We start from the raw sequence: 54,596 nt of genomic DNA on the forward strand, positions 1-54,596 counted from the left end.
TGCGCTTTGCCAACGGCCGCGCCATCACCGCCTTTGCCGGGCTCAATCCACGGCTGCAGGAATCCGGGAGCTACCGGGGGCAGACACGCATCTCCAAGATGGGCTCATCGCGCCTGAGAGCCGGCCTGTACATGCCCGCGATCAGCGCCCTGACCTACAACGAAGCGATCAGAGCCATGGGCGAACGGCTAAGGGAGCGGGGCAAGACCGGCAAGCAGATCGTCTGCGCAGCGATGCGCAAGCTGCTGAACATCGCCTATGGCGTGCTGAAATCGGGTCAGCCGTTTGACGCAAAACTGGCCCTTGCTCACTAGAAATCAAGACGGTATCTACGGGGCCTGAACTTGGAAATGACAACGGCCCCGAAGGGCCGTTGTGTATCACTGACGGTGGATCAGGCCGCTGCGGGCAGCCCGTCGAACTCTTCCCGGGTCTTGTACATCAGGTCCCGGTTGTCATGGATCCAGGGGTGGAAGCCTTTCTTGAAGAAGTCCATGTACGCCGGGATCAACTGGCGGAACATGCCGTTCTTGCCCCACATCCAGCTCAGGCCGTCGCGCCAGACGCGCCAGTTCCACAGCAGGCCGTCGCGCTTGAGCATGTGGATCAGCCCGCGGTGGGTGTCGAGCATGAAGAAGAAGGTGCCCATGATCATTGCCCGGCGCAGCAGCTTGCGGCTGCCGCAGACCTGGTTGTAGACGTCGAAGGCCACCGCCTTGTGCTCCGTCTCCTCCAGGGCGTGCCAGCGCCACAGGCGGGCCAGGGTGGGGTGGGCGCCGGCGATGTGCTCGGGGTGCTTGAGCAGGCCGTCGGCCATGATCGCGGTGATGTGCTCCAGGGCGGCCGTGGCGGCCAGTTGCCGGCGCGGCGAGAATTTCTTCTGGGTGTAGCGGATGCGTGCCTGGGCGCGGCGCTCGATGCGCCCCACGTCATAACCCAGGTCGCGCAGGCGGGCGCTGTATTCCAGGTGTTCGCGGCTGTGGTGGCCTTCCTGGCCGATGAAGCCACGGATCTGCTCCTTCAGCACCGGGTCGGTGATCTCGTCGCGGAAGTGCCGCACCGAGTCGATGAAGAAGCGCTCGCCATCGGGAAAGAGCACCGACATGGCGTCGAACAGGTGGGTCTTGAAGGCATCGCCGCTGTGCCAGTGGCGGGGCATCGGATTGGGCAGGTCGAAATCCATGTGACGCGGGCGGATTACCAATCCTTCTGGGGTCGTGCTGGTCATGGGGACTCCCTGAGTCGGTTCAAACCACGTCCGCACTCTCGCTTGCGGGGTCTTGTCGGACAAGGTTATCTTCTGCCAATCATCAGGTCATATCTGGCCACGGCCGACCCACAAGAAGAACCCATGAAACAGCCGCTGACCTTCTCCGCCGAGCTCGTTCCGGTTGCCTACGCCGAAGCCCTGCTGAGCCTTGCCGAAGAGCTGGGCGTCACCCGCGAGGCGCTGTTCAGCGCGGCCCGCGTGCGCCCGGAAGTGCTGCAGAGCCCCAACGCGCGGCTCTCCTTCGTCGACTTCAACCTGTTGGCCACCGCCGCCCTGGTGCAGTGCAACGAGCCTGCCCTGGGGCTGGTGCTGGGCCAGCGGCTGAACGTCTCCACCCACGGCATCCTCGGTTACGCGGTGCTCTCCAGCGCCAACCTCGGGCGGGCGCTGCAGTTCGCCATGAAGTACTACCGGGTGCTGGGCCTGGCCTACGAGCTGGAGCTGGTGGAGCAGGGCGACTGCCTGCGGCTGGAGGCCACCGAGTCCTTCCCCATGGGGCCGCTGGGGCGCTTTGCCGGCGAGGGCCTGCTGACCAGTTTCTGCACCATCGCCCGCTTCCTCGTCGCCGAGCCGCTGCTGGGGCTGCAGGTGGGCTTCGCCCACCCCGAGCCGGATTACGCCGAGCGCTACGAAGCGGTGTTCGGCGCGCCGGTGGCCTTCGACCAGCCCTGCCACTGGATGACCCTGCCCACGCACTACCTCGACCGCCCCATGGCCCTGGCCAACCCGGCCACGGTGCAGATGTGCGAGCAGCAGTGCGAGGCCATCCTGGCCACCCTCGACGTGCAGGACGCCCTGCTGACCCGTGTGCGCCGCCTGCTGCTCACCCGCCCCGGCGACTTCCCCGACCTGGACAGCGCCGCCCGTGCCCTGCACACCAGTGGCCGCAGCCTGCGCCGGCACCTGGCGGCCATGGGCACCAGCTACCAGCAGGTGCTCGACGAAGTGCGCAAGGGCCTGGCCCTGCAGTACCTCACCACCACCCACCTGCCGCTGTTCGAGATCGCCGCGCTGCTGGGGTTCAGCGACCCCTCCAACTTCCGCCGCGCCTTCCGCAAATGGACGGGCAGGCTGCCGAGCGATTATCGTGCCGACCCTTGATCGACCCGCACCAGGCGCCGCAGAGCGCCGCCCCGGAGATGCCCGATGAACCCGTCCACCGCCCTGATCCGCGAAACCTTCCCCGTCGGCCCGTTGCAGTGCAACTGCACCCTGATCGGCGACCCGGTCAGCAAGAAGGCCATCGTCGTCGACCCAGGCGGCAACCACGAGCAGATCCTCGCCCGCCTGGAGGTCCATGGCCTGAAGCTGGTCAGCATCATCCACACCCACGCGCACCTGGATCACTTCCTCGCCTCCGGCGAGCTGAAGAAGGCCACCGGCGCCACCCTGCACCTGCACAAGGAAGACCAGTTCCTCTGGGACAACCTGGAGATGCAGTGCCGCATGTTCGGCGTGCCCTATAAGCCGGTGCCGGCCCCGGACCAGTGGCTGGCCGACGACGAGGAGCTGGCCTGTGGCTGTGGCGTGGCGCTGCACACGCCCGGACACACCCCCGGCTCCATGAGCTTCTGGTTCCCCGAGGCCAGGCTGCTGATCGCCGGCGACACGCTGTTCCGCCGGGGCATCGGCCGCACCGACCTGTGGGGCGGTGACTACGCCACCATCGAGCGCTCCATCAAGGGGCGGCTCTACACCCTGGACGAAGAGGCCACCGTGGTCACCGGCCATGGTCCCGACACCCGGCTGGGCGATGAAATGCGCGAAAACCCGTTCGTCCGGGCCTGAGCTACGGAATTTCCGCGAAGGGCCATGCTCTAACAGGCAGTTGAAAAAACGTAGACGAGGCAGCCGATGCAAGGCGAAAGCGGCCGAAAAAGCGCAGTTTACGTTTGTAAATGAGCATTTTGAGGGCGTTTTCAACGCAGCAGCGGCAACGCAGTCAGTTTTTCAACTGCCTGCTTATCGGTCGGCAGTCCACCGGGTTGCCTGTCACACAGGAGTAGAGAGTCCATGTTCACCACGCGTCGCCTGATCGTCGCGGCCCTTGCCGTGGCCACCTTGTCAGGCTGTGCTTCGCAGAACCCCTATGAGAACCAGGGCCAGGCGCCCCGCCAGGGCATGAGCAAGACCGCCACCTATGGCGGCCTGGGCGCCCTGGCCGGTGCCGTCGCCGGTGCCGCCATCAGCCACAACAACCGGGGCAAGGGCGCGCTGATCGGCGCCGCGGTCGCCGGTGCGGCGGGCGCAGGCTACGGCTACTACGTCGACAAGCAGGAAGCGGAGCTGCGTCGCAGCATGGAAGGCACCGGCGTACAGGTTCAGCGCCAGGGCGACAGCATCAACCTGGTGATGCCCGGCAACATCACCTTCGCCACCAACTCGGCGGACATCGCCAGCAACTTCTATGGCCCGTTGAACAACCTCGCCTCGTCGTTCAAGCAGTACAACCAGAACAACATCGAGATCGTCGGCCACACCGACAGCACCGGCAGCCACCAGTACAACGTCAATCTGTCCCAGCTGCGCGCCCAGAGCGTGGCCAACTACCTGGTGGCCCAGGGCGTCGAACCGGGTCGGTTGTCTTCCCGTGGCATGGGGCCGGACCAGCCGGTCGCCAGCAACGCCACCGAAGCCGGTCGCTCGCAGAACCGTCGGGTGGAAATCAAGCTGACCCCCATCCCCGGTGCCCAGGCGCCCCAGCAGTACTGACCCCCCCCCTCCGGGCCTGATCCAGGCCTCCACTTCATGGCCTCGCGCACCCGCCCGGGATGGCGCCGCCGGGGCCTGAAGTGTCCGCCTCCCAAGCGACGTGTCCCCCGGTTTTCCTGCGGCATTTTCCGGCGTGCCGTCGGCCGCTGCCTGCCGTCCGTCGTCTCATTGCTGGCACGGGGCTAGTGCGCCGAATCCTGACTAGACTGCCGACAGGTGACCGCGAATCAATGCTGATCAGCAGCGACTCCCCCTGATTTTTCCCCCTGCGTGTCGCCACAAGGACAGGAGCATGCATGGACGACCGTCCTCGGATTCCCGACAGGAAACCCTGGCTGCCCGTGGCGGCCGCGATGGTCCTGCTGGTAGCGCTGGGAGCCCTGGTGGTCTGGCAATGGCAGGCCCAGCGGGCTCGCTATGAGGCCGAGAACCAGCAGCGCTTCGACATGGCGGTCGACGAGGTGGCCCAGCGCATCAGCGACCGGATGCGCGCCTATGAAGTGGTGTTGCGCGGCATGTCCGGCCTGCTGGCCGGCAGCGACGAGGTGTCCGCCGACGAGTGGGCGCGGGCCGTGGACCAGCTCCAGTTGCAGGACCGCTACCCCGGCATCCAGGCACTCGGCTGGAGCCGCTACCTGGCTCCGGGCGACCTGCCGGCCTACCCGGGTGAGGAAGAGGGGCGCGCCGATGCCCGTCTGTTCCCTCCTGGCGAACGTGAGCGCTACCTGGTCATCACCTACATCAGCCCGCTGGACTGGCGGAACAAGCGCGCCCTGGGCTTCGACATGCTCAGTGAGCCGATGCGCCTGCAGGCCGTGCGGGCCGCGATCGACAGCGGCGAGGCCCGGCTGACCGGGCCCATCGTCCTGCGCCAGGACGAGGACAACTCGCCCCTCAAGGGGCTGGTGCTGTTCATGCCGGTGTATGGCCGCGATGCACCGGCCACCGCAACCGAGCGCCGCGAAGCGTTCATCGGCACCGTCTACGGCGCCTTCCGCGTCCAGGACCTGATGGCCGGCATCCTCGGGGCGCAGGCCCGACTGTTCGACATCGAGCTGGCGGACCTCCAGTACCCCGACCAACCCCTGCTGGACCCGCCCGACGCTGCCGAGCCTGCGCGCTATCAGGACCGCCGGAAGCTGCGCCTGTTCGGCCGTGACTGGCAGTTGCAGGTCACTGGCACAGCGGCCTACGCCAGCCTGCAAAGTGATGGCGGACTGCGCTTCACCCTGGTTGCCGGGTTGTCGGCCGCGTTGCTGCTATCCCTGCTGGTCGGGGCTTACCTGTACCTGCGCGAGCGCGAACTGCTGGCCAGCAGCAAGTCCGCTGCCCTGCTGCAGGAACGCGAAGCACACCTGCGCGCCCTGGTGGCGCGGTTGCCGGTGGCCACGCTGCTGTGCGAAGGCGACGGGCGCATCGAGCTGGCCAACGACAGCGCCGGGGAGTTGCTGGGTTGCGACTCCGAGTGGCTGGTGGGGCAGCACGCCCTGCGCTTCCTGCCGGGCGCCAGCGGGCTGGAGGCCCTGGCTTTCGAGAGCGAGCACGCGTCGATCAGCGAGTACGAGGCGCGCTGTGACGACGGCCGGCGCACACCGGTGGCCCTGCGCCTGACCCGTATCGACCGCGCCGATGGCCCCCGCTACCTGATCAACCTGCTCGACCTGCAGGCCCGTCGCAGTGCCGAGGAGCGCTTCCGGCTGGTGGTCGAGGCTTCGCCCAACGCCATCCTGCTGGTGGACACCGGCGGGCGTATCGCCATGGTCAACCGCCAGGTGGAGCAGATGTTCGGCTACAGCCGCCAGGAGCTGCTGGGCGAGCGGGTCGAGCGCCTGCTGCCGGTGGCCCTGCGCGAGGCCCACGTGGGCCTGCGCCAGGGCTTCCAGGCCAAACCCGAACCCCGGCGCATGGGCGGTAACCGCGAGCTGTTCGGCCAGCACCGGGACGGCCACATGATCCCGCTTGAGGTGGGCCTTTCGCCGATCCGCAGCGACAGCGAGACCTGGGTCCAGGCCGTGGTGATCGACATCACCGAGCGCCGCGTCGCCGAGCAGCGCCTGCGGGAGCAGGCCGAGCAACTGATGCTCGCCAACCGCTACAAGTCCGAGTTCCTCGCCAACATGTCCCACGAGCTGCGCACGCCGCTCAACAGCATCCTCATCCTCAGTGACCAGCTGCGCCAGAACGCCGCCGGCAACCTCACCGACAAGCAGTCGCGCCATGCCGACATCATCCACCGGGCCGGCAGTGACCTGCTGCAACTGATCAACGACGTGCTCGACCTGGCCAAGGTGGAAGCCGGGCGCATGCAGCTCAAGCTGGAGCCGCTCAACGTCCAGGACATGCTGGTGGAGCTGGATGCCAGCCTGCGGCCGATGGCCGAGCTGAAGGGCTTGCAGCTGGTGAGCCGGATCGACCCGGGCGTGCCTCGGGTCATCCACAGCGACCGGGTGCGCCTGCACCAGATCCTGCGCAACCTGTTGTCCAACGCCCTCAAGTTCACCGATAAGGGCGAGGTGGAACTGTCCGTGTCGGTGGACGCCCAGGACCTCGGCCCCGGCCGCGAGATGCTGCGCTTCAGCGTGCGCGACACCGGCATCGGCATTGATCCGGAGCAGCACGAGCGGGTCTTCCAGGCCTTCCAGCAGATCGACGGCTCCACCAGCCGGCGCTTCGGGGGCACCGGCCTGGGGCTGGCCATCACCCGCCAACTGGTGCTCGCCCTGGACGGGCAGATCAGCCTGCGCAGCCGCCTGGGTGAAGGCGCCTGCTTCACGGTCTGCCTGCCGGTGGCCGTGGGGGCGCTGGAGCCGGAGGTGGAGCTGACCGAGCCGCTGCGCAGCGGCGAGGGACCGCCGGTGCTGATCGTCGAGGACGACGCCGGCTTCGCCGCGGTTATCGCCGAGGCGGCCCAGGGACATGGCTTTTCCACGGTGCTGTGCAGCAACGGTCGCCAGGCGGTGGCGCTGCTGCAGGAGGAGCGCTATGCGGCGATCATCCTCGACATCCTCCTGCCCGACCTCAGCGGTTGGCAGATCTACCGGCGCCTGCGCGGGCTGCCCAATCACCGGGGCACGCCGGTGCACATCATCTCCTGCGTGCCGCAGCCGCCGGACTGGAACGACAGCGACACCCGCTACCTGGTCAAGCCCATTGGTCGCACCGAGCTGGAACAGGTGTTCGGCGGGCTTGGCGAGCCCGACGCGCAAGGCCACCGGATACTGCTGGTGGAAGACGTGGAGGTGGAGCGCGACCACTACCGCGAGCACCTGCAGCAACTGGGCTTCGAGGTGGTGGCGGTGGGCACTGCGGAGCAGGCCATCGTCGCCTACGAGGCGAACAGTTTCGCAGCCATAGTGGTGGACCTGAACCTGCCGGATCTGGACGGCTTCGAGCTGCTCGACCGGCTGGATGCCCGCCGCTCCCTGCGGAACGTGCGCGTGGTGGTGAACACCGGGCTCGATGTCGGCCAGCAGCACCTGCAGCGTCTGCGGCGCTACTCGGCGACGCTGGTGCCCAAGTCCGCCACCGACCCGGCCGCCCTTGGCGAAGCGGTGCAGGGCTTTCTCGACAGCCTGCACACGCAGCCGGCAACCCATGGGCATTCCGCCCTGGAAGGCGCGCGGGTGCTGCTGGTGGACGACGACGTGCGCAACATCTACGCCCTGACTGCCGTGCTGGACGAAGCTGGCCTACGGGTCACTCCGGCGCGCGATGGCATGGAAGCCATCGCCTGTTTCCAGCGCGAACCCTTCGACCTGATTCTCATGGACATGGCGATGCCCAACATGGACGGATACACCGCGACACGGACGCTGAAAGAGGAACACGCTTGCCACATCCCGGTCATAGCCCTGACGGCCCACGCCATGAAGGGCGACCGGGAAAAGTGCATCACCGCCGGTGCCGACGACTACCTGGCCAAGCCGGTGAACCGCCAGGAACTGCTGGACATGCTGGAACGCTGGCTCGAAGCCGCCGGAGGTCGCCATGACGCAGCCCTTGCCTAAGCTCAAGGCCCCCGAAAGCATCCTCCTGGTGGTGGACGACCGCCCGGAGAACCTCGCCGCCATGGAGGCGGTGCTGGACGACTCCACCTGGGACGTGCGCACCGTCGACTCCGGCGAGGCGGCCCTGCAGGTGCTGCTGGAGGAGCAGGTGGGCCTGGTCCTGCTGGACGTGCAGATGCCCGGCATGGATGGCTTCGAGGTGGCCCGGCTGATGCGTGGCAGCCCGCACACCCGCTACACGCCGATCATCTTCATCTCCGCCATTGCCCACACCCAGGAAGCGGTGCTGCGCGGCTACGCCACCGGCGCGGTGGACTTCATCCTCAAGCCGTTCGACCCGCAGGTGCTGCGCCACAAGGTACAGGCGCTGCTGGACCACGAGCGCAACCGCCGCGACCTGCTGCAGCTCACCCAGCAACTGGACAGTGCTCGGGCGTTCAACGCCTCGGTGCTGGAGAACGCCGCCGAGGGCATCCTGGTGGTGGGTGAGGACGGGGTGATCAGCTTCGCCAACCCGGCCATGGCGCTGATGCTCCAGGGCACCGTCAGCGATCTGGAGGGTCGCGAGTTCCTCAGCCTGATCGCCGCCCCCGAGTACGCCGGGGACTGGCGCCTGTCGGACTTCTACCGGCACTGGAAGCGCGGCGAACCCTACCGCCTGCACGACGCCGCGCTGAAGACCCAGGCCGGCGGCAGCCTGCCGGTGGCGCTGTCCTGCGCGCCGCTGCCCAGGGCCCAGCGCTCGATGGTGGTGATCGGCCTCGACATGTCGGCGGTGCGCCAGCTGCACGCCCAGCTGGAGGCCCAGGCCATCACCGATTCGCTCACCGGGCTGCTCAACCGGCGCGGCTTCTACCAGGCGCTGGAGTCGGCCCTGGCGCGGGTGGAGCGCAACGGCAAGCGCATGGCGGTGCTGTACCTGGACCTGGATGGCTTCAAGCGCATCAACGACTCCCTCGGCCACGACGCCGGCGACCAGGTGCTGCGCCGCGTGGGCGAGCAACTGAAGACCTGCATGCGCCCCTACGACATCCTCGCGCGCATGGGGGGCGACGAGTTCACCGCGCTGATCGACTCCCTCGACCACCCGGAAGATGCGGCCCGGGTAGCGGAGAAGCTCATCGAGCTGGTTTCGGTGCGCTACCGGGTGGACGGCATCGACGTCACCCTCGGTGCCAGCGTGGGCATCGCCTGCTTCCCCGAGTGCGGGCAGACGGTGGACGGCCTGCTGCGCGCCGCCGACATCGCCATGTACGAGGCCAAGCGCGCCGGACGCCAGCAGTACCGCTTCTTCTCGCCGGAGATGAATGGCCGCGCGCGCTCGCGGCTGATGCTGGAGGAGAGCCTGCGCAACGCCATCGAGCAGGACGACTTCGTGCTGGTCTACCAGCCCCAGGTGTACCTCGCCACCGGGCGCCTGCGCGGCTTCGAGGCGCTGCTGCGCTGGGAGCACCGGGTGGCCGGTACGGTTGCGCCCAATGTGTTCATCCCGCTGCTGGAAGAGACCCGGCTGATCAACCGCCTGGGGGACTGGATCTTCCAGCAGGGGGTCAGCCAGGGGCTGAAGTGGCGCGAGCGCTTCGGCGAGGACCTGGTCATCAGCCTCAATGTCAGTCCGGTGCAGTTCGGCATGCCGCACCTGGTGGAGGACCTGCGCCGGGCGCTGGAGCAGCGGGGCCTGCGCCCTTCGCAGATCGAGGTGGAGGTGACCGAGAGCGCGTTGATGCAGGACCTGGACATCACCCGCGAGCAACTGCGCCAGTTGCGCGAACTGGGGGTACGGGTGGCCATCGACGACTTCGGCACCGGCTACTCCTCGCTGGCGTACCTGCGCCACTTCGAGCTGGACACCCTGAAGATCGACCGGCTGTTCATCGCCAACATGCTGGAGTCGCCCCGTGATGCGGCGGTGGTCGCCACCATCATCGACCTGGGCCGCCACCTGGGCCTGGAGGTGATCGCCGAAGGGGTGGAGACGGCGGCACAGCGCGACTGGCTGATCGAGCACGGTTGCTCGGTGATGCAGGGCTTCCTGGTGGCGCCCGGCCTGCCCGTGGCCAAGGCGGGCGAATTCCCGCTGCAGCTCGACTGGCAGGCGTTCGACGCCGCGCGGTAAAGCCGGCGAAGGCGGCCTACACTTGCGCCGACGGCGCGTGAGGTCGCCGCATTCGCAAGGAGCATCCTATGTATTGCCTGTTCGTCGCCTACCCCAACAACGAGGGGGGCACCTTCGATTTCACCTACTACCTGGAGAAGCACATCCCCCTGGTGCGCGAGCTGCTGGGGGACAACCTGGTCAAGGTGGAGGTCCAGAAGGGCCTGGCCTCCGGAGACGGTTCGGCGGCGCCGTTCCTGTGTACCGCGCACATCTGGATCCGCTCCATCGACACCCTCCAGGCCACCCTGCGCAAGCATGGCCAGGCCATCAACGACGACATCCCGCGCTACACCAGCATTGCCCCGCTGCTGCAGGTGAACGAGGTGCTGGGCGACTGAGGCTGCCGGCTCCTGAATGACGAAGCCCGCCGATTGGCGGGCTTCTGCGTCCTGGGGTCAGGAACGGGGCGGGTGGCTCTGGTGCAGCGACGCCAGCTCGGCGTCCTTGCGCTCCCACAGCTGGTTGACCCAGAGCTGGAAGTCCTTGCGGTAGGCCTCGTCCTGGTCATAGCTGCGGCCGAGGAAGCCGGCGGGGATCGGCAGCGCCTCGATGCGCACCACCACCTCGCCGACCTGGCCGGCCATCAGCGCCCAGAAGCTCGGGTTGCCGCCGGGGTAGTGGATGGTGATGTTCAGCAGCGCCTCCAGTTGATCGCCCATGGCGTCCAGCACGAAGGCCACGCCGCCGGCCTTGGGCTTGAGCAGGTAGCGGAAGGGCGAGGCCTGTTGGGCGTGCTTGGCCGGGGTGAAGCGGGTGCCTTCGAGGAAGTTGAAGATGCCCACCGGGTTGTGGCGGAACTTGTCGCAGGTGCGGCGGGTGGTTTCCAGGTCCTTGCCTTTCTTCTCCGGGTGCTTGGCCAGGTAGGCCTTGGAGTAGCGCTTCATGAAGGGGAAATCCAGCGCCCACCAGCACAGGCCGATCACCGGGACCCAGATCAGCTCCTGCTTGAGGAAGAATTTCAGCGGGCGGATGCGCCGGTTGAACACGTACTGCAGCACCAGGATGTCCACCCAGCTCTGGTGGTTGCTGGTGACCAGGTAGGAGTGCTGGTAGTCCAGCCCTTCCATGCCCTGCACGTCCCAGCGGGTGTGCCGGACCAGGTTCATCCAGGTCTTGTTGCAGCTCACCCAGGACTCGTGGATGAAGCTCACCAGCGGGTTCAGCGCCTGGCGCACCGCCTGGAACGGCAGCAGCAGCCGCAGCAGGGTGATGGCGAACAGCGGCCAGCACCAGAACAGGGTGTTGAGGGCGAGCAGCAGGGAGGCGAGGACGCCGCGCAGGGGCGCGGGAAGGAAGCTGAGCATGGGAACCTCGTGTCTGGGCGGTCTGTGCCGCCCTGTTCGGTGGACGCCGTGCCGGTGGGCGGCCCGTTGGTGGCCAAGGTTAACGGTTGTTCACTGGACTGCAAGCGCGAAGGGTGACCGGTCGGTCGCAGCGGTTTCGCCGCTGCCCGGCCCCCTCCCGGCGGGAGGGGGCACGCGGCTCAGGCGTCGGGTCTGGCGGTGGCGGCCTGGATGGCGGTGAGGGCGATGGTGTAGACGATGTCGTCCACCAGTGCCCCACGGGACAGGTCGTTCACCGGCTTGCGCAAGCCCTGCAGCATGGGGCCGACGCTGACCACCTGGGCGCTGCGCTGTACGGCCTTGTAGGTGGTGTTGCCGGTGTTCAGGTCGGGGAACACGAACACCGTGGCGCGCCCGGCCACGGCGCTGCCCGGGGCCTTCTGCCGGCCGACGCTGTCGATGGCGGCGGCGTCGTACTGCAACGGGCCGTCGATGGACAGGTCGGGCCGGGCGGCCTTGGCCAGGCGGGTCGCCTCGCGCACCTTCTCGACGTCTTCGCCGGTGCCGGAGTCGCCGGTGGAGTAGCTGATCATCGCCACCCGCGGGTCGATGCCGAAGGCGGCGGCGGAGGCGGCGCTCTGCACGGCGATCTCGGCCAGCTCCTCGGCGCTGGGGTCGGGGTTCACCGCGCAGTCGCCGTAGACCACCACCTGTTCCGGCAGGAGCATGAAGAACACCGAGGACACCAGCTTGTAGCCGGGGGCGGTCTTGATCAGCTGCAGGGCCGGGCGGATGGTGTTGGCGGTGGTGTGCACGGCGCCGGACACCAGGCCGTCCACCTCGTCCAGGGCCAGCATCATGGTGCCCAGCACCACGTTGTCTTCCAGTTGCGCGGCGGCCATCGGTGCGTTCAGGCCCTTGCCCTGGCGCAGGGTCACCATGGGCTCGACGTAGCGCGGGCGCACCAGGTCCGGGTCGAGCACCTCCAGCCCTTCGGGCAGCACGATGCCCAGGGCGCGGGCCACGGCCTGCACGTCCTCGGGCTTGGCCAGCAGCACGCAGCGGGCGATGCCGCGCGCCTGGCAGATGGCGGCGGCCTGCACGGTACGCGGTTCGGCCCCTTCCGGCAGGACGATGCGCTTGCCCGCCTGCTGGGCGCGCTTCACCAGCTGGTGGCGGAACGCCGGTGGCGACAGGTGCGGCACGCGCGGGGTGCCGCAGCGCTCGCGCAGCCAGTCGTGGTCGAGGAAGCGGGCGATGAACTCGGTGACCTTCTCCGCACGTTCGCGGTCGTCCACCGGGATCTCGCGGTTCATGCGGTTGAGGTCGGTGGCGGTGCCATAGGTGCCGCTGGCCACGCTGAGCACCGGCAGGCCGCCCTGCAGCGCGCCTTGGCACAGCTCCATGATGCGCGGGTCGGGCGGGAAGTCGCTGCACAGCAGCAGGCCGGCCAGGGGCACGCCATTCATGGCGGCGAGGCTGGCAGCGAGGATGATGTCGTCGCGGTCGCCCGGGGTCACCACCAGCACGCCGGGTTTGAGCAGCGGTACGGTGTTGGGCACGGTGCGCGCGCAGAGGATGATCTTCTGCACCCGGCGCTGGTCGTAGTCGCCGGCGTTGATCACCCGCGCGCCCAGCAGGTCGGCCACGTCGCGGGTGCGCGGGGCGTTCAGCTCCTCTTCCCAGGGGATGCAGCCGAGCAGGCGGAAGTGCTTGGCGCGCAGCAGGGCGGTGTTGTCCTGCAGCTGTGGGCCGAGGGTTTCGTCGCGCACCTTGTTGAGGATCACGCCGAGCACCTTGGGATCGTCCGGGCCGCCGAAGAGCTGGGCCTGGATCTCCAGGCGGTCGGCCAGCTCGGTGACCGTCTCGTCCTCCGGCGCGGAGACCAGGATCACCTCGGCGTCCAGGCTGCGCGCCAGGTGGGCGTTGACCCGCGCCGCGTAGCTGGCGTGGCGGGTCGGCACCATGCCTTCGACGATGACCACGTCGCGGCCTTCGGCCACCTGCTGGTAGCGGCCGACGATCTCTTCCAGCAACTCGTCCAGCTGACCGTCGCCGAGCAGGCGTTCGACCTGGGCCAGCTCCATCGCCTTGGGCGGGGTCAGGCCGTGGGTGCGGGCGATGAGCTCGCTGGAGCGTTCCGGGCCGAGGTCGCCGGGGTGGGGCTGGGCGATGGGTTTGTAGAAGCCGACCTTGAGGCCGGCCAGTTCCAGGGCGCGGACCAGGCCGAGGCTGATGGAGGTCAGGCCGACACCGAAGCTGGTGGGGGCGATGAAGAAGGTATGCATGGGGCGCCTCAGTTGAGCAGGGCGAGGGTGTCGAGGGCGATCTGCCGCTCCTCGTTGGTGGGGACGACGAGGATGCGGGTCCGTCCGTAGCGGTGGATGGGCCCGGCGATGCCCTGCACGCAGCGGGCATTGGCCTCCTGGTCGATGGCCAGGTCCAGCAGTTGCAGGTGGGCCACGGTCTTGCTGCGGATCAGCGGCGAGTTCTCGCCGATGCCGCCGGTGAAGATCAGCCCGTCCAGCTGGGGCAGGGCGCAGCTCATGGCCGCCAGGCTCTTGGCCAGGCGGTAGCAGAACACCTCGATGGCCAGGGTGGCGCCGGGGTGGCCCTGGCTGCGGGCCTGCTCCAGGGTGCGCATGTCGTTGGAAAGCCCGGAGAGGCCCTTGAGGCCGCTCTCGTGGTTCAGCACACGGGTCACTTCGTCCAGGCTCCAGCCCAGGGTACGGGCCAGGTGGCTGTGCAGGTTGGGGTCGATGTCGCCGCTGCGGGTGCCCATCACCGTGCCCTCCAGGGGCGTCAGGCCCATGCTGGTGTCGCGGCTCTGGCCGTTGACGATGGCGCAGGTGGAGCAGCCGTTGCCCAGGTGCGCCGACAGCCAGCTGCTGTCGCCGATGGACAGCCCGGCGATCTCCGCCGCGCGGTGGCTGACGTAGCGGTGGCTGGTGCCGTGGAAGCCGTAGCGGCGCACGCCGTGGTCGCGGTAGAGCGACTCGGGCAGGGCGTAGCGGTAGGCGTGTTCGGGCAGGCTCTGGTGGTAGGCGGTGTCGAACACCGCCACCTGGGGCAGTTGCGGGTAGACGCTCATGGCGGCTTCGATCCCCTGCAGCGCCGCCGGGTTGTGCAGCGGTGCCAGGGGCGAGATGGCGCGGATGGTGGCGAGCACGTCGGCATCCAGCCGCCGCGCCGAGGTGAAGCGCTCGCCGCCGTGCACCACGCGGTGGCCGATGCCGTGGAGCTTGCCGCCGGTGACGGCCTGCACCAGTGGCAGCAACTGGGCGAGGGCGGCGCGGTAGTCGCCGTTGGGCAGCATCAGGCTGTCCTTCTCGCCGCCGCGCTGCCAGCGCAGCTCGGCCTCCGGCGTGCCCAGGCGGTCGGCGATGCCGCGCAGGGGGAACTGCGAATGGGCCTCGCTGACCAGGGCGAACTTGATCGACGCACTGCCACAGTTGATCACCAGGATATTGCGTGCGGGCATCTCGCCTCCTTGTCGGTTAGTCCTTGTCCTCGGTGTCCTGCTCCCTGGCGCACCAGCCACAGGCAAAGGGCTGGCCGAGGTGCGCCTCGCGCTGCCGTGGGTCCAGGACCCAGGCCCGCGACTGCCACGGCGGCTGATGACGCAGATGCTGGGTGTGCCCGCAGGAAAGCAGGGCCACCCAGTGGCCGTCCTCGTCCTGGCGGAAACCCAGCAAACGCGAGCCCCGTCCGTCAATCGGCGGGTCGCCATCGGCCGGTTTGGCAGTTAGACTTGCCACCTTTCCACTCTTATCCAAAAGGTCTCGCACCATGCTGATCGCCGCCAACAAGGCAGTCTCCATCGACTATACCCTGACCAACGACGCCGGTGAGGTGATCGACAGCTCCCGTGGCGGCGCGCCGCTGGTCTACCTGCACGGTGCGGGCAACATCATCGTCGGCCTGGAGCGTGCCCTCGAAGGCAAGCAGGCCGGCGACGAAGTGAAAGTGGCCATCGAGCCCGAAGACGCCTACGGCGAATACAGCGCCGAGCTGGTCGCCACCCTGAGCCGCGCCATGTTCGAAGGCGTGGACGAGCTGGAAGTCGGCATGCAGTTCCACGCCTCCGCTCCGGACGGCGGCATGCAGATCGTCACCATCCGCGACATCGACGGCGACGACGTCACCGTCGACGGCAACCACCCGCTGGCCGGCCAGCGCCTGAACTTCGAAGTGAAGGTGGTCAACGTGCGTGAAGCCAACGCCGAAGAGATCGCCCACGGTCACATCCACGGCGAAGGTGGTCACCACCACTGAGTGATGACAGGCGATCTGCGGCGCGCGGCGACGCGGATCGGCTGCTAAGCTCAAGTTCACCGGAAAGGCGCCCTCGGGCGCCTTTTTCGTCTCTCGTGCAAACCCGCGTCGATCCAGGAGTCTGTGAGATGAGTGCCTTCCACGACCTCAAGCTGCGTGCCCTCGACGGCCAGGAACTGCCGCTTGCTCCCTACAAGGGGAAGGTGGTGCTGGTGGTCAACGTTGCTTCTCGCTGTGGCCTGACGCCGCAGTACGCCGGGCTGGAGAAACTGCACCAGCAGTTCCAGGACCGGGGCTTCAGCGTACTGGGTGTCCCCTGCAACCAGTTCGCCGCCCAGGAGCCGGGCAGCGAGGACGAGATCCGCGAGTTCTGCACCCTGAACTACGGCGTGACCTTCCCGCTCGGCAGCAAGATGGACGTCAACGGCGCCAGCCGTCACCCGCTCTACCGCCTGCTGGCCGGTGAAGGGGCCGAGTTCCCCGGCGACATCACCTGGAACTTCGAGAAGTTCCTGGTGGGCAAGGACGGCCGCGTGCTCGCCCGCTTCTCGCCCCGCACCACCCCCGAAGACCCCGCCCTGGTGGCTGCCATCGAGAAAGCGCTGGGCTGACGCTTCTTTCCCCTCTTCCCATCCACCATGCGGGGGCTGCTGAGGTCAGTTGCAGCCCTGCGGGCTGCCTGGCGACTGAAGTCGCCCCTGCAAGGTGCAAGGGTTAACCCCCGCGCAGGCCATTACCTCGGGGTAAGCCGCGCGGGCTTTCTGACCCAAAATCACCCTGATCAATAGTGCTGTGCCGAGCGAGACGACCGGTCATATGCTCGCCGCCATGAACAGCATCCGACTCGACAAGCGTGACCTCATCCTCGCCAAGGGCACCCAGGTGATGACCCGTGCCGGCTACCACGGCACCGGCGTGCAGGAAATCGTCCAGGCCGCCGGCATCCCCAAGGGCTCGTTCTACCACTACTTCGCCAGCAAGGAAGACTTCGCCCTCCAGGCCCTGGACTACCTGTACCAGCCGCGCCTCGAGCGCTATGCCCAAGCCCTGTCCGACCCGGCGAAGAGCCCGTGCCAGCGGGTGCTCGACTACTACGGTGAACTGGTCAGCCACTTCACCCGCCACGAGAAGCTGGAATACCACTGCTTCATCGGCAGTCTGAGCTTCGAGATGGCCGAACTGTCGCCGGCCATCGGCGCCCAGGTGGACGCCATCCTGCAGCGCTCGGCGGACATCCTCCAGGCCTGCCTGGAAGAGGCCCAGCGTGCCGGCGAGCTCCCGGCCGATGAAGACTGCGCCAACCTCGCCGGCTTCATCGCCAACGCCTGGCAGGGCGTGCTCACCCGCCTCAAGGTCGGTGCCGGCGCCCGGCCGCTGTTCGATTTCATGACCCGCCTGCAGCGCCTGCTGCGGGTGTGACCCCCTAAAAAGCCCATTAACGAGACGACCGGTCACTTGGCCGGAATCAGGAGACCCCGATGACCGCATCCGTAGACGCCCTGTTCGCCCCCTTCCGCCTCGGCGCCCTGGAGCTGCCGACCCGCGTGGTGATGGCGCCCATGACCCGCTCCTTCTCCCCGGGCGGCGTGCCCACCGAGCAGGTGGTCGAGTACTACCGCCGCCGTGCCGCAGCCGGTGTCGGCCTGATCGTCACCGAAGGCACCACCATCGGCCACCAGGCCGCCAACGGTTACCCCCACGTCCCGCGTTTCTACGGCGAGGACGCCCTGGCCGGCTGGAAGCAGGTGGTCGAGGCCGTGCACGCCGAAGGCGGCAAGATCGTCCCGCAGCTGTGGCACGTCGGTAACGTCCGCCGCCTGGGCACCGAACCGGACGCCAGCGTTCCCGGCTACGGCCCCAGCGAGAAGCTCAAGGACGGCCAGGTGGTGGTCCACGGCATGACCCAGCAGGACATCGACGAGGTCGTCGCCGCCTACGCCCAGGCTGCCCGTGACGCCAAGGCCATCGGCATGGACGGCGTGGAGCTGCACGGTGCCCACGGCTACCTGATCGACCAGTTCTTCTGGGAAGGCACCAACCAGCGCACCGACGGCTACGGCGGCAGCCTGGCCAACCGCTCGCGCTTCGCCATCGAAGTGATCGAGGCCGTGCGCGAGGCCGTAGGCCCCGACTACCCGATCATCTTCCGCTTCTCCCAGTGGAAGCAGCAGGACTACACCGCCCGCCTGGTGCAGACCCCGGAAGAGCTGGAAGGCTTCCTCAAGCCGCTGTCCGAGGCCGGCGTGGACATCTTCCACTGCTCCACCCGTCGCTTCTGGGAGCCGGAGTTCGAAGGCTCCGACCTCAACCTGGCCGGCTGGACCCGCAAGCTCACCGGAAAGCCCACCATCACCGTCGGCAGCGTCGGCCTGGATGGTGAGTTCCTGCAGTTCATGGTCAAGACCGACAAGGTCGCCCAGCCGGCCAACATCGAAGGCCTGCTGGAGCGCCTGAACAAGCAGGAGTTCGACCTGGTGGCCGTGGGCCGCGCCCTCTTGGTGGACCCGGACTGGGCGACCAAGGTTCGCGAAGGCCGCATGCAGGACATCCTGCCGTTCAGCCGCGATGCCCTGACCAGCCTGGTCTGAGCACGACCCCCGGTGCGCCGGCCTGGCCGGCGCACCCATTTCCAGCTCCGTCTCGTGCGGGGCTTTTTTGTGGCTACGGTTTTTGCAACTCGCCGGTGCCGAACGCTCTGAGGCAGCAAGTCATGAGCGCACTCGGTGGCCGTGCTTGCCAAGAGGGTGAGGCAGGGAAACTGCCCCTTCAGGAGGCCGAGCGCAGTCGTTGCGTAGGGGGACGAGCGGCATGGATGCCGCGAGAGGCGCGTCAGGCCATGGATGGCCCATCGCGCCGGCCCCCGTAGCAGCGACGGAGCGAGGGAAGTCCCGCGCAGCGGGACCCGAATGGCGGGGCGAGCCTTTTTGGTTTCTTTTTTGTGGGCGGCATTCCGACGATTGAAAAAAGAAACTCGCCTGGGAAGGCGAAACAGGGAACATCCGCAGAACTCGATAATCAGCTTGGTCCCCCAAATAGTGGGCTTAGGGCACGGCCTTCGACAGGCCACCCTCACCACAAACCCTCAATCGGTTGGGCTGACTTGCCCCGGACGAAGGCGCATGGTCCCGGGCACCACAACAAGCGGCCGGTCCACCGGCCCTAGGAGTCGTCCCATGCGCACCGGATTGGTGGTGGATGCCACCTGCGATCTGCCTCAGACCTTCATCGCGGAGCGGGGCATCCGCGTTCTGCCCATCCGTATCCGCCTCGGCCAGGACACCCTGGTGGACCGCCGCATTCCCGAGGTCACCGGGCGTTTCTATGTCGACCAGTTGCCCCGGGTCGGCCCTGGCGATGGCAGCGAGCCGCTGAGCGCTGCGGAAACACAGGCCTGGTTCCTCGAAGAACTGGTGACCCAGTACGACCACGTCATCTGCCTGACCCTTTCCGCCCAGCGCAGCGCCATCTTCGAGCACGCCACCCAGGCCTCCTTCGGCCTGCTGCAGTGTTACCGCGAGCGACGCAGCGCGGCCGGGCTGACCACGCCGTTCGCCATGCGGGTGATCGACGGCCGCACGCTGTTCGCCGGCAGCGCGGTGCTGGCCGCCGAGGCCGTGCGGCTGATCGCCGGGGGCGGACACCCCAGTGCGGTGCGGGCGCGGCTGGAGCAACTGGCCGAGTCGGTGTGCACCTTCCTCATCGCCGATGACCTCGGCCACCTGCGCAAGCGCGGCTTCCAGAAGGGCGAGCGCAGCGGCCTGCTGGACCGCATGCGCGGAGCGGCCCTGGGGATCGGTTCGCTGTTGGACGTGAAGCCGGTGATCAGCGTGCAGCAGGGCGAGGACAAGCCCGTGACACTTGCGCCGAGCTTCGAGCGGGCGACGGAGAAGCTCTTCGCCCACGCCTGCGCGCGGGTGATGGCGGGCGACCTGTTGGCGCCGCAGCTGTGCATCAGCTACGCCGGGGAACTGTCCCTGGTGCGCGACCTGCCGGGCTTCGCCGAGCTGGAGGCGGCCTGCCTCGCACGGGATGTGGTGCTGCAGGTGGCGATGCTCAGCCCCACCGGCGCCATCAACCTGGGGCGTGGCGCCCTCAGCCTGGCGTTCGCCGCACCGGCCCGGCCGTTCGGCTGAGGTCTCAGGGCGAGGGCGGCTGCAGGCGGGCGTCGGCGGGCAGGGCCGCCTCGGCGGAGCCGACGCTGCGCAGGTGCTGCTCGAACTGCTGGACGATGCTGTCCCAGCCCTGGCGGCCGGCGTGCTGGCGGGCGTTGAGGCGCACGCGGCGCAGGGTCTCGTCGTCTTCCAGCAGCCAGCAGGCCGCGTCGCTGAAGGTGGCCGGCTCGTCGGGCACCGCCAGGGCGCCGTTGTGCCCATGGCGGATGTGCTGGGCCGCGGCGGCCTGGTCGAAGGCCACCACCGCCAGGCCCGAGGCCAGCGCCTCCAGCACCACGTTGCCGAAGGTCTCGGATTGACTGGGGAAGAGGAACAGGTCGGCGCTGGCGTAGTGCCGGGCCAGTTCCTCGCCGCGCTGGATGCCGCAGAACAACGCCTCCGGCAGCTCGGCCTGCAAGGCGGTGCGCGACGGGCCGTCGCCCACCACGATGAGCTTCAGGCGGCGCTGGGGATGGGCCTTGCACAAGGCCTGGAAGGTGGGCGCCAGCAGCCGCAGGTTCTTCTCCGGAGCCAGGCGGCCGACGTGCAGCACGGCGATGTCGTCCGGCTCCAGCCCCCAGGCTTCCCGCAGGCCCTGGCAGCGCCGGGCCGGGGTGAACAGCTGGCCGTCGACGCCGCGTGCCAGCAGGGCCAGGCGCTCGAAGCCGCGGCGGCGCAGCTCCTCGCTCTGGCTGGCGCTGGGCACCAGGGTCAGTTGCGAGGTGTTGTGGAACCAGCGCAGGTAGTTGGTCAGCAGGCGCGTCAGCAGGCCCACGCCGTAGTGGCCGGTGTACTGCTGGAAGTTGGTGTGGAAGCCGCTGATCACCGGCACTCCCAGGCGCCGCGCCGCACGCAGGGCGGACAGGCCCAGGGGGCCCTCGGTGGCGATGTAGAGCACGTCGGGGCGGCGTTGCTTCCAGCGCGTCAGCAGCTTGTGCAGGCTCGACTGGCCCCATTGCAGCCCCGGGTAGCCGGGCAGCGGCCAGCCGCGCACTAGCAGCAGCTCGTCGCTGCTCTTCACGCCCTGGTCCACGGCCTGGCGGGGGCGCACCAGCTGCAGCTGGTGCCCGCGTGCGCGCAGGCCCTCGCACAGCCGCCACAGGGTGTTGGCGACGCCGTTGATTTCCGGCAGGTAGGTTTCGCTGACGAGGGCGATTCGAAGGGCAGGCAGGCTCATGACTTGAGTGTCGACGCCCGCCGTTTAGCCCGTGTGAATTTTGCGTGACCGGCCGGTGACAGCCGAGGAGGGCGGCGCGGGTCCGGGCCCGCGCCGGTGCATCAGCGGGGCAGGGCCTTGTCGCCGCCTTCGCGCACCCAGAACAGGGTGGCGCCGGCGACGGCGGCGGGCATCATCACGATGTTGACGAAGGGGATCAGCAGCGCCAGGTACACCGAGCCACCGAAGCCCAGGCTCTGCCAGCGCTTCTCGCGCAGCCAGGCGAGCATCTCGTTCCAGCCCAGCTTGTGGTTGTCCGCCGGGTAGTCGATGTACTGCACGGCCATCATCCAGATGCCGAAGACGAACCACAGCGGCGTGCTCACCAGGTTCACCACGGGGATGAAGCTGAGGATCAGCAGGCCCGCCGCGCGGGGCAGGAAGTAGCCCAGCTTGCGCAGTTCGCGGCCGATGGTGCGCGGCACCATGGCCACCAGTTCGGCCCAGCTGAAGGGCGGGAAGTCGTCCTGGCCGCGCACCACCACTTCCACCTTCTCGGCGAGGAAGCCGTTGAAGGGCGCGGCGATGATGTTGGCGATCATGGTGAAGCTGAAGAACACCAGCAGCACCACCAGCGCCACGAACAGCGGCCAGATCAGGTATTCGAGGAAGCTCGCCCAGTCGGGCAGGCTGGGCATGAAGGCATCGACCCAGCCGCTGAATTCGCGCATGGCGAAGCCGATCATGGCGATGAACAGCAGGAGGTTCAGGGTCAGCGGCAGCAGCACGAACAGGCGCAGGCCGGGACGCAGGATGAGTTTCAGGCCTTCGCCGAGGTATTGCGGGCCGGACAGGGCAGGGGCGGGCATCGGGCGCTCCATGAAGGGGTGACTGGCGCGACCTTACCGGCTTTGTCGGGGCGGTAAAAGCGCTGGCGTCACGCGCCCGCCTGGCGATAGGGGCGTCCTATCGAGGGGATAAGCAATGCACATTTCCGTGGCCGGGGGCGGCGTCGGTAGCCTTGCCAGCATTTTCGGGGGCTCGCTGGCTCCCGCTGGTTCGCGAGGCCGCTGCATTCCCTAAGCCTTCCCCAAGTGCTCGCAGCGGCCTCTTTTTATTACCTGAGGTGTCCGCCATGTCCGTCACTCGCCACGCCCGCGTCATCATCCTCGGCTCCGGCCCCGCCGGTTACAGCGCGGCCGTCTATGCCGCCCGCGCCAACCTCAAGCCCTTGCTGATCACTGGCATGCAGGCGGGCGGGCAACTGACCACCACCACCGAGGTGGACAACTGGCCGGGCGATGCCCACGGGCTCACCGGGCCGGCGCTGATGCAGCGCATGCAGGAACACGCCGAGCGCTTCGAGACGGAGATCGTCTTCGACCACATCAACGCCGTGGACCTGGCCGGCGAGCCTTTCACCCTGGTGGGGGACAGCGGCACCTACAGCTGCAACGCGCTGATCATCGCCACCGGTGCCAGCGCCCGTTACCTGGGGCTGCCCTCCGAGGAACGCTTCATGGGCAAGGGCGTGTCCGCCTGCGCCACCTGCGACGGATTCTTCTACCGCAACCGCGAGGTGGCGGTGGTGGGCGGCGGCAACACGGCCGTGGAAGAGGCGCTGTACCTGGCCAACATCGCCAGCAAGGTGACCCTGGTGCACCGCCGGGAGACCTTCCGCGCCGAGAAGATCCTGCAGGACAAGCTCCGCGCGCGCATCGCCGAGGGGCGCATCGTGCTCAAGCTCAATGCCGAGGTGGACGAGGTACTGGGCGACGACATGGGCGTGACCGGCGTGCGCCTGCGCGGCCGCGACGGGCTGATGGACGAGCTGAAGGTGGACGGCCTGTTCGTCGCCATCGGCCACACGCCGAACACCTCGCTGTTCGAGGGCCAGCTGGCCCTGCGCGACGGCTATGTGGTGGTCAACGGCGGGCGCGACGGCAATGCCACCGCCACCAGCGTGGCCGGGGTGTTCGCCGCCGGTGACGTGGCCGACTCGGTGTATCGCCAGGCCATCACCTCCGCCGGCGCCGGCTGCATGGCGGCGCTGGACGTGGAACGCTACCTCGACGCGCTCTGAGGGCGCGTCAGACCCAGGTGTTGATGGGCAGTTCGGCCAGGTGCAGTGTGCGGGCGTCCAGGCGCAGGAACTGCCCTTCGAGGCGGGTGGCCAGGCCCCGGTCGTCGAGGGTCAGTTCGCCGCCCGCGTCGCCTTCCTGTTCCCAGTGGTACCGGCTCAGCTGCGCATCGCGCTTCACGCAGCGGTAGCGCTGTGGGCGCGCCTGCACCGTCAGGGTGGGCAGGTCGATATGCGCCACCTGGTGGGTGTGTTCTTCCCAGGTCTCCAGCGGCTTGCCCAGCAGGATCGGGCTGTGGGTGAAGGGGCTGGCGCCCAGCATCACCTGGTCGCAGGGCTCCAGGTCCGGGCAGGGCTGTCCGTCGAGGGTCCAGCGGCCGTCGTCGGCACGCTGCAGGCGCAGGCTGCGGGGGCCGTGGTCGTCCACCTTCAGCCAGAGCTGGCGGAAGCGCCATTCGGGGTCGTAGTCCAGCACGTAGGTGGCAGCGAAACTGCTGCCGCCGCGGCTCTGCATGAGGTGGCTGCTGACGTGGACGCCGTCGGCGTCACGGTGCAGGCGCAGGTGCTCCACGCCGGGGTGGGACCAGGGTTTCCAAACGAGGGTCTGTTGCATCCATGCGACTCCGAAACTGCACGGGAAGGGGGGAGCGCTCAACGGGGTGTATAGGCGTAGGACACCTTCCCTGGTGTTCCCGTTACGTCGCGCAGGATACGTTGTTCCTTTTGTGACGTATGTCAGCTTTCTCTGACAGATGAGTCGTGTGCAGAGCGGTTTATCAGGCCTTGCGCTTGAGCGGCTCGCCGTCGAAGCGAACGCCGTCCAAGCCGCTCTTCATCAGCGCGCGGATGTTGCCGTGGTCACTGCCTTCGGGGGTGGCCAGCACGGCGCGGTAGTGCTCGCCGAACGCCAGCAGGGCTTCGTCGCGGCTCAGGCCTTCCAGCAGGGCCAGGCCCAGGGTCTTGCAGGAGCCCTCATTCTGCCCGGCGGCGTTCTCCACGCCGCCGTTGACGAAGGCGCAGGGCTGGTAGTCGTAGCCGGCGGCGATGAAGGCCAGGGTGTCGGCGAAGAGGTGCTCGCCACTGGCCAGGCGGCCACGGAATGCATTCAGGTCGTTCATGCTTTGTTCGCTTTGTCGAAGGCCGCTTGCTGCTCGGCGCTGGCTTCTTTCTGGTACTTGGCCTTCCAGTCGGCATAGGGCATGCCGTAGATCTCTTCGCGGGCCTGCTCGGGGCTGACCTCGACGCCGATGTCGTCGGCGGCGGCCTTGTACCACTTGGACAGGCAGTTGCGGCAGAAGCCGGCGAGGTTCATCAGGTCGATGTTCTGCACATCGGTGCGGCTGCGCAGGTGCTGGACCAGCCGACGGAAGGCGGCGGCTTCGAGTTCGAGGCGCTGTTGCTCGTTCATCGGAGGACTCCTTGGGATCGGTGAGGAGGGCGCGGCGATGATAAGAGCCGCTCCCGGGGACGGCAATGCCCGGCGCGAGGCCGGGCAGCGGGGATCAGCGGTGGCCGGCGAGGGTGATCGACACCGACTCGGCGAAACGCAGGGCGTGGGGCTTGTCCACTTCCACTTCGGCGTAGCTCACCCGGGGGTTGGTCATCACCAGGTCGAGGATCTCCTGGGTCAGGCGCTCCAGCAGGGCGAAGCGGTTCTCCTCGACGTGCTGGATGATGGCCTTGGTGATGGTGCGGTAGTTCAACGCATGGTCGATGTCGTTGAAGTCCACCGCGTCGGCGGCCGGGTAGAGGATGGTGAGGTTGATCAGCACATCCTGCTTGTTGAGGATCTCCTCCTCCTTGATCCCGATGTAGGTACGCAGGCGCAGGTCCTTCACGCGGATCCGCGCCATTCCTGGCTCCAGTCTCGGCATGCTCAGCTCCGTCCGATGAGTTTGAGGAATTCCTGGCGGGTGCTCGGCGATTCGCGGAAGGCCCCGAGCATGACCGAGGTGGTCATCACCGAGTTCTGCTTCTCCACGCCGCGCATCATCATGCACATGTGCTTGGCCTCGATCACCACGGCGACGCCGGCGGCGCCGGTGACGCGCTGGATGGCCTCGGCGATCTGCCGGGTGAGGTTCTCCTGGATCTGCAGGCGGCGGGCGAACATGTCGACGATGCGCGCCACCTTGGACAGGCCGAGCACCTTGCCGGTGGGAATGTACGCCACGTGCGCCTTGCCGATGAAGGGCAGCAGGTGATGCTCGCAGAGGGAGTAGAGCTCGATGTCCTTCACGGTCACCATCTCGTCGTTGTCGGACGAGAACAGCGCGCCGTTGACCACTTCCTCCAGGCTCTGCTCGTAGCCACGGCACAGGTAGCGCATCGCCTTGGCAGCGCGCTTGGGCGTATCCAGCAGGCCTTCGCGCTCGGGGTTCTCACCCACGCCCATGAGGATTTCCCGGTAGTGGGAGGACAGGTCGTCATTCATCTTGGCAGTCCGTACGGCCGGTTCACTTCAGGTGGCGGCCGCCATTGAGGGTTAGCGTCGTTCCGGTGACGTAGGGGTTGTCCAGCAGGTAGCGCAGGCCCTGGTACACGACTTCCGGCCCGGGCTCGATGCCGAGGGCGGATTTGGCCAGGGTCTTCGTCCTGTAGGTGGTGTCGTCACCGGTGTTGAACATCACCAGCGCCGGCGCGATGCCGTTGACCTTGATGGCCGGGGCATAGCGGGCGGCAAAGGAGAGGGTGAGGTTGTCCAGCCCGGCCTTGCTGGCGCAGTAGGCGATGCGCTTCTCGCTGCCCTTGCGCGCCACGTCGTCGCTGATGTGGACGATGTCGGCCGGACCACCGTGGCGCAGCAGCGCCTCGGCATGCAGGTTGATCAGGTAGGGCGCCAGCATGTGCACGCTGAACATCCGCTGGAAGGCCTCGGCCTCGTGGCCGGGGGCTTCGGTGAGCCAGTCGGAGGCGTTGTGCACGATGGCCCGCAGGTGCGGCGTAGCGGCCTTGAGCTGTTCGATGAAGGCGAGGATGCCGGCTTCGTCCGAGAAGTCCGCCGCGATCACGCAGGCGCCGCGCTCACGCAGCCGGTGCACGCCTTCGCGCTCGGTGCGGTAGCTGATGATCACCGGCTGGCCGTCGTCCAGCAGGCGCTCGGCGCAATGCAGGCCCACGCGCTGGCTGGCACCGGTGATCAGGATGGGAGCGGCCGAAGGGCTCATGGGGGCCTCGTGGCAGGGCGATACCCCAGGCTGGGGCGGAATGGTGAAAACTTATACCAGAAGCCTGAGTTTGTACAATTCTTGGCGCGGAAGAAATCCGGATTCCGACCGTAAATTCAGCCAAGGCCTTGATTTGTGTGGGGTTATAGAAAAAGAGAGGGTGTTGGAAGGTTGTACAGATTTTGCCTCTGTACAACCTTTGTGACGTTATCGGGAGGGAGCCGTGAGGCCGGGGCGGCGGGTACGGGAAGCCGGTGCGTTCAGCCAGGGAGCCAGCAAGCGGGTGGATAACGGGATGAACCAGTAGGTCATCAGTGGCGTCAAAACCAACGTGCTCAAAAAGACGCGCAACAGCAGGTCGAGCCCGCCGAGCCAGGGGCCGAACAGCAGGTTGAAGCCCAGCGACACCGGGAAGAAGGCCAGCCAGATGGCGATGCTCTGCTTCCAGCGGGGCGGCCGGCGGTCAGCACTGCCGAACCAGGCGTCCAGACCCAGCGCGCGGTGTTCGTGAGGACGGTCGAAAAGGCCGGCGCCGCGTTCCAGCCAGGCACGGCGAGAGGCGGAATGCTCCCAGGCGGCCAGGGTGGGCTCGTCGGCGAAGCGGAAGATCATCTGGAATTCGTCGTCGTTGGGCGGCGGGGCCAGGACGCCCGAGCCGAGGTAGCCGGGGAAGTCGGCGGCCAGTTGCTCGCCTTCGCGCAGCCAGGCCATGAAATCGTCGTAGCGCTCGCGGGTGACCCGGCGCGCCACCATGAGGGTGACGGGATCGGCAGACATCGTGTATCTCCAGTTGCAGGCGCCGCCCAGGGTAGGGGCAGCGCGGGAAGCGGCCCGGGGTAGTGGGCCTGCTTCTTTCAGAGGCAAGGATTATTCCTGTTTCGGCTGAATACGCCAGTGCCGCGTGCCATGGAGCCGCCGGATGGCAACCGGACAGTGGAAGCCGGCTCGGTGCGCGCCCATGGTGCATGCCGCACCGCATCCGGGCACTGAGCAAGGAGCCGGGCCTGGGTTAAACTCTGCGCTTTCAAGCCCAGACCTTTTGCCATGACCGATAACGCAGCCATCGCCATGCAGCAGGAAGAACTCTTCCCGATCCGCGAAGTCTCCCGCCTCACCGGCGTCAACCCGGTCACCCTGCGCGCCTGGGAGCGCCGCTACGGGCTGATCCAGCCGACCCGTACCGACAGCGGCCACCGCCTCTATTCCTATGCCGACGTCGAGGCCGTGCGCAGCATCCTGGCCTGGATCGACCGTGGCGTACCGGTCAGCAAGGTTGGACAGATCCTCGCCCGCAGCGCCTCCACCCGGGCACCCGCCCCGGTGCAGCCGGCCGCCTCCATGGCGGAGTGGGGCGAGTGGCAGACGCAGTTGCGCCGGGCGCTGTCGGCCTTCGACGGCCCGGCCCTGGAGCGGCTCTATGGCCAGGTGTTCTCCACCTACCCGCTCACCGTGGTGTTCCAGGACGTGCTGATGCCGCTCTGGCGCGACCTGCTGCTGCGCCAGGACGAATACGGCGTGGCCAGCGAATGGGCCTTCTTCGACGCCTTCCTGCGTGGGCGCGTGCTGCAGCGCCTGCAGCTGTCACCGGGGGATGGGGAAGATTGCGTGGTGGTCGCCCCGCTGCAGGGCGAGTGCCGCGAACTGGAGCTGCTGGTGGCTGCCTTGCTGCTCAGCCATGGCGACTGCGCGATCCGCGTGCTGGGACTGGACCAGCCGTTCCAGGAGCTGCCGCTGGTGTGCGAGAAGATCGCGCCCCAGGCGCTGGTGGTGTTCTCCAACCACCCGCCGGCGGACGACCTGGCCGCGCGGCTCGGGCGCCTGGCGCTCTCGGTGGAGTGCCCGCTGGCCCTGGCCGGTGAAGCCGCCGACCTGATCGGCAGCGCCCTGGAGCGCAGCCCAGTGGCCACCCTGGGCAGCGAGGGGCGCACCATGCAACTGCGCTTGCGCCGCCTGCTCGACGGTCACCTGGACACCTGACAGAACCTGGAAGAACCCGCTGCGCCGCCGCAGCGGCCTTGCCTGCCTTGACGCCTCAGCCCTCCAGTTCCGCGATGCGGGCCTTCAGGGCCGCCACCTCCGCCTCCAGTTCGCGCACGCGCTGGCGTGCCTCGACCTCGGGGCTCACGTCCTTCTGGATGCCGATGTAGTACGTCAGCTGGTCCGCCTCGTTGTGCACCGGGGTGATGGACAGCTCGTTCCAGAACACGCTGCCGTCCTTGCGGTAGTTGCGCAGGATCTGCCGGCTCGGCTCGCCCTTCTTGATCGCCTGGCGGATCGCCGCGAGGCCGAGCTGGTCACGGTCGCCTGCCTGCAGGAAGCGGCAATCGCGGTAGAGGATGTCGTCCTGGCTGTAGCCGGTCAGCCGTTCGAACGCCGGGTTCGCATAGATGAGGATGTTGTCGTCGCCTTCCTGTTCGGCGACGACGATGCCGTCGTTGGAGGCTTCGACCACCAGCTGGAGCAGTTTGGCGTTGATCATGACGAGTTCCTGGTTCGAGGTGCAGGGATTCTAAAACATCGGGGGCGGACTGCCAGTTGCGGCATAATGCGATTCATTTCGCGCTAACAGGAGAAGTCATGAAAGTCGCCATCCTATCCGGCTCGGTCTATGGCACCGCCGAAGAAGTCGCCCGCCACGCCGAGCGGCTGCTCAAGGCCGCCGGCCACGAGGCCTGGCACAAGGCCGGGATGACCCTCGACGAACTCAAGGCCTTCGGCCCCGAAGCGTTCCTCAGTGTGACCTCCACCACCGGCATGGGCGAGCTGCCCGACAACCTGCTGCCCCTCTACCACGCCCTGCGCGACCAGCTGCCCGACTGGCGCGGCCGTCCCGCCGCCGTGCTGGCCCTCGGCGACTCCAGCTACGACCAGTTCTGCGGTGGCGGCGAGATGATGCGTGAGCTGCACGCCGAGCTGGGCCTGCGCGAGGTGCAGGAGATGCTGCGCCTGGACGCCAGCGAAACCGTCACCCCGGAAGTGGACGCCGAGCCCTGGATCGCCCGCTTCGCCGCTGCGCTCAGCGCCTGATGCACCCGCGCGCGGCGTACCTCATCGAAGCCCTGCAACTGGCCCCGCACCCCGAGGGCGGTTTCTACCGCCGGGTGTTCGAGGCCCAGGGCAGCCTGGCGGATGGCCGCTCGATGTCCTCGTCGATCTTCTTCCTCCTGCCCGCCGGCGGCATCAGTCGCTGGCACCGGGTGGACGCCGACGAGACCTGGCACTTCTACGAAGGCGACCCGCTGGAGCTGCTGATCGCCGACGACCCCCAGGCCCTGCGCCGCGAGCGCCTCGGGCCGGTGGGCGAGGGCAGCCTGCCGCAGCGCACCGTGCGTGCCCATGCCTGGCAGGCGGCGCGGGCCCTCGGGGCCTACACCCTGGTGGGCTGCAACGTCGCCCCGGCCTTCGAGTTCGACGGTTTCCGCTTGCTGGCCGACGACCTCGACGCTCAGCGCCGGTGGCCGCTGCTGGACCGGCAATTCCTCTAGCCCGCTGCGTCACCTGGCGCCGTCAGCGGCGAATATTCCTTCAACAGATCCAGCCAGGCCTGCGCCGCCCGTGACAGGTAGGCGCCCTGGCGCCAGACGAAGGCGATGTCCCAGCGCAGGTCCGGCTCCACCAGCGGCACCCGGCGCAGGCCCGGTCGTTCCAGCGTGCGGGCGACGATGCGCGGCAGCAGCACCACGCCCTGGCCGGCGGCCACCAGCGCCGCGAGGAAGTCCGCCTGGCCGCTGCGTCCCACCTCCCGTGGGGTGAAGCCGGCCTGGCGACACGCCAGCAGCAGGCGGTCGTTGAGGGTGAAGCTCTGCTGGTAGAGCAGGAAGGGCGCGTCCTTCAGCTGGGCCAGGGCGATGCCGTCACACCCCGCCAGTTCATGGGCCTCGGGCAGCAGCACGTCCAGCGGCTCGTTGCAGAACGGCTGGAAGGCCAGCGCCGGATCGTTGGGTGTGAGGCTGCCGCCGATGTCCAGCTCACCGCGCAGCAGCGCCTCCTCCATCAGCTTGCTGCCGCCCTCGAACAGCCGCACCACGATGTTCGGGTAGCGCTGACGGTACGCGGCGAACAGCTCGGCGAACATCACCTCGCCCCCCAGCAGCGGCAGGCCCAGGCGCAGCTCGCCCCGGGCCAGCTGGCTGAGGTCGTCCAGCTCGCTGTAGAGGTCCTGGCGCAGGCGCAGCAGCTCGTCCGCACGGCGCAGCACCAGGGTGCCGGCATCGGTCAGGCGCAGATTCGGGCCGTTGCGCTCCAGCAACAGCACCCCCAGGCGCTGCTCCAACTGGGCCACCTGCTTGCTGATGGTGGACTGGGTGGCGTGCAGGGTCTTGGCCGCCTGGGTGAAGCCGCCCTGGCGCACCACTTCGACAAAACTGCGCAGCTGGTGAAATTCCATCGCTATTCCAATCTCGAATGGGAGTAAGTCGAACAATTCGCTTTTGGGATGATAGGCCCGGCCCTAAGCTGCACGCCATCACTGGAGTGCATCCCATGTCCCGCGCCCGTCTCAGCCACCTGTCCCGCCTCGTCCTGCAGCTCGTCGTGCTCATCGCCCTCTACCTGCTGGGTGGCCAGATCGCCGCCTGGCTGGCCTGGCCGATTCCCGGCGGGGTGATCGGCCTCGGCCTGCTGCTGGCCGCCTTCGCCAGCGGTCGCGTGCAGCCCACAGCGCTGCAGCTGGGCGCCGGGCTGCTGATGGCGGAGATGCTGCTGTTCTTCATCCCGGCGCTGATGAGCCTGCTGGACTACGGCGCGCTGCTGCGCAGCGAGGGCTGGCGCATCCTGCTGGTGATCGGCGTCAGCACGCTGCTGGTGATGCTCGCCACCGCCCTGACCGTGGAGCTGGTTTGCCGCTGGAGTGAACGCCATGAGCACTGATCCGATGGCCTGGTTCTGGCTCGCCCTGACCCTCGGCGGCTACCTGCTCAGCCGCTGGCTGTACCGGCGCAGCGGGCGCTACCTGCTATCGCCGCTGATCCTGGTGCCGGCGCTGCTGCTGGCGGTGGCCGTGCCGCTGCACACTGCGTATGCCGAGTACGCCGGCCTTACCCACTGGCTGATGCTGCTGCTCGGCCCGGCCACGGTGGCCTTCGCCGTGCCCATCTGGCAGCAACGCGCCCTGCTGGCCCGGCATTGGCCGGCGCTCTCGCTGGGCATGCTGATGGGCAGCAGCGTGGCCATCGCCAGCTCCTGGTGGCTGGCCCAGGCCCTGGCCCTGGAGGCGCCGGTGAGCCGCTCACTGGTGCCGCGTTCGATCACCACCCCCTTCGCCATGCCCCTGGCCCAGGGCCTGGGCGGCGTACCGGAGCTGACGGCGGTGTTCGTGATGATCACCGGCGTCTTCGGCGCCCTCACCGGCAGCCTGCTGATCCGCTTCCTGCCGCTGCGCAGCAGCCTCGCCCGGGGCGCCCTGTTCGGCGTCGGCGCCCACGGCGCCGGGGTCAGCCGGGCCCAGGAGGTGGGGCGCGAAGAGGGCACCGTCGCGGGCCTGGTGATGGTCCTGATGGGGCTGCTCAACCTGTTCGCCGCGCCCCTGCTGACCCACCTGCTGTGACTCCCTCGGTCATCAGGATGGCTGCCAAGGCGACTCGCGGGGTGCCACGGCCTCGCTAGACTCCGGTCACCCACAACAACAACGAGGTGATCGCCGTGACCGCTGCCCAGACTCCGCCCAGCTCCTCCATCAAGGACCAGGTCTCCGCCGCCGAGTGGCAGACCCGCGTCGACCTGGCCGCCTGCTACCGCCTGATCGCCCTGTACGGCTGGGACGACCTGATCTTCACCCACATCTCCGCCAAGGTGCCCGGCACCGAGGACTTCCTCATCAACCCCTACGGGATGATGTTCCACGAGATCACCGCCTCCAGCCTGGTGAAGGTCGACCTGGCCGGCAACAAGCTGATGGACAGCCCCTACGACATCAACCCCGCCGGCTACACCATCCACAGCGCCATCCACGAAGTGCGCCAGGACGTCGGCTGCGTGCTGCACATCCACACCCCCGCCGGCATCGCCGTCTCGGCGCAGAAGCAGGGCCTGCTACCGCTCTCCCAGCAATCCCTGTTCGTGCTCGCCAGCCTGGCCTACCACGGCTACGAAGGCGTGGCCCTGCACCACGAGGAGAAGGCCCGCCTGCAGGCCGACCTCGGCAGCGCCAACTTCATGATCCTGCCCAACCACGGGCTGCTCACCGCCTTCGGCAGCATCGCCGACGCCTTCCTCGGCATGTTCACGATGCAGCGCGCCTGCGAAGTGCAGGTGATGGCCCAGAGCGGCGGCGCCGAGCTGATCCACATCCCGCAGCAGATCCTCGACGGCGCCCGGCAAATGATCGCCGGCGTGATGAAGAGCCCCACCGGCATGGGCGGCGCGCTGCCGTGGCCGGCGCTGCTGCGCAAGCTCGACCAGCAGAACCCCGGGTACCGCGACTGATGGCCCTGCCGGGCATCCCCCTGGGCGACTGGCGCGCCCAGGGCCGCGACCTGCTGTTCCATCGCCACCGCATCCGCTACTGGGAGGCCGGGCAGGGCGAGCCGCTGCTGCTGATCCACGGCTTCCCCACCGCCGCCTGGGACTGGCACTACCTGTGGCAGCCCCTGGCCGAGCGCTACCGGGTGATCGCCTGCGACATGCTCGGCTTCGGCGACTCCGACAAGCCGCGCGGCCACGACTACCGCCTGCTGGAACAGGCCGACCTGCAGCAGGCTCTGGTGCGCCACCTGGGCATCGACGGCCCGCTGCACCTGCTGGCCCACGACTACGGCGACAGCGTCGCCCAGGAGCTGCTGGCGCGGCACCACGAAGGCCGCGCCCGGATCGCCAGTTGCGTGTTCCTCAACGGCGGGCTGTTCCCCGAGACCCACCGTCCGGTGCTGGTGCAGAAGCTGCTGCTCAGCCCCCTGGGGCCCCTGATCGGCCGGGGCTTTTCCCGCGCCAAGCTGGGGGCGAACTTCGGCAAGGTCTTCGGCCCGGCGACCCAGCCTTCGGCAGCGGAGCTGGATGACTTCTGGAGCCTGGTGGCCGCCCACGATGGCCCGGCGGTGATGCACCGGCTGATCCGCTACATCCCCGAGCGTCGCGAGCAGCGCGACCGCTGGGTGGCCGCCATGCAGAAAGGCGGCGTGCCGCTGCGGGTGATCGACGGTGCCGTCGACCCCATTTCCGGCGATCACATGGTGGCGCGCTACCGCGAACTGATCCCCGAGCCCGACACCGTGCTCCTCGAACACATCGGCCATTACCCGCAGACCGAGGCACCGAGCCAGGTCCTGCAGCATTACCTGGCGTTCCGCCAGGCCCTGGAGAACCCTGCATGAAACGACGTCGACTCCTGCAACTGACCGCCCTCGGGAGCGTGGCCGCTGCAGGCGCCGGTTACTGGGCGCTGCCCCGCGCGGTGGCGCCGGCGCCCGTCAGCCTGGAGGCGGCCCAGCGCCTGCTGGCCGGTTGGGAAGGGCGCACCCTGGTCAGCCTCGCCGGCTGGAGCCCGGCCGAAGTGTTCAACCACTGCGCCCAGAGCATCGAGTTCTCCCTCACGGGTTATCCACAGCTCAAGCCGGCCTGGTTCCGCCACAGCGTCGGCCCGCTGGCCTTCGACCTCTTCGCCGCCCGGGGCGCCATGCGCCACCCGCTGGACGAGGCCATCCCCGGTGCCCCGGCACTGGATGCCCCGCTCGCCCAGGCCGAGGCCCTGGCCCGCCTGCAACGCGCCTTCGCCGACTTCGCCGCGCACACCGGCGAACTGGCCCCGCACTTCGCCTACGGCGCCCTCGACCATGCCGAGTACGCCCAGGCCCACGTCATGCACCTGTACGACCACCTCAGCCGCCTGCGCCTCGCCTAGGGGCGTTTCCCGGAGCCGTCCGGTAGTGCATTCGGAATTGTCCGGCAGCCTGCCAGCGGCTCCGCGGCCTAGCATCGCGGCCTCCTTTCCAAGATGCGCCCGGGCCCTGTGCCCGGGCTCGGAGGTCACATGCTGTACAAGCTGCTGGTGCTGCTGCACCCCTTCTTCCGCATCGCCGGGCGTGGCCTGGCCGTGCTCCTGCTGCTGGCCAGCTTCGGCCTGGTGGCCTACGCCGCCTACTACGAGAACGCCCCCTGGGTCTGGTTCAGCTGCGTCGGCTGCTTCGTCGCCTGCCTGTTGGTGACCCTGCTCTGCACCTTCTACAACTGGTGGCTGTTCAAGCTGCGCCCGCGTGGCGCGCTGTTCATGCCCTTCGACTGAGCCGCCGCCGGGCGCTCTGCGACGCGCCCGGCCATCCCCCGCCGTTATCGCCCACCATTCATGCCCGTCCACCTTTCTTGTCGGCCGGGCGGCACTGCAGGACACTCGGCCGATACCCGAAACTGCCCTGGAGTCCATTGCATGAGCGAATCGATCCGTTTCGAAGACAAAGTGGTCATAGTCACCGGCGCCGGTGGCGGTCTTGGCCGCGCCCATGCCCTGCTGTTCGCCAAGCACGGCGCCAAGGTGGTGGTGAACGACCTGGGCGGCAGCACCCATGGCGAGGGCGCCAACGCCTCCGCCGCCGACCGTGTGGTGGCCGAGATCCGCGAAGCGGGCGGCACCGCCGTGGCCAACCATGACTCCGTCACCGACGGCGACAAGATCGTGCAGACCGCGCTGGACCACTTCGGCCGCATCGACGTGGTGGTCAACAACGCCGGCATCCTGCGCGACAAGACCTTCCACAAGATGGAAGACGCCGACTGGGAGCTGGTCTACAAGGTCCACGTCGAAGGCGCCTACAAGGTCACCCGCGCCGCCTGGCCGCACCTGCGCGAGCAGGGCTATGGCCGGGTGATCTTCACCTCGTCCACCTCCGGCATCTACGGCAACTTCGGCCAGTCCAACTACGGCATGGCCAAGCTCGGCCTCTACGGGCTGACCCGCACCCTGGCCATCGAAGGCCGCAAGAACAACATCCTGGTCAACGCCATCGCCCCCACCGGCGGCACCCGCATGACCGAAGGCCTGATCCCGCCCCAGGTGTTCGAGCAGCTCAAGCCCGAGCTGGTCAGCCCCCTGGTGGTCTACCTCGGCAGCGAGCAGTGCCAGGAAACCTCCGGCCTGTTCGAAGTGGGCGGCGGCTGGATCGGCAAGGTGCGCTGGGAGCGCAGCCTGGGCGCCGGCTTCGACCCGCGCCAAGGCTTCAGCGTCGAAGACGTGGCCGCCAGCTGGCAGCAGATCTGCGACTTCGAAGGCGCTGCCCACCCGGCGGACAACGTCGAAGCCCTGAAGGAAATGATGGCCAACCTGCAGAAATACACGGGTTGATCCCGCCAGACTCCTAGGGGATTCCGCCAGCAGGCTGAACACCTCCCCGGGAACGCACTAGGGTGAAGGCCGGCAATCTTGCCGGCCTTTTTCATGCCTGCGTTTACCCCCAAGGAGTCCCCGATGAGCATCCGCGTCGAAAAGCACGGCCCCATCACCACCCTGACCATCGACCGCCCGCAGGTGCGCAACGCCGTCGACCGGCCCACCGCCGAGGCCCTGGCTGCGGCGCTGCGGGCCTTCGAGGCGGACGATGACGCGCGGGTGGCGGTGCTCACCGGCAGCGGCGGCACCTTCTGCGCCGGTGCCGACCTGGCGGCGGTGGCCGAGGACGGCGAGCGACGCAACCGCCTGGAGGCGGACGGCGACGGGCCCATGGGACCGAGCCGCATGCAGTTGGCCAAGCCGCTGATCGCCGCCATCGAAGGCCATGCCGTGGCCGGCGGCCTGGAGCTGGCGCTGCTGGCAGACCTGCGGGTGATGGCCGAGGACGCCGTGCTCGGTGTGTTCTGCCGGCGCTTCGGCGTGCCGCTGATCGACGGCGGCACCGTGCGCCTGCCGCGCATCGTCGGCCAGGGCCGGGCGCTGGACCTGATCCTCACCGGGCGCCCGGTGCAGGCCGACGAGGCGCTCGCCATCGGCCTGGTGAACCGCGTGGTGTCGGCCGGGTCGGCGCTGGAAGCAGCGCAAGGCCTGGCGCGGGAGATCGCCGCCTTTCCGCAGCGCTGCCTGCTCGCCGACCGCGCCAGCGCCTACGCCCAATGGGACCTGCCGTTCGAGACCGCCATCTCCCACGAATTCGAGGGCGGCCTGGCGGTTATCCACAGCGGCGAAACCCGCCTGGGCGCCCAGGCCTTCAGCGCCGGGAAAGGCCGTCACGGCCGCTTCGACTGATCCATCAGGTGCTGGCGGAACCACGCCAGCGCCTCTGCCATCGCCTGGGGCGCATGCCGGGTGTAGGGCTCGAAATGCCCGTCCGGCAGCAGCACCAGCCGCTTCGGCTCCCGGGCCTGCTGGTAGGCGGCCAGGGCCAGGTCGGTGGGGGTCACCGTGTCGTGTTCGGCCACCAGCAGCATCAGCGGCGTGGGGCTGACGCGTTCGATGTAGCTGCCCGGTTCGTACTCGCTGGCCCGCTCGCTGGAGCGCAGGGTCACGCGGTTCTGCCAGTCTGGCGCCAGGGTGGCGCTGGCGCCGTAGAAGGCGCTGGCATCGGCACCGGGGTAGAGGCCGGGCGCGTCGCCTTCGCTGATCACCCGGCGGTAGCTGGGCGGCTGCCCCTGGTAGCGGGCCAGGCGGTCGGCCTGGAAGGCCGACCGCGCGGCATGCAGGCCCGCCCCCGCGCGCCGCAGGAAGCTCTGGTGGCCGCTGATGGTGGGCACCTGGGCGACCACGCAGCGCACCCGCCGGTCCAGCGCGCCGAGCACGATGGCGTGGCCGCCGCTGTAGCTGGAGCCCCAGACCCCCAGGCGGCTGGCGTCCACTTCCGGGCGCAGGCTGGCCCAGGTGAGCACCTCGCGCAGGTCGTCCACCTGCTGCCACGGGTCGATGTCCTCGCGCGGTTCCCCACCACTGGCGCCGAAGCCCCGGTGGTCGCAGAGCACCACGGCAAAGCCGGCCTCGGCGAAGTGACGGGCGAAGGCATCCAGGTGCAACGCCTTGAGCGCGGCGAAGCCGGGGCTCATCAGCAGCAATGGGAAGGGGGCCGGGGCATCCGGCAGGTAGTACCAGGCGTCCAGTTCGATTCCGTTGACCGGGATGCGCAGGCTGTGGCGGTGGACAGTGGGCATGGCAGGGCTCCTCGTGGCAGAGGCCCCCAGGGTAGGGCGCGCGGTGGCGGTTGGCCGTCGGTCATCGGCCAGTTACCGGCGCTGATCAGCCAGCCTCGTTGCGCCAGGCCTTCGGCGGCTTGCCCATCAGCCGGCGAAACGCATTGGTGAAGGCCCCACTGGATTCGTAGCCCAGGTCCGCCGCGATGCGTGTCACCGCCTCGCCCCGCTCCAGCCGGGGCAGGGCGGCCTGGATACGGGCCCGCTGGCGCCAGAGCAGGAAGCTGGTGCCCAGCTCGGCCCGGAACAGCCGCGCCAGGGTGCGCGTCGAGGCTCCCACCTGGGTGCCCCAGTCCGCCAGGCTGCGGGGATCGCCCGGCTGCTCCAGCAGGCCCAGGCAGAGCTTCTGCAGGCGTGGGTCTTGGGGCATCGGCAGGCGCAGGGGCACGGCGTGGGCCTGGCGCACCTCGTCCAGCAGCAGGTGCATCAGGTGCGCGGCGCGGCTGTCGGGCGGCGTCCGACCGTCCACCGGCAGGGCGCGGGGCAGCAGCTCGCACAGCAGGGGGCTGACCAGCAGGCTGTAGGGCGCATTGGGCAGTTCGGCCGGGGCCTGGTCCGGGTGCAGGTACACCGTGCGCAGTGCCACCGGCCCTCGGGCCCGCAGCCGGTGGGGCAGGCGCGCGGGCATCCACAGCGCCTGCTGCGGCGAGATCAGCCAGCAGCCCTGGCCACAGCTCAGTTCCATCACGCCGGTGGTGGCGTAGATCAGCTGTGCGCCTTCGTGCCAGTGCTCGGGGGTGCAATGGCCGTCGGGGTAGTCGCGGGCCACCGGGCGCAGGCGGGCGTCCGGGGCATCGAACACGGGCAGGTGGCGGGGGGAGGGCGCGGGCATGCGGCGTACCAGGGAGGGGACCGCCGGCACTCTGCCCGAGGTGCCGGTCGGTTTCCAGGGCCCGAAGGCCCCGGGATCAGCGGCTGATGATGACGTAGGTCTTGCGCAGGGTTTCCTTCACGTCCCACACGCCCAGGCTGTTGGCGGGCAGCAGCAGGGCGTCGCCGGCCTTGATCTCGATGGGCTCGCCGCCGTCCGGGGTGAAGGTGCAGCTGCCGTGGGTGAAGTGGCAGAACTCCTGCTCGAGGATCTGCCGGCGGAACTTGCCGGGGCTGCATTCCCATACGCCGGTTTCCACGCCGTCGGTGCGCTCGACAGAATGCACGCGGGTATGGGGCACCGGCTCACCGACGGGTACCGGCACCGGGCTGGGTTCGGACAGGGGCAGGGTGTGGGTGTTCTGCAGCAGGGTGGCTTTCATGCAAGGGCTTCCAATCAGGGGGGAGGGGGCTGCGCGGCGGGGCCGCGTCAGCGCATAAGGCTTTCCATGAAGGCGGCCAGGCGCGCGGCCAGGGCTCGGCGCCAGGGGGCGCTGTGGGGGTTGGCCAGCACCCGGTCCTCGTGGACGAAGCTGCGGATGATGGCGTTGTAGCCGAGCCAGCGGCAGGGCTCCGGCTCCCAGGCGGCGAGGCGATCCAGCGGGCCGTCGCCGAGTACCCAGGGCTGGCGGGTGAGCAGCGTCTCGCTGCCGAGGATGAGGTCGGCCAGGGTGCGCCCGCCCAGGTTGGTGGCGCCGACGCCTTCGCCGCCGTAGCCGCCGGAGAGGGCGATGCCGTTGGCACGGTCCACCAGCATGTGCGGCTGGAAGCGCCGGGCCATGCCGAGGTTGCCGCCCCAGCTGTGGGTCAGGCGCACGTTGCGCAGCATGGGGAACAGCTCGCCGAACAGGTAGCGGCGCAGGCCCACTTCCTCGTCGTCGAGGTTGAAGTCTTCCCGCAGGCGACCGCCGAAGCGGTAGCCGCCCCGGGCGCCGAAGGCCAGGCGGTTGTCGGCGGTGCGCTGGCCGTAGGTGACCTGGCGGCTGAACTCGCTGAACGCCTGGCCCTGGGCCAGGCCGATCTCGGCCCAGGTGGACTCCGGCAGCGGCTCGGTGGCCACCAGCAGGCTCTGCACCGGCAACTGGTAGCGCCCCAGGGGCGGCAGCGCGGCGGCGTAGCCTTCCACGGCAGGCACCACCCAGCGTGCCTTCACCTCGCCCTGCAGGGTGGTGACCCGGCCCGGGGCCCAGTCGGTGACCCGGCTCTGTTCGAACACCTGCACGCCGAGGCGCTCCACGGCGCTGGCCAGGCCGCGCACCAGGCGGGCCGGCTGGATGGTGGCGCAGTGCGGGCTGTAGAGACCGCCCAGGGCGCCGGCCACGCGGATGTGCCCGGCCAGTTCGTGGGGCGCGAGCCAGCGGTAGTCGTCGTCGTTCAGGCCTTCGGCGTGGAGGTCGTCGAGGTAGTGGCGCAGGCGGGTTTCCTGCTCCGGGTAGCGGGCCGCGCAGTAGAGCACGCCGCCCTTGCGGTAGTCGCAGTCGATGCCCTCGCGGGTGAGCACCTCGGCCACCTCGTCGGGGATGCCGTGGAGCAGGTCCCAGCTGGCGCGGCGCTCTTCACGGGGCAGGCGGGCCAGGGCGCGGTCCTCGCCCAGCAGGTTGCCCATCAGCCAGCCGCCGTTGCGCCCGCTGGCGCCGAAGCCGGCGATTTCCGATTCCAGCACCACCACCTTCAGTTCGGGCTCCTGGCGCTTGAGGTAGTAGGCGGTCCACAGGCCGGTGTAGCCGGCGCCGATGATGGCGACGTCGGCCTCCAGGCTGCCGCCCAGGGCCGGGCGGGGCGTGAGGGGCTCGTCGAGCTGGTCCATCCACAGGCTGATCGATTTCCAGGCCGGCATGGGCATTCCTCGGGTCTAAAGGGATCGTGGGCGGCAAGCCTAGTGGCTGCCGGTCGCCTTGTCGTGCGCGCGGGCACGCCGACAAGGCAGCGGGGCGCTCAGCCCTCGGCCTGCAGGCGCTTGAGGTAGGCCTTGGGCGACAGGCCGGTGTGCTGGCGGAAGCAGCGGTAGAAGGCCGAGAGGGAGTTGAAACCGGCGGCGAAGGCCTGCTCGTCGATGCGTGCCACCGAGCGCTGCGCCTCCAGCTGGGCCAGCAGGTGACGCAGGCGCGCCTGGTTCACGTACTGGTAGAAGCTCTGGCCGAGCATCTGGTTGAGCAGGTAGGAGATCTGGTTGCGGGTGTAGCCGGTGGCGGTGGCCACCTGGTGCAGGTCCAGGGCCGGGTCGAGGTAGGGCTGGCTGCGCTGGAAGTAGTCCTCCAGGTCCCGTGCCAGCAGGCTCAACTGGCGGGCGGAGAGGCCCAGGCGGCTGGCGGCCGGGCGGCTGGAGCGCTCGGGCTCGCCGCTGGCGCGGGCATCGGCCACCAGCAGGGCGTACTCGTTGATGCGCCAGATCAGCCCGTCACGAACGGTAATGGCCTCGCTGGTACGAAAGGTACCGCTGCGGCCGACCCGCAGGCTGTACTGGATGAAGGCGGTGTCGCCGTCCACGCGGATGCGGTCGCTGTGCACCAGGAAGTCGTCCGGGGCGCTGGGCATGGTGGCGCGCACGTAGTCGCCCAGCTCCGCCAGGCGCATGCAGCGGTTCTGGAAGAAGTCGTTGTATTCCACCTCGGGGTGGTAGAGGGCGAGCACGGCGTCGATGTCGCGCGCCTTCCAGCTCAGGTGGTAGCGCATCACCACCTCGCGGGTGGCCAGGGTCTGGGCGTCGGTGTCGTTCATGGCGGTGGCCGGTGGGGCAAAGCGGGGAGGATGCCAAAGCCCCGCGCGGCCTCACAAGGCCCGCTGAGACGCCGGCGGTGGCGGTGGATTCACTCTTTCGAGCGACAGGGATGAATCCCTCCTTGGTGCGCTTATCGCCTGCGCGGGTGACTGGTTAGGGTGGTGCCCTCCTTACACCCACCAGGAAAGCCGCATGACAAAAACAACAACGCGCGCAGTTTTCCGGCCGCACGCGCTGGCCGTCGCCATCACCCTGGGTTGCGCCACCCAGGCCCAGGCCGTGAACTTCAACATCGGCGAGATCGAGGGGCAGTTCGACTCCTCGCTCTCCGTCGGCGCCAGCTGGTCCATGCGCAATGGCGACCCGGACCTGATCAGCACCGTGAACGGCGGCAAGGGCCAGTCGTCCACCGGTGACGACGGCCGCCTCAACTTCAAGAAGGGCGAGACCTTCTCGAAGATCTTCAAGGGCATCCACGACCTGGAGCTGAAGTACCGCGACACCGGCATCTTCCTGCGGGGCAAGTACTGGTACGACTTCGAGCTGAAGGACGAGGACCGCCGCTTCAAGCCCATCAGCGACCACAACCGCAAGGAGGGCTCCAAGTCCGCCGGCGCGCAACTGCTGGATGCGTTCGTCTACCACAACTACAGCATCGCCGACCTGCCGGGGAACGTCCGCCTCGGCAAGCAGGTGGTGAGCTGGGGCGAGAGCACCTTCATCGGCAACAGCATCAACTCCATCAACCCGGTGGACGTCTCCGCCTTCCGCCGTCCCGGCGCCGAGATCAAGGAAGGCCTGATCCCGGTGAACATGTTCTACCTGTCCCAGACCCTCACCGACCAGCTCAGCGTGGAAGGCTTCTACCAGCTGGAATGGGACCAGACCGTGCTGGACAACTGCGGCACCTTCTTCGGTGGCGACGTGGCCGCCGATGGCTGCGTGACCGGCTACACCGTGGGCTCCCCGGCCATCGCGCCGCTGCAGCCCATCGCAGCGGGCTTCGGCCAGGGCTTCCAGGTGGCCCGCGAGGGCGTGATCCTGCCCCGTGGCGGCGACCGCGATGCCCGCGACTCCGGTCAGTTCGGCGTGGCCCTGCGCTGGCTGGGCGACGAGACCGAGTACGGCGCGTACTTCATGAACTACCACAGCCGCACGCCGTTCGTGGGCACCCAGACCGCCAGCGCGGCGACCCTCGCCGCACTGCCCGGGATCATCAGCACGGCCAACGGCATCGTTGCCGGTTCGGGCGCTGGGCTGGCGCAAAGCACCCTGCTGGGCAACGGTCGCTACTACCTGGAATACCCCGAGGACATCCGGCTCTACGGCCTGAGCTTCTCCACCACCCTGCCCACCGGCACCGCCTGGAGCGGCGAGATCAGCTACCGCCCGAACGCGCCCATCCAGCTCAACACCAACGACGTGACCCTGGCCCTGGTCAACCCGCTGGCCGGTGGCACCGCCTCGCCCATCGCCACCTCGGCGGGCGCCGACAACACCGGCTACAAGCGCAAGGAAATCACCCAGGTGCAGACCACCCTGACCCACTTCTTCGACCAGGTCCTGGGTGCCGAGCGCCTGACCCTGGTGGGCGAGGTCGGCCTGGCCCGCGTCGGCGGCCTGGAGAACCCCCGCGAGCTGCGCTACGGGCGTGACTCGGTGTACGGCACCTACGGCTTCGGCGGCGACACCCACGGCTTCGTCACCCGCACCTCCTGGGGCTACCGCACCCGCGCCGTGCTGGACTACGCCAACGTCATCGCCGGCATCAACCTCAAGCCCAACGTGGCCTGGTCCCACGACGTCGACGGCTACGGCCCCAACGGCCTCTTCAACGAAGGTGCCAAGGCCCTGAGCATCGGCCTCGATGCCGACTACCAGAACACCTACACCGCGAGCATCAGTTACACCGACTTCTTCGGCGGCAAGTACAACACCCTGGTGGACCGCGACTTCCTCGCCGTCAGCTTCGGCATGAACTTCTGAGTGGACGAAACGACTATGCGCAAGACCCTCCTGCAAAGCACCGCCCTGGCCCTCAGCCTGCTGGCCAGCCAGGTGATGGCCGCGGTTTCCGCCGATGAAGCCGCCCAGCTCGGCACCACTCTCACCCCCCTGGGCGCGGAGAAGGCCGGCAATGCCGACGGCAGCATTCCCGCCTGGACCGGCGGCATCGGCAAGGATGCCGGCGCCGTGGACGCCAAGGGCTTCCTCGCCGACCCCTTCGCCAACGAGAAGCCGCTGTTCACCATCACCGCGCAGAACGTGGACCAGTACAAGGACAAGCTCTCCGACGGCCAGGTGGCGATGCTCAAGCGCTACCCCGAGACCTACCGCATCCCGGTGTACCCCACCCACCGCACCGTGAATGTGCCCCAGGCCGTGCAGGACGCCGCGAAGAAAAGTGCGCTGTACGTCCAGCCCATCAACGACGGCAACGGCCTCGCCCACTTCGCCGAAAGCCGCTACTACGCCTTCCCCATCCCCAAGAGCGGCGTGGAAGTGATCTGGAACCACGTCACCCGCTACCGGGGCGGCAACCTGCGGCGGGTCATCACCCAGGCCACGCCCCAGGTGAACGGCTCCTACACCCCCATCCGCTTCGAGGAAGAAGTGGCCGTGCCCCAGGAAATGCCCGACCTGCCGGCCGCCAAGGGCGAGAACGTGCTGACCTTCTTCAAGCAGCAGGTCACCGCCCCCTCGCGCCTGGCCGGCAACGTGCTGCTGGTGCACGAAACCCTCGACCAGGTGAAGGAGCCGCGCCTGGCGTGGATCTACAACGCCGGCCAGCGCCGCGTGCGCCGTGCGCCCCAGGTCGCCTACGACGGTCCCGGCACCGCCGCCGACGGCCTGCGCACCTCGGACAACTTCGACATGTTCTCCGGCGCACCGGACCGCTACGACTGGAAGCTGGTGGGCAAGAAGGAGATGTACATCCCCTACAACAGCTACAAGCTGGACTCGCCCTCGCTCAAGTACGACGACATCATCAAGGCCGGCCACATCAACCAGGACCTGACCCGCTACGAACTGCACCGCGTGTGGGAAGTGGTGGCCACGGTGAAACCGGGTGAGCGGCACATCTACGCCAAGCGCCACATGTACATCGACGAGGACAGCTGGCAGGTGGCCCTGGTGGACCACTACGACGGCCGTGGCCAGCTGTGGCGCGTCGCCGAGGGCCACGCCCAGTTCTACTACCACCACCAGGTGCCGGCCTACACCCTGGAAGCGCTGTACGACATCATCGCCGGCCGCTACCTGGCCCTGGGCATGAAGAACGAAGAGAAGCACAGCTTCGAGTTCGGCTTCGTCGGCAAGGCCGCCGACTACACCCCGGCCGCCCTGCGCAACGCCGGCGTTCGCTAATCGCTCCACCCGCGCACAAGGAGGTGTGCGGTCCCTTGCTTGTCAGTGACGCTTGATAGCGGCCTTCGGGCCGCTTTTTTGTGGCCGTGCTTCCGCTTCGATGCTTCGGGGGCCTGCGGCTGCCGTCTCCCCCAGCCCTTATAGGCCCGAATCAGAGGCCTGAATGATCCTTCAACAACGCCTCCCCTCGCGCCTAGGGTGGCGCCACGAGCAGCCCTGAACAGAACAAGAGGCAGCCGGCATGTCCTCACTGAACCTCATCGCGCCACCGGTGTGCCTGCCCAGGCTGCCGGCCCTGCATGTCGCCCGTCCCCGGCTGGTGGAACCGCTGCTGGCCAGTGCCGCACGCCTGCGCCTGCTCTGCGCGCCCGCCGGCTGTGGCAAGAGTGTGCTGCTGCTGGAGTGCGCCCAGCGCCGGCCCCCGGGCTATGCCCTGCACTGGCTGCCCCTCGGTGGCAGCGAGGGCGAAGCCGGATTGCGCGCCATCCTGGCTGCCGCGCTGGGGCTGGAGGCGGACGACGAACCCAGCCTGCTGCGCGCCCTGGCCGTCTGGCGCAGCCCCACCTGGCTGATGCTCGACGACTACGCCCGCCAGCCCGACCCCGCCCTCGACGCCTGCCTCGACCGACTCATCGCTGCCAGTGGCGGCGCCATCATCTGGTGGCTGAGCACCCGCCGCCGCCCTGCCTGCAACCTCCCGCGCCTGCTGATCGACGGCGACCTGCTGGAGTTCGACGCCGCCACCCTGGCCTTCCAGCCCGACGAACTGGTGCCGCTGCTGCGGGACTCCCGCCAGCCCTGGCCGGCCGACGCGCCAGCGCGCTTGCACGAGAGCACCGGCGGCTGGTGCGCCGGGGTGCGCATGGCCCTGCTGGAGCCGGTGGAGTGGGGCTTTGCCGATCCGCTGCAGCGCCAGGCCCTGTCCACCACCCTCATGGGTTACCTGGAGCACGAACTGTTCGCCGGCCTGGGCCAGGAACTCAGCGAAGCCTGGCACGCCCTGGTGCACCTGCCGCGCTTCAATGCCGACCTTTGCGAACACCTGTTCGGCCCGGGGGAGGGCGCCGGCCTGCTGCGTGAGCTGGAAGCCCTCGGCGGCTTCGTCGAAAGCGTGCCCGAGGCGCCCGGCTGGTTCCGCCTGTTCCCGCCCCTGGCCCGGCAGGTGCGCGCCCGTGACGGCAGCGGTGGACGCGGCTGGCACCTGCGCGCCTGCCAGTGGTTCGCCGCGCGCCAGGACTGGCCGGCCGCCATCGAACACGCGCTGGAGGCCAGCCAGCCCGAAGTGGCCGTCAGCCTGCTGCAGCACTACGGCGTGCGCGAGCTGTTCATCGGGCGCAACGCGGCCTTGCTGCTGCGCCTGCACGCCGACGTCGGCGAAGACCTGCTGCGGGTTTCGCCGCATTCCCTGCGGCTGCTGGCCGGTGCCCTGCTGTTCGCCGGGCGCCTGGACGAAGCCGTGCGCTGCATCGCCGAGCAGGGCCGCTTCCTGCCCCAGCCGGACGCCCGCCAGCAGCGGCGCCTGGTGGCCTACTGGCAGGCGCAGCACGGCCTGCTGGCCCACCTCCAGGGCGACGGCCCCAACGCCCGGCTGCATCTGGGGGAAGCCCTGGTCGGTCTTGACGAAGATGCCTGGGACCAGCGGCTGATCTGCTATTCCGCGCTCACCCAGCAAGCCCTGCTGGCCGGCGAGCTGGACCAGGCCCAGTCCCTGAACCGCGAGGCCCTGGTGCTGGCGCGCAGCCAGGGCTGCCTGTTGCTGGAGGCCTTCCTCGAACTCGACCACGCCCAACTGCTGGAACACCGGGGCGCGCTGCTGCGGGCCGATGCCGTGCTGGAGCGGGCGCAGACCTTCCTCATGGGCCAGGCGCTGGACGCCAGCCCGCTGCTGGGCCGCATCGCCTTGCGCCGGGGCCGGCTGGCCCTGCGCCAGGGCCTGGAGGACGCGGCCCGCCAGCACTACCAGTCCGGCCTGCGCGAGGCCCGCGCCTGCGAGGACTACCGGGCCCTATACGGCTACCTCGGCCTGGCCGTGCTGGACGCCAACCAGCGCGCCTTCGACCAGGCCTTCGACCGCCTGCGCGAGGCCGAGCGCCTCATGCAGCTGCGGCACATCCCCGAGCGGGTCTACCGCGCCGTGCTGCTGCAGGTGAGCAGCAGCCTGCTGCTCATGCAGGGCCGCGCCGGCCAGGCTCGCCACGCCCTGCTGCGGGTGCTGCGGCACTTCCGGGGCGAGCACGCCGTGCAGGCGCCGCCGGCGACCCTCGACCTGATCCCGCGCATCGAATGGCAACTGGCCCTGGCCGAGCTGTACGAGGGCGAAGTGTTCAACGCCCGGCAGCGGCTGCTCGGGCAGTTGCAGAAGGCCCGGGAGAAGGGGCTCCAGGCCCTGGAGGTGGAAGTCCACCTGGCCCTGGCGGAAACCGAATACCTCAGCGGCGAGGCCGACACCGCCGCCGCCGTGCTGCGCAATGCCCTGGCCCTCGCCAGCCAGCTGAACCTGCAGCAACCGGTGCGCGAGCTGCGCCTGCGCCAGCCGGAGATGCTGCGTGAACTGGGGGTGGAGGAGGGCGAAGCGCTGGAGGAGGAGAGCGGCCCGCTGAGCCCCCGCGAACTGGAAGTGCTGGGGCTGATCGCCCAGGGCAGTTCCAACCAGGAGATCGCCGAGCGCCTGTTCATCTCCCTGCACACGGTGAAGACCCACGCCCGGCGCATCAACGGCAAGCTCGGGGTCAAGCGGCGTACCCAGGCGGTGGCCCACGCCAAGGCGCTGGGCCTGATGCAGTGATCAGTGCAACCGTGGCGGGGCGCCCAGTTGCTCCAGGCGGCGGCTGAGCAGCAGCCGCTGGCTCGCGTCCTCGCACAACAGCAGCGCCCGCTCCAGGTCGTAGCGTTCGGCCTGGGGGCACTCCAGCTGCTTGTAGATATCGGCCCGCGCCAGGTGATCGATCAGGTTGGCCGGGCCCAGCTCCAGCACCCGCTCCGCATCCTTCAGCGCCTCTTCCACCTGCTCGGCCTGCAAGTGCAGCTGGCGCAGGTTGCGTGACAGGCGCTGCAACTGCTCCAGCGCCGAACAGGGGCGCATGTGCTCGGCCAGCAGCTCGGCCTTCGGCCCCAGGGTGCGCAGCAACAGCTCGCGGCAGTCCCGGGGGTAGAGGCGGCGGCCGGTGCAGGGGTCCAGCAGGTGGTCGGCGACGGGCACCCGCACCAGGAAGTGGCCGGGGAAGTTCACCCCCGCCAGGGGAATCTCCAGGCGTGCCGCCAGCGCCTGGGCCACCAGGGCCAGCGACAGCGGCTGGCCCCGGCGCCTTGCCAGCACCTGGTCCAGCAGCGCGGCGCGCGGTTGCAGCGGCTGGTCGTCCTCCTCGCAGAAACCCAGCTCCGCCATCCGCCGCAGCAGCGGTTGCGCCAGCTCCGCCGGTGGCGCTTCGGGCAGCCCGGCGGCCACCTCCCGCAGCAGGTGGTCGAACACCCGCAGGGTGTCGGCGGGCACCCGGCTCGGGTCATGCTCGGTGGCGATCCACAGGGCTGCCTCCAGCAGCGCCGGCGGGCTCTTCTGCACGCAGTCCAGGCAGTGTTGTCGCGGGGTCATCGGGGCTCTCCGTGTCGCCTCTGCGGTTTGTAGCCGGCTCGCCCGCCTTCGTCCAGTGGGCCGGCGGCCGGGTTCCGGTGGGCGGCCTATACTCCCTGGCAACGTCAGCAAGGGGGCCCGCCATGTTCAACCAGATGGAAGGCGCTCGGCTCGAAGCGCTCCACCTCGCCCAGGACCCGGTCACCGGCCTGCGCGCGATCATCGCCATCCACGACTCCCGCCTGGGCCCGGCCCTCGGCGGCTGCCGCTACCTCGCCTACCCCGACGACGACAGTGCGTTGCGTGACGCCATCCGCCTGGCCCGGGGCATGAGCTACAAGGCCGCGCTGGCCGGCCTCCCCCACGGCGGCGGCAAGGCGGTGATTCTGCGGCCTGCCCACGTGCCCGACCGCGCCGCGCTGTTCGAGGCCTTCGGGCGCATGGTGGAAACCCTCGGCGGCCGCTACATCACCGCCGTGGACAGCGGCACCTCCAGCCTCGACATGGACTGCGTCGCCCTCCACACCCGCCACGTCACCAGCACCCAGGCCGCCGGCGACCCCTCGCCCTGTACCGCCCTGGGGGTGTTCGCCGGCATCCGCGCCAGCGCCCTGGCACGCCTGGGCAGCGACGACCTGGAAGGCCTGCGCATCGCCGTGCAGGGGCTCGGCAACGTCGGCTACGCCCTTGCCGAACAACTGGCCGCCGCCGGCGCCGACTTGCTGGTCAGCGACCTCGACCCCGGCCGCGTGCAACTGGCGGTGGAGCAGCTGGGCGCCCACCCGGTGGCCAGCGACGCGCTGCTCACCACCCCCTGCGACATCCTCGCGCCCTGTGGCCTGGGCGGCGTGCTCAATGCCCAGAGCGCGCCCCAGCTGCGTTGCGCGGTGGTGGCCGGGGCGGCGAACAACCAGCTGGCCAGCCCCGACATCGCCGACCTGCTGGAAGCGCGCGGCATCCTCTACGCACCCGACTACGTGATCAATTCCGGAGGCCTGATCCACGTCGCCCTGCGCCACCGGGGCGACGACATGCCGGCCATCACCGCGCACCTGGCGCGGATCGGCCAGCGCCTGACCGACATCTACGCCCACGCCCAGGCCGACAAGCGCTCACCCGCGCGGGTCGCCGATGCGTTGGCCGAGCGCCTGCTCTACGGCTGAGCAGCGCCCACGCGGCCCGGCCGGGATCCAGGCCGGGCCAGGTTCGGCGCCATGAGCGCCGTCATCCCTGCGCACCCACAAGGTGAGGAGGCGACATGCACACACGGATCGACCTGCCCCATACCCGCTACCTGGACGCCGACGGGAACACCGTTGGCGACCTGCCGCCCTGGGCGGATGACTTCAACCTGCTGGCCCGGCTCTATCGGCGCATGCTGCTCACCCGCCTGTTCGACCAGAAGGCCGTGGCCCTGCAACGCACCGGCCGCATCGGCACCTACGCGCCCACCCTCGGGCAGGAAGCCATCGGCGTCGGCATCGGCGCGCGCATGCAGCCCGAGGACGTACTGGTGCCCTACTACCGCGACACCGCCGTGCAACTGATGCGCGGCGTCGCCATGGAGGAAATCCTCCTCTACTGGGGCGGTGACGAGCGCGGCAGCGCCTACGCCGAGCCCGCCGCCGGGCAGGACTTCCCGCTCTGCGTACCCATCGCCACCCAGTCCCTGCATGCCTGCGGCGTCGCCACCGCCTTCAAGATCCGCGGCGAGCACCGTGTCGCCGTCACCACCTGCGGAGACGGTGCCACCAGCAAGGGCGACTTCCTCGAAGCGCTCAACGTCGCCGGCGCCTGGCAGTTGCCGGTGGTCTTCGTGGTCAACAACAACCAGTGGGCCATCTCCGTGCCCCGGCGCATCCAGTGCGGCGCGCCGACCCTGGCGCAGAAGGCCGTGGGCGCCGGCTTCCACGGCGAACAGGTGGACGGCAACGACATCCTCGCCGTCTACGACCGGGTCGGTGCTGCCATCGAACGCGCCCGCCAGGGCAAGGGGCCGACCCTGGTGGAATGCCTCAGCTACCGCCTGGGCGACCACACCACCGCCGACGACGCCACCCGCTACCGCAGCGCCGAGGAGGTGCACCAGGCCTGGGAAGAGGAGCCCATCAAGCGCCTGCGCGGCTACCTCGCCGCCAGCGGCGTGTGGGACGAAGCCCGCGAGCAGGCGCTCATCGCCGAATGCCAGCGCGAGGTGCAGGCCGCGGTGGGACGCTTCGAGCACGCCGACCGCGAAGGCCCCGAAGCCGTGCTGGATCACGTCTACGCCCGCTGGCCGGCGGCCCTGGCCGACCAGCGCGACCTGGTGCTGGAGCGCGCCGCGCGGCGCGAGGAGAACCGCCATGACTGACACGCCCAAGCGCAGCCTGCTGGAAGCGGTGAACCTGGCCCTGCACCGCGCCATGGGCGAAGACGAGAACGTGGTGGTCCTGGGCGAGGACGTCGGCGTCAACGGCGGCGTGTTCCGCGCCACCCTCGGCCTGCGCGATGCCTACGGCTTCAAGCGCGTCATCGACACGCCCCTGGCGGAAACCATGATCGCCGGGCTCAGCGTCGGCATGGCCGCCCAAGGCCTCAAACCGGTGATGGAGATCCAGTTCCTCGGCTTCATCTACGCCGCCATGGAACACCTGGTGTCCCACGCCAGCCGCCTGCGCAACCGCACCCGTGGGCGCCTGTCCTGCCCGCTGGTGGTGCGCAGCCCCATGGGCGCCGGCATCCGCGCGCCGGAGCACCACAGCGAAAGCACCGAGGCACTGTTCGCCCACCTGCCCGGCGTGCGCGTGGTGATCCCCTCGTCGCCGGCCCGCGCCTACGGCCTGCTGCTGGCCGCCATCGACGACCCGGACCCGGTGATCTTCCTCGAACCCACCCGGCTCTACCGGATGAACCCGCAACCCCTGGTGGACGACGGCCGGCGCCTGCCGCTGGACCGCTGCTTCACCCTGCGCGAGGGCAGCGACCTGACCCTGGTGACCTGGGGCGCCAGCGTGCTGGAAACCCTGGAGGCCGCCCGACTGCTGGAGGCGCGCGGCATCAGCGCCGAGGTGATCGACGTCGCCTGCGTCAAACCCCTGGACCTGGAGACCCTCGAAGCCTCGGTGCGCAAGACCGGCCGCTGCGTCATCGTCCATGAGGCGCCGCGCAGCTGCGGGGTCGGCGCCGAGATCGCCGCCAGCCTCTACGAGCGCGTCCTCACCGACCTGCAGGCGCCCATCCAGCGGGTCACCGCGCCGGATATCCCACCGCCGCTCTACCGACAGGAATCCCTCTACATCCCCGGTCCCGACGACATCCTCGCCGCCTGCGAGCACGTCCTCGACCCCGCCTGAGGAGACGACCATGAACTACTTCAAGCTGCCCGACCTTGGCGAAGGCCTGCAGGATGCCGAAATCGTCGAATGGCACATCAAGCCTGGCGACCGCGTGCACGCCGACCAGCTGGTGGTCTCGGTGGAGACCGCCAAGGCCCTGGTGGACATCCCCGCCCCGCGCGACGGCGTGGTCGCCAAGCTGTTCGGCCAGGAGGGCGACATCCTCCACGTCGGCGAACCGCTGCTGGCCTACGAAGGCGAGGACCAGGACGCCGGCACCGTGGTCGGTCGCCTCGACGGCGGTGGCGAAAGCCATGCCGACCAGTTCTTCATCGGCGCCGCGCCCTCCACCCAGGAACACCTCGCCCCCCGCGCCACCCCCGCCGTGCGCCAACTGGCCCGGCAACTGGGGGTGGAGCTGGCCGGCCTCGCCGGCAGCGGCGCCGATGGGCTGATCAGCCGCGCCGACGTGGAGGCCGCCGCCCAGCAGGCCCGCGACCGCTTCGGCGGCGAACGGCTGCGCGGCGTGCGCCGCAGCATGGCGATCAACATGGCGCGCTCCCACGCCGAGGTGGTGCCGGTGACGCTCTACGGCGACGCCGACCTGCACCGCTGGGCCCAGGCTCGCGACCCGCTGATCCGCATCGCCCAGGCCATCGCCGAAGCCTGCCGTGCCGAGCCCATCCTCAACAGCTGGTTCGACGGCCGCATGCTCGCCATCCGCCAGCACGAGCAGCTGGACCTCGGCATCGCCGTGGACACCCCCGACGGGCTCTTCGTCCCCGTGCTGCGCAAGGTCGGCGAGCGCAGCGCCGAGGACCTGCGCGACGGCATCGCGCGGTTGCGGGGCGACGTCAAGGCGCGCTCCATCCCCCCGCAGGAAATGATGGGCGCCACCCTCACCCTGTCCAACTTCGGCACCCTGTTCGGGCGCTACGCCAACCCGGTGGTGGTGCCGCCCCAGGTGGCCATCATCGGCGCCGGTGGCATCCGCGACGAAGTGGTGGCCTGGGAGGGCCAGCCGGCGGTGCACCCGGTGCTGCCGCTGTCACTCACCTTCGACCACCGGGCCGTCACCGGCGGCGAAGCGGCGCGCTTCTTCAAGGCCCTGGTGCAGGCGCTGGAACGGCCCTGAACGACCTCTGCAGGCTCCGTGATACGGGGCCTGCAGCGGTTTTCCACAGGGCGACGCAAGTAGCGAACAGGATTCGGCGTGCCAGGCTTCGCGATTGAAGCCATCCCCACAAAAGCGGCATGCCTCTAACCCAACCCGTAGCCCGGGCTTCAGCCCGGGAAGGCCGAACGGCAAGCGTCTCCCCATGGGAGCGAATTCATTCGCGATCGGTTTGGCACGCAGATTTCGCGGTTGAAACCGCTCCCACAAAAAGCGACCTGCCGCTAACCCAGATGCACCAGGCTCGGCATGTCCTCAAGCGGCACCCAGAGCTCGCCCTGCCAGTTCAGCATCACCACCCGCGTGCCCTGCCACCTCAGTAGCACCCGGCGTGGCGCGTTGCCGTCCGCCGCGTGGGCATCGCGCAACGTAGGGATCACCTCACGATTCAGCCAGCGCTCCAGATGGGCGTTCTCCGGATGGCCGAAGCGCACCAGCGCCTTGTACAGGCCGGCTTCGCTGATCACATCCACCGGCTCCTCAAGGCTGCTGGAACAGGCAAGGAACACGCGCCGCGCATGGTCGCTGCCCACGCGGCGGTGCAAGGTCTGCGGATGCTGCATGCCCAGGAGACGGGCGAAATCCACCGCAACGAACCAGGGCTGGTTGTCCAGCATCAGCGCACGCAGCGGGCGGTTGTGGCGGAGGAAGGTCAGGGCGGGATATGCATCGTGCATCGTGAAGCTCCATCTCTGGGGAAAGGAGCCGCCACTCTGTTTCGTCAATGTAAGGGTGGCGGACCACGTGGGGTTGACGAACCGGCGAGATGTAGACCGGCAGACCTTTCGGTCTCCCCACGCAGTCCGCCATAGAGCGATGTGAAAGTAATGGGCAAACGCATACTTCCACATGTGCCAGGGGCACGATGCGCCATCTCTTCAGGCCGTCAACGCCTGGTCACGGGATTGACCGCGACCGCCGGAGGATAGGGAGGGGGTATTGAGCGAACAATCGGCCCGCCTCGGGCATTGTCCTTTCCCGCTGTGGGAAAGCGCCTCAAGTCGGCCCGTGTCGCCGAGCCGCCGCTGCACACCATCCCGTAGGGTGGGCTTCAGCCCACGCGGTACCTGTGCTGGTGGGCTGAAGCGGAACGCCGCCCGGCCCACCCTAAGACGGAGCGCCTTTGCTGCTGGTTGCACCGGTGTAGGGGCGAATTCATTCGCCCGCTTCTGGGCAGGGGCTGCTGCGCCGCCCTTGGCGACTGAAGTCGCCCCTACAGGGCACGGCGGAGCGCCCCTACAGGGTCCCGTGATCGACGGCATCAACCCGTCATCGCCGCCGACCCTTGCCCTCGGCGCCCCGCCCCCTGAAGCTGTCCACCCCGCAACCGACAACATGGCCCCGATGATCGAGTCCCCCTGGCAAGGCGCCCTCTGGCTGGCCCGTGACTTCTGCCTGATCGACGGTGCCAACGGCGACACCCGACCTCATGCCCATTACGCCCACCAGGTCCTGCTGGCACGCGGGGCTCCCGTGCACCTGCTGGTGGAAGGCGAGCCCGTGAGCGGCCAGGCGGTGCTGGTGGAGTCCATGCGCGAGCACGCGCTGGCCCTGCCTGGCCAGGTGCTGCTGGCCGTCTACGCCGAACCCCTGGCCTTCGCTCCGCAGGCATTGCTGGCGCTGGTGGCCGAGGCCGGTACGGATCTGCAGGCCCTGGCCGAACGCCTGCTCGCTGCGCCGCGCCCGTCGCTGGACGCTCGCCTGCAACGGGCCCTGGACGAGGTGGACGAACTGCTGGCCGACAAGGTCAGCGCCCAGGCCCTGGCCAGCCGCGCCTGCCTGTCCCTGAGCCAACTGGAGCGGCTGTTCGGCGAGCAGGTCGGCCTGTCGGTCCGCCGCCTGGTGCTCTGGCGCCGCCTGCGCCTCGCCGTGCGCCTGGGCCTGGAGGGCCAATCCCTCACCCAGGCTGCCCACGGCGCCGGTTTTGCCGACGCCGCGCACTTCTCCCGCACCATGCGCGCCACCTTCGGCATCCGCGCTGACCGCAACCTCGGCAACCTGCAACTGCACCTGCTGGGCGACTGAAGTCGCCCCTACAGCCCCTACAGGTTCCTACGTGGAGTTCGGCGGCCTACGAACGCATCAATTCCTGCGGCACTTCCGGGCTGGGGTGTTGGGCTGGGCTTGTGCGGAAGGGTTCGGCCAGTTGCGCGAGGTAGGCGTCGGGGTAGTCGGGGCGGCTGCCGATGCCCAGGTCGTCGCCGCGCATGGGGTAGTCGCTGTGGAAGG

At 69.0% G+C, this 54,596-nt stretch carries 55 protein-coding genes and 1 pseudogene (1 of these 56 running past the window's edge); 32 read left to right on the top strand and 24 right to left on the bottom strand.

Translation table 11 applies throughout. The features are described 5' to 3' along the window. Positions 1-314, top strand: a 314-nt coding sequence (locus BM198_RS13870; RefSeq protein WP_139233622.1) for a transposase, incomplete at its 5' end; no start/stop codon positions are given. A gap of 80 nt (positions 315-394) precedes the next feature. On the opposite strand, the gene BM198_RS13875 is transcribed toward BM198_RS13870, so the two are convergent. Further along, complete coding sequence (locus tag BM198_RS13875; RefSeq protein ID WP_069562277.1) at positions 395-1,228, bottom strand: metal-dependent hydrolase; 834 nt, start codon at positions 1,226-1,228, stop codon at positions 395-397. 123 nt (positions 1,229-1,351) lie between these two features. Between BM198_RS13875 and BM198_RS13880 the strand changes: the two genes are divergently transcribed. The 6 genes from BM198_RS13880 to BM198_RS13905 all read left to right on the top strand — a co-directional run bounded on the left by BM198_RS13880 (position 1,352) and on the right by BM198_RS13905 (position 10,485). Further along, positions 1,352-2,371 (top strand): AraC family transcriptional regulator, encoded by a 1,020-nt coding sequence (locus BM198_RS13880; protein WP_074970692.1) that lies wholly within the window; start codon positions 1,352-1,354, stop codon positions 2,369-2,371. 45 nt (positions 2,372-2,416) lie between these two features. After that, a complete protein-coding gene (locus BM198_RS13885) occupies positions 2,417-3,058 on the top strand; it encodes an MBL fold metallo-hydrolase (RefSeq protein ID WP_074970694.1) in 642 nt (213 codons plus the stop codon). Positions 3,059-3,283: 225 nt separating this feature from the next. Next, positions 3,284-3,982, top strand: coding sequence for a YiaD family glycine zipper/OmpA-like lipoprotein (locus BM198_RS13890; RefSeq protein WP_044411480.1), 699 nt, complete (start codon positions 3,284-3,286; stop codon positions 3,980-3,982). A 296-nt stretch (positions 3,983-4,278) separates the two neighbouring features. Next, a complete protein-coding gene (locus BM198_RS13895) occupies positions 4,279-7,989 on the top strand; it encodes a response regulator (protein WP_074970696.1) in 3,711 nt (1,236 codons plus the stop codon). Further along, on the top strand, positions 7,970-10,105 hold the full coding sequence (locus tag BM198_RS13900) for a putative bifunctional diguanylate cyclase/phosphodiesterase (RefSeq protein WP_044411474.1): 2,136 nt from the start codon (positions 7,970-7,972) through the stop codon (positions 10,103-10,105). Before BM198_RS13895 ends, BM198_RS13900 begins: the two co-directional genes overlap by 20 nt. A 68-nt stretch (positions 10,106-10,173) precedes the next feature. Continuing rightward, the gene (locus tag BM198_RS13905) at positions 10,174-10,485 is read left to right on the top strand and encodes an EthD family reductase (protein WP_044411471.1); all 312 of its coding nucleotides are present in this window, start codon (positions 10,174-10,176) and stop codon (positions 10,483-10,485) included. Between the two features lie 57 nt (positions 10,486-10,542). Here BM198_RS13905 and BM198_RS13910 read toward each other — a convergent pair whose 3' ends face one another. The 4 genes from BM198_RS13910 to BM198_RS13925 form a co-directional block, all read right to left on the bottom strand. Further along, positions 10,543-11,451 carry an acyltransferase gene (locus BM198_RS13910; RefSeq protein WP_074970698.1) on the bottom strand — a complete coding sequence of 303 codons (909 nt, stop codon included), beginning with the start codon at positions 11,449-11,451 and terminating at the stop codon, positions 10,543-10,545. Positions 11,452-11,630: 179 nt separating this feature from the next. After that, the gene (gene pta, locus BM198_RS13915; protein WP_074970700.1) at positions 11,631-13,718 is read right to left on the bottom strand and encodes a phosphate acetyltransferase; all 2,088 of its coding nucleotides are present in this window, start codon (positions 13,716-13,718) and stop codon (positions 11,631-11,633) included. An 8-nt stretch (positions 13,719-13,726) separates the two neighbouring features. Continuing rightward, positions 13,727-14,911, bottom strand: a complete 1,185-nt coding sequence (locus tag BM198_RS13920; protein WP_044411466.1) for an acetate kinase — start codon at positions 14,909-14,911, stop codon at positions 13,727-13,729. Between the two features lie 16 nt (positions 14,912-14,927). Continuing rightward, positions 14,928-15,251: a DUF3565 domain-containing protein gene (locus BM198_RS13925; protein ID WP_074970991.1), complete on the bottom strand. Its 324-nt coding sequence runs from the start codon at positions 15,249-15,251 to the stop codon at positions 14,928-14,930. On the opposite strand from BM198_RS13925, the gene BM198_RS13930 reads away from it, so the two are divergent. From BM198_RS13930 to BM198_RS13950, 5 genes are all read left to right on the top strand, one after another. Next, positions 15,220-15,705, top strand: a complete 486-nt coding sequence (locus tag BM198_RS13930) for an FKBP-type peptidyl-prolyl cis-trans isomerase (protein ID WP_074970702.1) — start codon at positions 15,220-15,222, stop codon at positions 15,703-15,705. The two genes, BM198_RS13925 and BM198_RS13930, sit on opposite strands and share 32 nt — an antisense overlap. A gap of 128 nt (positions 15,706-15,833) precedes the next feature. Further along, positions 15,834-16,316: a glutathione peroxidase gene (locus tag BM198_RS13935; protein WP_044411458.1), complete on the top strand. Its 483-nt coding sequence runs from the start codon at positions 15,834-15,836 to the stop codon at positions 16,314-16,316. 217 nt (positions 16,317-16,533) lie between these two features. Then, on the top strand, positions 16,534-17,124 hold the full coding sequence (locus BM198_RS13940; protein WP_174244743.1) for a TetR/AcrR family transcriptional regulator: 591 nt from the start codon (positions 16,534-16,536) through the stop codon (positions 17,122-17,124). 59 nt (positions 17,125-17,183) lie between these two features. Beyond that, positions 17,184-18,293, top strand: coding sequence for an NADH:flavin oxidoreductase (locus tag BM198_RS13945; RefSeq protein ID WP_074970706.1), 1,110 nt, complete (start codon positions 17,184-17,186; stop codon positions 18,291-18,293). A 585-nt stretch (positions 18,294-18,878) separates the two neighbouring features. Beyond that, positions 18,879-19,838 (top strand): DegV family protein, encoded by a 960-nt coding sequence (locus BM198_RS13950; protein WP_074970708.1) that lies wholly within the window; start codon positions 18,879-18,881, stop codon positions 19,836-19,838. Positions 19,839-19,842: 4 nt separating this feature from the next. On the opposite strand, the gene BM198_RS13955 is transcribed toward BM198_RS13950, so the two are convergent. Next, the gene (locus tag BM198_RS13955) at positions 19,843-21,033 is read right to left on the bottom strand and encodes a glycosyltransferase family 4 protein (RefSeq protein WP_074970710.1); all 1,191 of its coding nucleotides are present in this window, start codon (positions 21,031-21,033) and stop codon (positions 19,843-19,845) included. Between the two features lie 101 nt (positions 21,034-21,134). Next, entirely contained in the window at positions 21,135-21,881 is a 747-nt protein-coding gene (gene cysZ, locus BM198_RS13960) for a sulfate transporter CysZ (RefSeq protein WP_074970712.1), read from the bottom strand. A gap of 266 nt (positions 21,882-22,147) precedes the next feature. Here cysZ and trxB point away from each other — a divergent pair, with 266 nt between their 5' ends. Further along, positions 22,148-23,095: a thioredoxin-disulfide reductase gene (gene trxB, locus BM198_RS13965; RefSeq protein ID WP_074970714.1), complete on the top strand. Its 948-nt coding sequence runs from the start codon at positions 22,148-22,150 to the stop codon at positions 23,093-23,095. A gap of 7 nt (positions 23,096-23,102) precedes the next feature. On the opposite strand, the gene BM198_RS13970 is transcribed toward trxB, so the two are convergent. The 7 genes from BM198_RS13970 to BM198_RS14000 all read right to left on the bottom strand — a co-directional run bounded on the left by BM198_RS13970 (position 23,103) and on the right by BM198_RS14000 (position 27,036). Then, on the bottom strand, positions 23,103-23,705 hold the full coding sequence (locus BM198_RS13970) for a putative glycolipid-binding domain-containing protein (RefSeq protein ID WP_074970716.1): 603 nt from the start codon (positions 23,703-23,705) through the stop codon (positions 23,103-23,105). Between the two features lie 163 nt (positions 23,706-23,868). Next, positions 23,869-24,210: a HopJ type III effector protein gene (locus BM198_RS13975; RefSeq protein WP_044411437.1), complete on the bottom strand. Its 342-nt coding sequence runs from the start codon at positions 24,208-24,210 to the stop codon at positions 23,869-23,871. Next, on the bottom strand, positions 24,207-24,500 hold the full coding sequence (locus tag BM198_RS13980) for a DUF1244 domain-containing protein (RefSeq protein WP_044411434.1): 294 nt from the start codon (positions 24,498-24,500) through the stop codon (positions 24,207-24,209). Before BM198_RS13980 ends, BM198_RS13975 begins: the two co-directional genes overlap by 4 nt. Before the next feature lie 94 nt (positions 24,501-24,594). After that, on the bottom strand, positions 24,595-24,966 hold the full coding sequence (gene folX, locus BM198_RS13985) for a dihydroneopterin triphosphate 2'-epimerase (protein WP_074970718.1): 372 nt from the start codon (positions 24,964-24,966) through the stop codon (positions 24,595-24,597). A 2-nt stretch (positions 24,967-24,968) separates the two neighbouring features. Then, a complete protein-coding gene (folE, locus tag BM198_RS13990) occupies positions 24,969-25,526 on the bottom strand; it encodes a GTP cyclohydrolase I FolE (RefSeq protein WP_044411428.1) in 558 nt (185 codons plus the stop codon). A 22-nt stretch (positions 25,527-25,548) separates the two neighbouring features. Next, positions 25,549-26,259 (bottom strand): dihydromonapterin reductase, encoded by a 711-nt coding sequence (folM, locus tag BM198_RS13995; RefSeq protein WP_074970720.1) that lies wholly within the window; start codon positions 26,257-26,259, stop codon positions 25,549-25,551. Between the two features lie 207 nt (positions 26,260-26,466). Next, positions 26,467-27,036 (bottom strand): antibiotic biosynthesis monooxygenase, encoded by a 570-nt coding sequence (locus BM198_RS14000; RefSeq protein WP_044411422.1) that lies wholly within the window; start codon positions 27,034-27,036, stop codon positions 26,467-26,469. A gap of 267 nt (positions 27,037-27,303) precedes the next feature. On the opposite strand from BM198_RS14000, the gene BM198_RS14005 reads away from it, so the two are divergent. Then, a complete protein-coding gene (locus BM198_RS14005; RefSeq protein ID WP_044411419.1) occupies positions 27,304-28,236 on the top strand; it encodes a MerR family transcriptional regulator in 933 nt (310 codons plus the stop codon). A gap of 55 nt (positions 28,237-28,291) precedes the next feature. Here BM198_RS14005 and BM198_RS14010 read toward each other — a convergent pair whose 3' ends face one another. Then, positions 28,292-28,738, bottom strand: coding sequence for a PAS domain S-box protein (locus BM198_RS14010; RefSeq protein ID WP_069562302.1), 447 nt, complete (start codon positions 28,736-28,738; stop codon positions 28,292-28,294). 98 nt (positions 28,739-28,836) lie between these two features. On the opposite strand from BM198_RS14010, the gene BM198_RS14015 reads away from it, so the two are divergent. Continuing rightward, positions 28,837-29,286, top strand: a complete 450-nt coding sequence (locus BM198_RS14015) for a flavodoxin (RefSeq protein WP_044411413.1) — start codon at positions 28,837-28,839, stop codon at positions 29,284-29,286. Then, positions 29,286-29,744 carry a cupin domain-containing protein gene (locus BM198_RS14020; RefSeq protein ID WP_074970722.1) on the top strand — a complete coding sequence of 153 codons (459 nt, stop codon included), beginning with the start codon at positions 29,286-29,288 and terminating at the stop codon, positions 29,742-29,744. The genes BM198_RS14015 and BM198_RS14020 overlap by 1 nt, the downstream gene beginning before the upstream one ends. Here BM198_RS14020 and BM198_RS14025 read toward each other — a convergent pair. Then, entirely contained in the window at positions 29,741-30,646 is a 906-nt protein-coding gene (locus tag BM198_RS14025) for a LysR family transcriptional regulator (RefSeq protein ID WP_074970724.1), read from the bottom strand. The two genes, BM198_RS14020 and BM198_RS14025, sit on opposite strands and share 4 nt — an antisense overlap. 95 nt (positions 30,647-30,741) lie before the next feature. On the opposite strand from BM198_RS14025, the gene BM198_RS14030 reads away from it, so the two are divergent. The 8 genes from BM198_RS14030 (at position 30,742) to BM198_RS14065 (ending at position 36,421) form a co-directional block, all read left to right on the top strand. Then, a complete protein-coding gene (locus BM198_RS14030; RefSeq protein ID WP_074970726.1) occupies positions 30,742-31,128 on the top strand; it encodes a CidA/LrgA family protein in 387 nt (128 codons plus the stop codon). Then, complete coding sequence (locus tag BM198_RS14035; protein ID WP_074970728.1) at positions 31,118-31,804, top strand: LrgB family protein; 687 nt, start codon at positions 31,118-31,120, stop codon at positions 31,802-31,804. The genes BM198_RS14030 and BM198_RS14035 overlap by 11 nt, the downstream gene beginning before the upstream one ends. A 95-nt stretch (positions 31,805-31,899) precedes the next feature. Beyond that, a complete protein-coding gene (locus tag BM198_RS14040; RefSeq protein ID WP_074970993.1) occupies positions 31,900-32,682 on the top strand; it encodes a class II aldolase/adducin family protein in 783 nt (260 codons plus the stop codon). Continuing rightward, complete coding sequence (locus BM198_RS14045) at positions 32,682-33,566, top strand: alpha/beta fold hydrolase (RefSeq protein WP_074970729.1); 885 nt, start codon at positions 32,682-32,684, stop codon at positions 33,564-33,566. The genes BM198_RS14040 and BM198_RS14045 overlap by 1 nt, the downstream gene beginning before the upstream one ends. Then, on the top strand, positions 33,563-34,093 hold the full coding sequence (locus BM198_RS14050; RefSeq protein WP_074970731.1) for a DUF1569 domain-containing protein: 531 nt from the start codon (positions 33,563-33,565) through the stop codon (positions 34,091-34,093). Before BM198_RS14045 ends, BM198_RS14050 begins: the two co-directional genes overlap by 4 nt. A gap of 129 nt (positions 34,094-34,222) precedes the next feature. Continuing rightward, positions 34,223-34,474 (top strand): hypothetical protein, encoded by a 252-nt coding sequence (locus tag BM198_RS14055; RefSeq protein ID WP_044411391.1) that lies wholly within the window; start codon positions 34,223-34,225, stop codon positions 34,472-34,474. 141 nt (positions 34,475-34,615) lie between these two features. Next, a complete protein-coding gene (locus tag BM198_RS14060; protein WP_044411388.1) occupies positions 34,616-35,527 on the top strand; it encodes an SDR family oxidoreductase in 912 nt (303 codons plus the stop codon). 123 nt (positions 35,528-35,650) lie between these two features. Next, on the top strand, positions 35,651-36,421 hold the full coding sequence (locus BM198_RS14065; RefSeq protein WP_074970733.1) for a crotonase/enoyl-CoA hydratase family protein: 771 nt from the start codon (positions 35,651-35,653) through the stop codon (positions 36,419-36,421). Here BM198_RS14065 and BM198_RS14070 read toward each other — a convergent pair. The 5 genes from BM198_RS14070 to BM198_RS14090 all read right to left on the bottom strand — a co-directional run bounded on the left by BM198_RS14070 (position 36,403) and on the right by BM198_RS14090 (position 40,896). Continuing rightward, entirely contained in the window at positions 36,403-37,314 is a 912-nt protein-coding gene (locus BM198_RS14070; RefSeq protein WP_074970735.1) for an alpha/beta hydrolase, read from the bottom strand. The two genes, BM198_RS14065 and BM198_RS14070, sit on opposite strands and share 19 nt — an antisense overlap. A gap of 85 nt (positions 37,315-37,399) precedes the next feature. Further along, on the bottom strand, positions 37,400-38,185 hold the full coding sequence (locus BM198_RS14075; protein WP_244165696.1) for an AraC family transcriptional regulator: 786 nt from the start codon (positions 38,183-38,185) through the stop codon (positions 37,400-37,402). Between the two features lie 76 nt (positions 38,186-38,261). Further along, positions 38,262-38,606, bottom strand: a complete 345-nt coding sequence (locus BM198_RS14080) for a cupin domain-containing protein (protein WP_044411379.1) — start codon at positions 38,604-38,606, stop codon at positions 38,262-38,264. Between the two features lie 47 nt (positions 38,607-38,653). Then, on the bottom strand, positions 38,654-40,060 hold the full coding sequence (locus BM198_RS14085; protein ID WP_074970737.1) for an NAD(P)/FAD-dependent oxidoreductase: 1,407 nt from the start codon (positions 40,058-40,060) through the stop codon (positions 38,654-38,656). A 98-nt stretch (positions 40,061-40,158) separates the two neighbouring features. Further along, positions 40,159-40,896: an AraC family transcriptional regulator gene (locus BM198_RS14090; protein ID WP_044411493.1), complete on the bottom strand. Its 738-nt coding sequence runs from the start codon at positions 40,894-40,896 to the stop codon at positions 40,159-40,161. Between the two features lie 238 nt (positions 40,897-41,134). On the opposite strand from BM198_RS14090, the gene BM198_RS14095 reads away from it, so the two are divergent. From BM198_RS14095 to BM198_RS14105, 3 genes are all read left to right on the top strand, one after another. After that, on the top strand, positions 41,135-42,928 hold the full coding sequence (locus BM198_RS14095; RefSeq protein ID WP_074970739.1) for a DUF1302 domain-containing protein: 1,794 nt from the start codon (positions 41,135-41,137) through the stop codon (positions 42,926-42,928). A 15-nt stretch (positions 42,929-42,943) separates the two neighbouring features. Beyond that, a complete protein-coding gene (locus BM198_RS14100) occupies positions 42,944-44,311 on the top strand; it encodes a DUF1329 domain-containing protein (RefSeq protein WP_074970741.1) in 1,368 nt (455 codons plus the stop codon). Between the two features lie 241 nt (positions 44,312-44,552). Continuing rightward, complete coding sequence (locus BM198_RS14105) at positions 44,553-47,096, top strand: LuxR C-terminal-related transcriptional regulator (protein WP_074970743.1); 2,544 nt, start codon at positions 44,553-44,555, stop codon at positions 47,094-47,096. Here the strand turns inward: BM198_RS14105 and BM198_RS14110 are convergent, their stop codons facing one another. Then, on the bottom strand, positions 47,097-47,900 hold the full coding sequence (locus BM198_RS14110; RefSeq protein WP_074970745.1) for a SirB1 family protein: 804 nt from the start codon (positions 47,898-47,900) through the stop codon (positions 47,097-47,099). It lies immediately after the preceding gene. Between the two features lie 122 nt (positions 47,901-48,022). On the opposite strand from BM198_RS14110, the gene BM198_RS14115 reads away from it, so the two are divergent. The 4 genes from BM198_RS14115 (at position 48,023) to BM198_RS14130 (ending at position 52,328) form a co-directional block, all read left to right on the top strand. Continuing rightward, positions 48,023-49,042 carry a Leu/Phe/Val dehydrogenase gene (locus BM198_RS14115; RefSeq protein WP_074970747.1) on the top strand — a complete coding sequence of 340 codons (1,020 nt, stop codon included), beginning with the start codon at positions 48,023-48,025 and terminating at the stop codon, positions 49,040-49,042. Between the two features lie 95 nt (positions 49,043-49,137). Further along, positions 49,138-50,229 (top strand): pyruvate dehydrogenase (acetyl-transferring) E1 component subunit alpha, encoded by a 1,092-nt coding sequence (pdhA, locus tag BM198_RS14120; protein ID WP_074970749.1) that lies wholly within the window; start codon positions 49,138-49,140, stop codon positions 50,227-50,229. Continuing rightward, positions 50,222-51,211, top strand: coding sequence for an alpha-ketoacid dehydrogenase subunit beta (locus BM198_RS14125; RefSeq protein WP_074970750.1), 990 nt, complete (start codon positions 50,222-50,224; stop codon positions 51,209-51,211). The genes pdhA and BM198_RS14125 overlap by 8 nt, the downstream gene beginning before the upstream one ends. Before the next feature lie 10 nt (positions 51,212-51,221). Further along, positions 51,222-52,328 (top strand): dihydrolipoamide acetyltransferase family protein, encoded by a 1,107-nt coding sequence (locus BM198_RS14130; RefSeq protein ID WP_074970751.1) that lies wholly within the window; start codon positions 51,222-51,224, stop codon positions 52,326-52,328. A 263-nt stretch (positions 52,329-52,591) separates the two neighbouring features. Here the strand turns inward: BM198_RS14130 and BM198_RS14135 are convergent, their stop codons facing one another. Next, on the bottom strand, positions 52,592-53,044 hold the full coding sequence (locus BM198_RS14135; protein WP_044404412.1) for a BRO-N domain-containing protein: 453 nt from the start codon (positions 53,042-53,044) through the stop codon (positions 52,592-52,594). A gap of 667 nt (positions 53,045-53,711) precedes the next feature. Between BM198_RS14135 and BM198_RS14140 the strand changes: the two genes are divergently transcribed. Then, positions 53,712-54,392, top strand: a complete 681-nt coding sequence (locus tag BM198_RS14140; protein ID WP_074970752.1) for a helix-turn-helix domain-containing protein — start codon at positions 53,712-53,714, stop codon at positions 54,390-54,392. Between the two features lie 46 nt (positions 54,393-54,438). On the opposite strand, the pseudogene BM198_RS14145 reads toward BM198_RS14140, so the two are convergent. Next, positions 54,439-54,596, bottom strand: a pseudogene (locus tag BM198_RS14145) (sterol desaturase family protein) (it continues 728 nt past the right edge of the window).

Source organism: Metapseudomonas otitidis (assembly GCF_900111835.1).
GTDB classification, from domain to species: domain Bacteria; phylum Pseudomonadota; class Gammaproteobacteria; order Pseudomonadales; family Pseudomonadaceae; genus Metapseudomonas; species Metapseudomonas otitidis.

Bases quoted from the DNA above. Each gene is read 5' to 3' on its own strand.
- BM198_RS13875 (WP_069562277.1), bottom strand. From the start codon at position 1,228: ATGACCAGCACGACCCCAGAAGGATTGGTAATCCGCCCGCGTCACATG.
- BM198_RS13880 (WP_074970692.1), top strand. From the start codon at position 1,352: ATGAAACAGCCGCTGACCTTCTCCGCCGAGCTCGTTCCGGTTGCCTAC.
- BM198_RS13885 (WP_074970694.1), top strand. From the start codon at position 2,417: ATGAACCCGTCCACCGCCCTGATCCGCGAAACCTTCCCCGTCGGCCCG.
- BM198_RS13890 (WP_044411480.1), top strand. From the start codon at position 3,284: ATGTTCACCACGCGTCGCCTGATCGTCGCGGCCCTTGCCGTGGCCACC.
- BM198_RS13895 (WP_074970696.1), top strand. From the start codon at position 4,279: ATGGACGACCGTCCTCGGATTCCCGACAGGAAACCCTGGCTGCCCGTG.
- BM198_RS13900 (WP_044411474.1), top strand. From the start codon at position 7,970: ATGACGCAGCCCTTGCCTAAGCTCAAGGCCCCCGAAAGCATCCTCCTG.
- BM198_RS13905 (WP_044411471.1), top strand. From the start codon at position 10,174: ATGTATTGCCTGTTCGTCGCCTACCCCAACAACGAGGGGGGCACCTTC.
- BM198_RS13910 (WP_074970698.1), bottom strand. From the start codon at position 11,451: ATGCTCAGCTTCCTTCCCGCGCCCCTGCGCGGCGTCCTCGCCTCCCTG.
- pta (WP_074970700.1), bottom strand. From the start codon at position 13,718: ATGCATACCTTCTTCATCGCCCCCACCAGCTTCGGTGTCGGCCTGACC.
- BM198_RS13920 (WP_044411466.1), bottom strand. From the start codon at position 14,911: ATGCCCGCACGCAATATCCTGGTGATCAACTGTGGCAGTGCGTCGATC.
- BM198_RS13930 (WP_074970702.1), top strand. From the start codon at position 15,220: ATGCTGATCGCCGCCAACAAGGCAGTCTCCATCGACTATACCCTGACC.
- BM198_RS13925 (WP_074970991.1), bottom strand. From the start codon at position 15,251: ATGGAGACTGCCTTGTTGGCGGCGATCAGCATGGTGCGAGACCTTTTG.
- BM198_RS13935 (WP_044411458.1), top strand. From the start codon at position 15,834: ATGAGTGCCTTCCACGACCTCAAGCTGCGTGCCCTCGACGGCCAGGAA.
- BM198_RS13940 (WP_174244743.1), top strand. From the start codon at position 16,534: ATGAACAGCATCCGACTCGACAAGCGTGACCTCATCCTCGCCAAGGGC.
- BM198_RS13945 (WP_074970706.1), top strand. From the start codon at position 17,184: ATGACCGCATCCGTAGACGCCCTGTTCGCCCCCTTCCGCCTCGGCGCC.
- BM198_RS13950 (WP_074970708.1), top strand. From the start codon at position 18,879: ATGCGCACCGGATTGGTGGTGGATGCCACCTGCGATCTGCCTCAGACC.
- BM198_RS13955 (WP_074970710.1), bottom strand. From the start codon at position 21,033: ATGAGCCTGCCTGCCCTTCGAATCGCCCTCGTCAGCGAAACCTACCTG.
- cysZ (WP_074970712.1), bottom strand. From the start codon at position 21,881: ATGCCCGCCCCTGCCCTGTCCGGCCCGCAATACCTCGGCGAAGGCCTG.
- trxB (WP_074970714.1), top strand. From the start codon at position 22,148: ATGTCCGTCACTCGCCACGCCCGCGTCATCATCCTCGGCTCCGGCCCC.
- BM198_RS13970 (WP_074970716.1), bottom strand. From the start codon at position 23,705: ATGCAACAGACCCTCGTTTGGAAACCCTGGTCCCACCCCGGCGTGGAG.
- BM198_RS13975 (WP_044411437.1), bottom strand. From the start codon at position 24,210: ATGAACGACCTGAATGCATTCCGTGGCCGCCTGGCCAGTGGCGAGCAC.
- BM198_RS13980 (WP_044411434.1), bottom strand. From the start codon at position 24,500: ATGAACGAGCAACAGCGCCTCGAACTCGAAGCCGCCGCCTTCCGTCGG.
- folX (WP_074970718.1), bottom strand. From the start codon at position 24,966: ATGCCGAGACTGGAGCCAGGAATGGCGCGGATCCGCGTGAAGGACCTG.
- folE (WP_044411428.1), bottom strand. From the start codon at position 25,526: ATGAATGACGACCTGTCCTCCCACTACCGGGAAATCCTCATGGGCGTG.
- folM (WP_074970720.1), bottom strand. From the start codon at position 26,259: ATGAGCCCTTCGGCCGCTCCCATCCTGATCACCGGTGCCAGCCAGCGC.
- BM198_RS14000 (WP_044411422.1), bottom strand. From the start codon at position 27,036: ATGTCTGCCGATCCCGTCACCCTCATGGTGGCGCGCCGGGTCACCCGC.
- BM198_RS14005 (WP_044411419.1), top strand. From the start codon at position 27,304: ATGACCGATAACGCAGCCATCGCCATGCAGCAGGAAGAACTCTTCCCG.
- BM198_RS14010 (WP_069562302.1), bottom strand. From the start codon at position 28,738: ATGATCAACGCCAAACTGCTCCAGCTGGTGGTCGAAGCCTCCAACGAC.
- BM198_RS14015 (WP_044411413.1), top strand. From the start codon at position 28,837: ATGAAAGTCGCCATCCTATCCGGCTCGGTCTATGGCACCGCCGAAGAA.
- BM198_RS14020 (WP_074970722.1), top strand. From the start codon at position 29,286: ATGCACCCGCGCGCGGCGTACCTCATCGAAGCCCTGCAACTGGCCCCG.
- BM198_RS14025 (WP_074970724.1), bottom strand. From the start codon at position 30,646: ATGGAATTTCACCAGCTGCGCAGTTTTGTCGAAGTGGTGCGCCAGGGC.
- BM198_RS14030 (WP_074970726.1), top strand. From the start codon at position 30,742: ATGTCCCGCGCCCGTCTCAGCCACCTGTCCCGCCTCGTCCTGCAGCTC.
- BM198_RS14035 (WP_074970728.1), top strand. From the start codon at position 31,118: ATGAGCACTGATCCGATGGCCTGGTTCTGGCTCGCCCTGACCCTCGGC.
- BM198_RS14045 (WP_074970729.1), top strand. From the start codon at position 32,682: ATGGCCCTGCCGGGCATCCCCCTGGGCGACTGGCGCGCCCAGGGCCGC.
- BM198_RS14050 (WP_074970731.1), top strand. From the start codon at position 33,563: ATGAAACGACGTCGACTCCTGCAACTGACCGCCCTCGGGAGCGTGGCC.
- BM198_RS14055 (WP_044411391.1), top strand. From the start codon at position 34,223: ATGCTGTACAAGCTGCTGGTGCTGCTGCACCCCTTCTTCCGCATCGCC.
- BM198_RS14060 (WP_044411388.1), top strand. From the start codon at position 34,616: ATGAGCGAATCGATCCGTTTCGAAGACAAAGTGGTCATAGTCACCGGC.
- BM198_RS14065 (WP_074970733.1), top strand. From the start codon at position 35,651: ATGAGCATCCGCGTCGAAAAGCACGGCCCCATCACCACCCTGACCATC.
- BM198_RS14070 (WP_074970735.1), bottom strand. From the start codon at position 37,314: ATGCCCACTGTCCACCGCCACAGCCTGCGCATCCCGGTCAACGGAATC.
- BM198_RS14075 (WP_244165696.1), bottom strand. From the start codon at position 38,185: ATGCCCGCGCCCTCCCCCCGCCACCTGCCCGTGTTCGATGCCCCGGAC.
- BM198_RS14080 (WP_044411379.1), bottom strand. From the start codon at position 38,606: ATGAAAGCCACCCTGCTGCAGAACACCCACACCCTGCCCCTGTCCGAA.
- BM198_RS14085 (WP_074970737.1), bottom strand. From the start codon at position 40,060: ATGCCGGCCTGGAAATCGATCAGCCTGTGGATGGACCAGCTCGACGAG.
- BM198_RS14090 (WP_044411493.1), bottom strand. From the start codon at position 40,896: ATGCGCTACCACCTGAGCTGGAAGGCGCGCGACATCGACGCCGTGCTC.
- BM198_RS14095 (WP_074970739.1), top strand. From the start codon at position 41,135: ATGACAAAAACAACAACGCGCGCAGTTTTCCGGCCGCACGCGCTGGCC.
- BM198_RS14100 (WP_074970741.1), top strand. From the start codon at position 42,944: ATGCGCAAGACCCTCCTGCAAAGCACCGCCCTGGCCCTCAGCCTGCTG.
- BM198_RS14105 (WP_074970743.1), top strand. From the start codon at position 44,553: ATGTCCTCACTGAACCTCATCGCGCCACCGGTGTGCCTGCCCAGGCTG.
- BM198_RS14110 (WP_074970745.1), bottom strand. From the start codon at position 47,900: ATGACCCCGCGACAACACTGCCTGGACTGCGTGCAGAAGAGCCCGCCG.
- BM198_RS14115 (WP_074970747.1), top strand. From the start codon at position 48,023: ATGTTCAACCAGATGGAAGGCGCTCGGCTCGAAGCGCTCCACCTCGCC.
- pdhA (WP_074970749.1), top strand. From the start codon at position 49,138: ATGCACACACGGATCGACCTGCCCCATACCCGCTACCTGGACGCCGAC.
- BM198_RS14125 (WP_074970750.1), top strand. From the start codon at position 50,222: ATGACTGACACGCCCAAGCGCAGCCTGCTGGAAGCGGTGAACCTGGCC.
- BM198_RS14130 (WP_074970751.1), top strand. From the start codon at position 51,222: ATGAACTACTTCAAGCTGCCCGACCTTGGCGAAGGCCTGCAGGATGCC.
- BM198_RS14135 (WP_044404412.1), bottom strand. From the start codon at position 53,044: ATGCACGATGCATATCCCGCCCTGACCTTCCTCCGCCACAACCGCCCG.
- BM198_RS14140 (WP_074970752.1), top strand. From the start codon at position 53,712: ATGATCGAGTCCCCCTGGCAAGGCGCCCTCTGGCTGGCCCGTGACTTC.